This window comes from Modestobacter sp. SYSU DS0511, assembly GCF_054050755.1.
In genome coordinates this window covers 1-57,671 of record NZ_JBJGZY010000015.1, presented here as the reverse complement: position 1 = coordinate 57,671, position 57,671 = coordinate 1, and the positions used below count along the sequence as shown (strand labels likewise).

The window sequence follows — 57,671 nt, the reverse complement described above, 5'->3', positions numbered from 1 at the left end:
AGGCGCTGGGTGCGCTCGTCGGGCAGGTCATGAAGGTCACCCGCGGCAAGGCCGACGCCCCCACCGTCAAGCGCATGCTCGAGGAGCGCGTGCTCGGCTCCTGACCGGCCTACCGTGGCCGTGTGGCACTGCCGGCCGTGGAGCTGCGCCCGCTGACGCGGGCGGACTTCGGGCTGCTCGGCCGGTGGCTGGCGGAGCCGCTGGTCGCCCGCTGGTGGCACCACGAGTGGGGGCCGGACGCCGTCGAGCGGGACTTCGGCCCCTGCGTCGACGGCACGGAACCCACGCAGGTGCACCTGGGCGTGCACGCCGGCGACCCGTTCGGCCTCGTGCAGCTCTACGCGTTCCCCGCCTACCCGGAGTACGTCGCCGAGCTGGCCCCGGTCTGCCACGTCCCGCCGGGCGCGCTCAGCATCGACTACCTCGTCGGTGAACCGGCGGCCCGCGGCCGCGGGCTGGCCGCCGCGATGATCGCCGCCGCGGTCGCCCGGGGGTTCGCCGAGCACCCCGACGCGCAGGACGTCCTGGTGCCGGTGGCGCTGGGCAACACGGCGTCCTGGCGGGCGCTCCAGCGTGCCGGCGCCACGTGGTACGCGGCGGGTGAGCTGGCGCCGGACAACCCGGTCGACCCGCCCGACCACGTCGTCCACCGCTTCACGCGGCGGTAGCCGGCCGGCTACAGCGGCGAGCTGGCCCCCGACGACGGCGGGGTCACCCGCAGCACCTTGTCGTCGTCCTCGGCGGGCTCGCCGAGGCCGTCCCGGTTCGAGGTGGTGATCCACAACGCGCCGGCCGGGTCGACGGCGACGCTGCGCAGCCGCCCGTAGCGGCCCTCCAGGAACGACTCCGGCTCCTCGACCGGCTGGCCCGCCTGGTCCAGTTGCGCGATGGTCACCCGCTCGCCGTCCAGCGTGCCGAGGAACACGTACGGCCCGCTGACCGCGCAGCCGCCCAGTCCACCCTCGGACGCGGGCACCTCCAGCACCGGACGGGTGCCCTGCGGACCGACGTCGCCGTCGGGGCGGACGGCGTCCAGCGCGTCGGGGCCGGTCGCCGCCTCGTCGGTGGCGTACACCCGCTCGTCGGCACCGACGCACAGCGCGGTGACGTCGCGGTGGCCGCGGGAGGTGACCGGCCCGGCGCCCACCGGTTGGCCGAAGACGTCGACGGCGAGCACCTTGCCGGCCAGCGAGGCGGGGTCGGCGGCGAGCGCCGGGTTCCCCGTGTCGCCGGTGCCCACGTAGAGCGTGCCGTCCGGGCCGAAGACCAGGCCGCCGCCGTTGCCCGTCTCGCCGCGCGGGATGCCGGTGAGCACCGGGTTGGGCGTGCCGCCGATCGGGAAGCGGACCACCCGGTTGTCGGTGGCCGTGGAGACGTACGCGTAGAGCAGCCCGTCCTCGGGGAAGGTCGGGGACAGCGCCAGCCCGAGCAGCCCGCCGTCGCCGGCGGCGTCGATCGGCAGCACCATCAGCTCGCGGGCCGGAGAGCGGTCGGGGAACACCTGCAGCAACCGGCCGCTGTCCCGTTCGCCGACCACGGCGGTGCCGTCGGGCAGCACCACCAGCCCGGTGGGGACGGCGAGCCCGGTGGCGACGACGTTCGGGTCGCCGGCGGCCTCCTCCTGCTGGGTGCCGGGCGTGGAGGGCTGCCCGGGGACCGGGGCGGGGGGGCTGTCCCGCGGCGGGCCGACCTGCGGCGGCTGCCCCTGGGGGATCTCCCGGAACGGCCCGGACGGGGTGTACCCGCCGCCGCACCCGGTCAGTGCCGGGCCGCCGAGCAGGGTGCCGGCGAGCAGGGCACCGGCCAGCCGGGTGCGCCCGCGTGCCGTCCGCCGTCCCACGCCCGCCACAGTACGGCCCGCCGGCCCGCGGTGCGGTCGCCCGAGCGGGCCGCCGGGGCCGCTGCGCCCTAGGGTCGGGAGCCGTGCCGCAGACGCCCCCACCCCTGCTGGAGCTCGGCCCCGACGAGACGCTGCACGTGCTGGTGCCCTCGCGCGCGCTGGCCGGTGCGGTCGAGGCGCTGTCGCCGCGGGTGACGGCGCACCGCTTCGACCCGGCCGACGGCCTGCCCACCGGGGCGGCCACCCAGGCCCAGGTGCTCGTGCCCCGCGGTGGGTCCGAGCCGACCCGGGAGCTGCTGGACGCGCTGCCGGACCTGCGCCTGGTGCAGCTGCTCAGCGCGGGCGCGGAGAAGTTCGCCGGCCGGCTGCCCGACCGGGTGGTGCTGTGCAACGCCCGCGGCGCGCACACCCCCGCCACCGCCGAGTGGGCGGTGGCGGCCACGCTCGCCGCCCAGCGCGGGCTCCCGTCCTTCACCCGGGCGCAGGACGCCGGCCGCTGGGCGCCCGCCACGCACCACTCCCTGGTCGGCGCCCGGGTGCTGGTCGTCGGCGCCGGCGACATCGGCCGGACCATCGGCCGGATGCTCGCCGGGTTCGACGTCGAGCTGACCTGGGTCGCCCGCACCGCCCGCGACGGCGTGCACGCGATGGACGAGCTGCCCGAGCTGCTGCCGCACGCCGACGTCGTGGTGCTCATCGTGCCGGTCACCCCGCAGACCACGGGCATGGTCGACGCCCGCTTCCTCGCCGCCATGAAGGACGGCGCCCTGCTGGTCAACGCCGCCCGCGGCGTGGTCGTGGACACCGACGCCCTGCTGGCCGAGCTGCACCGCGGGCGGCTGCGCGCGGCGGTGGACGTCACCGACCCCGAGCCGCTCCCCGACGGGCACCCGCTGTTCGCCGCCCCGGGGTTGCTGCTGACCCCGCACGTGGCCGGTGACGTCCCCGTCACCGAGGCCCGGGCGACCGCGGCGGTCACCGAGCAGCTCGCGCGCGTGCTCGCCGGCCGGCCCCTGGAGAACGTCGTCCACGACTACTGAGAGGACCCCGTCCTCCTCACCCCTCGCAGGCTCGGGGTGAGCCTCGGGACGGGGCCGCACCGCCCCGCCCCGGCAGCCGGGCCGCTGTCGCCGGCCGGGGGAGCTGCCGCCTGCCTCCGGCACGGGCGGGTCCTGATCGCGGTCCGATCACGACACTGGAACTTTTCTTGACGCCCGTCACATCCCCTTCTAGTTTCCCTGTGACCTCAACCACTCCGGCAACGGTGCCGGCAGGGGCAGTCCGGCGGGTGGGCCCGCCGCCGAAAGGGGATCCCATGAAGCACCGCACCCGCTCCGTGCTGGCTGTCGCCGGCTGCGTCGCCCTCCTGTCGGCCTGCAGCACGGAAGCGCCCGAAGCCAGCGGCGGCGGTGGTGGTGGCGACGGGGACGACGTGCAGACCGGCAACGGCGTCACCGACGACACGATCAACGTCGGCATCCTCACCGACCTCTCCGGCCCCTTCGCCGTGAGCGCTCCGCTGCACGTGAGCCAGATCCAGGCCTACTGGGACCAGGTCAACGCCGACGGGGGCGTCTGCGGCCGCAACGTCGAGGTGCAGGTCCAGGACCACCAGTACGACCCGCAGCGGGCGGTCGCCCTGTACCGCAGCATGGCGCCGAACGTCGCTGCGCTGCAGCAGGTGCTCGGCTCGCCCGTGGTCGCGGCGCTGCTGCCGCTGGCCGAGGAGGACGACCTCTACGTCGGTGGCATGGGCTGGTCCAGCGTCGTCCTCGACTACCCGAACGCCCAGATCCCCGGCACCACCTACAGCATCGAGAGCGCCAACGGGATCGACTACCTCGTCGACGAGCTCGGGCTCTCCGAGGGCGACAAGGTCGGCGTCGTCTACTTCACCGGCGACCTCGGCGGTGACTCGCTGGCCGGGGCCGAGTACGCGGCCGAGCAGCGCGGCCTGGAGATCGTGGCGCAGCAGATCACCCCCGCCGACACCGACCTGTCCGCCCAGGCGTCCGCGCTGAGGGAGGCCGGGGTCTCCGCGGTGATCCTCGGCGCCGCGCCGGCCCAGCTGGCCTCGCTCGCCGCCGTCCTCTCCTCGCAGGGGCTCGACGTCCCGCTGCTGGGCAACTCCCCGACCTACAACCCGTCCCTGCTGGACGGGCCGGCCGGGCCGGCGCTGCTGGAGAACTTTCACTTCCTGAGCAGCATCGCCCCGTACAGCGCCGACGAGCCCGGCGTGCAGGAAGCCGTCGCGCTGCACCAGGAGGCGGCGCCCGACGTCCCGGCGGGCTGGGAGATCCCGGCGGGCAACGCCGAGGCCATGCTGCTGCGCGAGGCCATCGAGAACGCCTGCGAGGCCGGTGACCTCACGCCCGCGGGCATCGTCGCGGGGATCCAGCAGACCACCGACCTGGACACCGGCGGGATCCTCCCGGGCACGCTCGACTACTCCGAGGAGGGGCAGCCCCCGCTGCGCGAGGTGTACGTCATGCGCGCCGACGCCGAGGCGCCGGGCGGGCTGCGGCTGGAGGACACGATCCTCGGTCCCAGCGCCGAGAGCTACACCTTCGAGTGACCGCCGGCCCCGGCCCGGGCCCAGCGCCCGGGCCGGGACCTGGCTGCTCGACGGCCCTGCCGGCAGTCCTCCCGCCCCGGTGCCCGTGGCCCGGCGGGTGGTGTCTCCCCGTGGCCCCGGCCACCTGCCCGACCCCGTCCCGCTGAGAGGTGCCCCGTGCCCGATCCCCTCCTGACCGTGGAGGACCTCGCCGTGACCTACGGCGGCGCCGTGCAGGCGCTGCGCGGGGTCACCCTGCAGGTCGACGCCGGCTCGGTCGTGGCCGTCCTCGGCAGCAACGGTGCCGGGAAGACGACCCTGCTGCGTGCGGTGTCCCGGTCCCTCGGCGGCGTGGGCGGTGCCGTCACCGGCGGCCGGATCCGGTTCGACGGGCAGGACCTCGCCCGGCACGACTCCTCCTGGGCGGTGCGCGCCGGCCTGGTGCAGGTGCCGGAGGGGCGCCGGATCTTCCGTGACCTCACCGTCGAGGACAACCTGCAGGCCGGCGGCTACACCGTCGGCGACGCCAAGGCGCGCCGGCAGGCGCACGAGCGCGTCCTCGAGCTCTTCCCGGTGCTGGCCCAGCGTCGGGACCAGCGCGGCGGCCTGCTGTCGGGGGGCGAGCAGCAGATGCTGGCGATGGGCCGGGCGCTGATGACCTCGCCGAAGCTCCTGCTGCTCGACGAGCCCTCCCTCGGACTGGCGCCCCAGCTGGTCGAGCAGATCGGCGACATCATCAGCCAGATCCACTCCCAGGGGACGTCGGTGCTGCTCATCGAGCAGAACGCCGCCATGGGGCTGCGCGTGGCCGACCGTGCGTACGTGCTGGAGACCGGTGCGGTCACCGCCTCGGGCCCGGCCGCGGAGCTGGCCGCCACCGACGAGATCCGCAGCCGCTACCTCGGCGTGACCGACGCACCGACCCTCGATGGCGGCCGGCCCGCCACCGGGACCGCCGGGACCGCCGGGACCGACGCGGCCACCGGGGCCACCGCGGCGTCCGGAACGGCCGGCCGGGCACGGCCGGCGACCCCCCAGCGGCTGACCATCGACCAGCTGACCGTCCGGTTCGGCGGGATCACCGCACTGTCGGAGGTCTCCTTCACCGTCGAGCCCGGCACGATCCAGGCGCTGATCGGCCCCAACGGTGCCGGGAAGTCGACCTGCATCAACGTCCTCGGCGGCGCCTACCGGGCCACCAGCGGCACCGTCCACTACGGCGACGTCGAGGTGACCGGCAGCCCGCCGCACCGGCTCGCCGAGCTGGGTGTGGCGCGCACCTTCCAGAACATCTCGCTGGCCCTGGAGCAGACCGTCGAGGACAACCTGCTCGTCGGGCGCCACCACCTGATGCGCGCGGGCGCCGTGTCCGACGCGTTGCGGCTGCCGCGGGCCCGGCGGGAGGAACGGGAGCACCGGGCGGCGGTCCGGCGGACGGCCGAGCTGCTCGGCATCGACGACCTGCTGCAGCGGGAGGTGCACACCCTGTCCTACGGCGACCGGAAGCGCGTCGAGCTGGGCCGGGCGCTGGCCGCCGAGCCGACGCTGCTGCTGCTCGACGAGCCGGTGGCCGGCATGACCCACGGCGAGTCGGTGGAGATGGCGGCGGTCATCCGGACCGTGCAGTCCGAGCTCGGGCTCTCGGTGCTGCTCGTCGAGCACGACATGCCCTTCGTGATGGGGCTGGCCGCCCACATCACGGTCCTCGACTTCGGACAGCGCATCGCCGAGGGGACCCCCGCGGAGGTCCAGCGGGACCCCGAGGTGCTGCGCGCCTACCTCGGAACGGCGGCGGCATGAGCTACCTGCTGACCCAGCTGGCCAACGGCGTCTCCTACGGCCTGATCCTGGGCCTGATCGCCGTCGGCTTCGTCATCGTCTTCACCGCGACCGGCGTGCTGAACTTCGCGCACGGCTCGATCCTGCTGGCCGGGGCCTACCTGGTCGCCGTGCTGAAGGACCCGATCGGCTTCTGGCCCGCGGTCGTCGTCGGGGTGCTCGGCGCGGCCGTGCTCGCCGTGCTGGTCAACGCGGTCCTGGTGCGCAACCTCGCCGAGTCCGACCCCGGGACGGCGGCCACCCTGACCCTCGCGGTCCAGGTGCTGCTGCTCACCGAGCTGACCCGGCGGATCGGCAACCGGGTGCTCACCAACGGCGCTCCGTGGGGCGCCGACGTCGTCACCCTCGGGCCGGTGACCCTGCCGACCAGCCGCGCCGTCGCGGCGGGGGTGGCGGTCGTCGCCTTCGCCCTGCTGTGGTTCCTGTTCGCCCGGACCCGCGCCGGGGTCGCCATGCGGGCGGCCGCCAGCGACGGCGAGACCGCATCCCTGATGGGCATCCGGCTCTCCCGCACCGGCGCCACCGGATGGGCCCTCGCCGGCGCGCTGGCCGCGCTGGCCGGCATCTTCCTCACCTCGTTCCCCGCTCCCGGGGTGGCGCCGAGCGTCGCCCTCACCGCGCTGGCCGCCATCCCGGCCTGGGTGCTCGGCGGCTTCGACTCCGTGGTGGGGGCGATCGTCGGCGGCCTGGTCATCGGCATCTCGGTCGCGCTGGTGGTCGGCTACGAGTCGCACCTGGAGTTCCTCGGCCGCGGCCTGGGGGAGGTCGTTCCCTACGTGGTGATGATCGCCGTTCTGCTGGTCCGGCCGCAGGGGCTGTTCGGCAAGAAGGAGGCCGTCCGTGTCTGATCTCGCGCGCCGCCTCCCGGTGCTCCTCCCCGCCCTGGTGGCCGGGGTCGTGGCCCTCGCGCTCCCGTTCGTGCTCTCCGACTTCTGGCTGCAGACCGGGCTGTTCTCCATGGCCGCGGTGGTCGCCGCGATCGGGCTGACCCTGCTGGTCGGCACCGCCGGCCAGCTGTCCCTGGGGCACGCGGCGTTCGCCGCGCTGGGCGCCTACGTCTACGCCTGGGCGGCCGGCCCGGTCGACGGACGGGCCGCCGGGCTGGGCCTGCCCCCGCTGCTGGCGCTGGTGCTCGGCGGTCTGGTGGCGGCCCTGGCCGGTGCGCTGTTCAGCCCCATCTCCGGTCGGCTGCGCGGCATCTACCTGGGCCTGGCCACCCTCGGCCTGGTGTTCCTGGCCCGGCACGTGATGCTCAACCTCGAGGACGTCACCGGCGGGTTCAACGGCCGCAGCGTCGAGGCGCTGGCCGTCCCCGGGTTCAGCTTCAGCGACAACGAGCCCGACTACCTGGCCGTGGCCGGCGTGGAGTTCGGCGGGCTCCACCGGCTCTGGTACGTCTTCCTCGTCGTCGCCGTGGCCGCGGCCTGGATCGGCCGGAACCTGCTGGCCAGCCGCACCGGCCGGGCCTGGATGAACGTCCGGGACAGCGAGACGGCCGCCGCGGCGATGGGCATCCACGTCGCCCGCGCGAAGGCGACCGCGTTCATCGTCTCCTCCGCCTACGCCGGGATCGGTGGCGCCCTGATGGCCCTGGCCTACGGCCGCATCTCACCCGACGTCTTCACCTTCCAGCTGTCCATCGACTTCCTGATCATGATCGTCCTGGGCGGCGTGGGCACCATCGCCGGCGCGGTCATCGGAGCCGTCTTCGTGGTGACGCTGCCGCTGGTGCTCACCCAGTACAGCTCGGCGCTGCCGTTCCTGGCGCTGCCCGGGTCCGGTGGTGTCGACGCCGGCACGCTGGCCCGGTTCCTCTACGCGATCGCGATCATCCTCGTGCTGCTGTTCCTCCGCGGCGGCCTCATCGGGGGGATCAACCGGCTCCGCCACCGTCGCCGGCCGCCGGACAGCAGCGGCCTGCCCCCGGTGGCCGGGCCGACCGGCCGCCCGGACGACGCCGGGACCGCGGTCCGACCCGGTGTCCCGACCGCGTCGGAGAGCCCCTGAGGCGCCGCTGACGGCCGGGTCCCCGGCTCAGGGCGCGGGGATCCGGCCGTCGGTCAGCGCGGCCAGCCGGGGCAGGTCGCGGGCGCGCAGCACCGGGAGGCGCACCTGGCTGCCGCCGGCCGTCACCAGCCAGAGCGCGCGGTCCTCGGCCACCCGCACGCCGGCCAGCTCGGCCCAGGTGACCAGCCGCCGGCCCACCAGGGAGCGGACGGTCATCCCGTCGGGGCCGACGTCGACGCCGACCCGCAGCACCCACGCGGCGAGCACCAGCGGGACCACCAGCAGGAGCAGCAGCCAGGGCGTGGCGGCGGCCAGCGGCAGCACGCCGACGGCCAGCAGGCCCACCGGCAGCAGCGCCGTCCGGCTCATCCGCATCCGCACCGTTCCCACGCCCGCCGATGCTCCCAGACCCCGGTCAGCCCGCGGCGAGCCGGGCCAGCCGGTCGGCGGCGTCGGTGCCGGGCGCGGCGGTGTAGACCACCAGGTGCACCCCGGGGGCGTCGGCGGGGGTGAGCTGGTGGTGCTCCAGCACCAGCTCACCGACCTCGGGATGGGCGAAGCGGCGCTCTCCGGAGGTGAACCGGTCGACGTCGTGACTGGCCCAGCCGACCCGGAAGTGCTCGCTGGCCGCCTCCAGCCGGGCCACCAGCCGGACCACGGCCGGGTCGTGCAGCCGGCCGCCCACCTCGGCCCGGAACTGGGTGAGGAAGCGGCGGCTGTCGGTGGCCCAGTCGGCGAGCAGCCCGCGCACCCGGGGGTCGGTGAAGACCAGCCACAGCAGGTTCCGGTCGCCGTCCGCGGCGTCGGCGGCGCCGGGGTAGAAGCGTTCGTAGGCGCGGTTCCAGCCGACGATCGACCAGTCGGGCGTGATCGCGTAGGCGGGGGAGGGGCCCAGCGCGTCCAGCAGCCGCTGCAGGTGCGGCGGCAGCCCGCCGGCGCTGCCGGCCGGGACGGCGGCGGCGTGCCCGGCCAGGCGCAGCACGTACTCGTGCTCGGCCGCCGACATCTGCAGGGTGCGGGCCACCGCGTCGACCACCTGCCGGGACGGGCGGATGTCGCGCCCCTGCTCCAGCCACGTGTACCAGGTGTGGCTCACCCCGGCGAGCAGCGCCACCTCCTCCCGGCGCAGCCCGGGCGTGCGGCGCGCGCCGGCTCCGGGCAGCCCGACGGCGGCCGGGTCGACCTGCCGGCGGCGCGACCGCAGGAAGGCGGCGAGCTCCTCGCGCGGGGTGCCGGGCACGGGTGTCCTCCTCGGGGCGGCGATCACCTGGGTGGTGGTGCTGGTACCAGCATGGACCGCATCTGGGGCATGCGGACGGACCCGCCTAGCATCGCCGGCGTGACGACCGTCGAAGACCGACCCGAGCAGACCCCCGCCGTCGACATCAAGCCGCGCAGCCGGGCGGTGACCGACGGCGACGCCAAGGCCCCGGCCCGGGCGATGCTGCGCGCGGTGGGCATGGGCGACGACGACTTCGCCAAGCCGCAGATCGGCGTGGCCTCGTCCTGGAACGAGATCACCCCCTGCAACCTCTCCCTGGACCGGCTGGCCAAGAGCGCCAAGGAGGGGGTGCACGCCGCCGGCGGGTTCCCGCTGGAGTTCGGCACCATCTCGGTCTCCGACGGCATCTCCATGGGCCACGAGGGGATGCGCGCCTCGCTGGTGTCCCGCGAGGTGATCGCCGACTCGGTGGAGACGGTCATGTTCGCCGAGCGGCTGGACGGCTCGGTCCTGCTGGCCGGCTGCGACAAGTCGCTGCCCGGCATGCTGATGGCCGCCGCCCGGCTGGACCTCGCCAGCGTCTTCCTCTACTCCGGCTCCACCCTGCCGGGGAAGCTGGGTGACAAGGACCTCACGATCATCGACGTGTTCGAGGGTGTCGGCGCCTGCGCGCGGGGGCTGATCACCCGCGAGGAGCTGACCGCGATCGAGAAGGCCGCCTGCCCCGGTCAGGGCTCCTGCGGTGGCATGTACACGGCCAACACCATGGCCAGCGTCGCCGAGGCGCTGGGCATGAGCCTGCCCGGCAGCGCCGCCCCGCCGGCGCCGGACCGCCGCCGCGACGACTACGCGGTGAAGTCCGGCGAGGCCGTGGTCGAACTGCTCCGCAAGGGCATCACCGCGCGGCAGATCATGACCCGTGAGGCGTTCGAGAACGCGATCACCGTCGTCATGGCGCTGGGTGGCTCCACCAACGCCGTTCTGCACCTGATGGCCATCGCGCACGAGGCACAGGTCGAGCTGACGCTCGAGGACTTCAACCGGATCGGCGACCGCACGCCGCACCTGGCCGACGTGAAGCCCTTCGGCCGGTTCGTGATGACCGACGTCGACCGGGTCGGCGGTGTGCCCGTCGTGCTGCGCGCGCTGCTGGACGCCGGCCTGCTGCACGGTGACACGCTGACCGTCACCGGCAAGACCATGGCCGAGAACCTCGCCGAGCTCTCCCCGCCGGACCCCGACGGCGCGATCATCCACGCGATGGGCGAGCCGATCCACCGCACCGGTGGCCTGACGATCCTGCGCGGGTCGTTGGCCCCCGACGGCGCGGTGGTGAAGTCCGCCGGCTTCGACACCGACGTCTTCGAGGGCACCGCCCGGGTCTTCGACGGCGAGCAGGGCGCGATGGACGCCGTCACCGACGGCACGCTGCAGGCCGGTGACGTGGTGGTCATCCGCTACGAGGGGCCCAAGGGCGGGCCGGGCATGCGGGAGATGCTCGCGGTGACCGGCGCGATCAAGGGCGCGGGGCTGGGCAAGGACGTCCTGCTGCTCACCGACGGCCGCTTCTCCGGGGGCACGACCGGTCTGTGCGTCGGGCACATCGCGCCCGAGGCCACCGACGGCGGCCCCATCGCGTTCGTGCGCGACGGCGACCCGATCCGCCTGGACCTGGCCAACCGCACCCTGGAGCTGCTGGTCGACGACGACGAGCTGGCCCGCCGCCGGGAGGGGTGGGCGCCGCCCGCCCCGCGCTACACCACCGGGGTCCTCGGCAAGTACGCCAAGCTGGTCGGCTCGGCCGCGCAGGGGGCCGTCTGCGGCTGACGCCGACCGGACGGCCTGCCGCCCCCATGGGGTGAGACCCGCCCGGCGAGTCGTTCGGTCGGGCGGGTCCGGGGCCGACAGTTCCCGGTGTGGAGGAGACGCGCCGGTGTGCACCCGGCTGGTGGCCGCCGGCTGCCCTGGTGCTGACCGGGCGGGCCACCGGCCTGCTGCTGGGTGTCGCCGTCGCCGCGGTCGGCGTCGCCCTCCTCGCCGATCTCCTGCCGTCCCGGGCGTCAGGGGCCACGCTGCTCGGCTGCCTGGCCCTGGAGCTGTGGCGCCGTCGGCGCGCCGCCCGGGACCGGCCCCGGGCGCTCGCCCGGCTGCTCCGCTCGGAGTCGTTCGCCCGGTCCCTGGTGCACGCCGGCAGCGATGCGGCGCTGGTCCTCGACGGCACGCTGCGGATCGCCTGGGCCGCCCCCGGCCTGGCGACGACGACCGCGCGGGGCGCTCCGCTCACCGGCTGCCGCCTGGTCGACGCGGTGCACCCGGACGACGCGGCGGGGGTGGCCTCCTGGCTGACCGGCCCGGCGTCCGGCGCCGGCGGGTCGGCCGGGCTGTGCACGTTCCGGCTGCCCGCGCCCGGGGTGGGCTGGCGGGTGCTCGAGGCCGGGGCCACCGACCTGCGCGCCGACGCGGAGGTGCGGGCGCTGGTGCTGCACTGCCGGGACGTGACCGCGCGCCGGGACCGGGAACGGGAACTGAGCTCGCTGGCGTTCACCGACCCGCTCACCGGGTTGCCCAACCGGGCCGCGCAGCTCGAGGCGGTGGCGGAGCTGCTCGGCCGGCCGGGCAGCGAGGCGCGCGCCGACGAGGTGGCGCTGCTGGTCATCGAGGTGCAGGGGCTCCGGGAGGCCGGTGAGCAGGCCGGCCGGGACGTCGTGGACGTCGCCGTCGCCGAGGTCGCCCGCCGGCTGCGCGCCACGGTGCGCACCGGGGACCAGGTCGCCCGGGTCTCCAGCGCGTGCTTCGGCGTGCTCGCGCACGGCACCGGCGACGAGCCCGACCGGCTGGCCGCACGCTGCCTGGCCGTCATCGAGGCGCCGATCGGCACCGACGCAGGGCTGGTCGACCTCACCGCCGCGGTCGGGGTGGTGCCGCTGCCGCCCGGGCTCACCGTCCGCGAGGCCAGTGACCGGGCCGACCTGGCCGTGCTCGACGCCCGCGCCGCGGGGCCGGGGTCGGTGCGCCGCTACCACCCGGGGCTGACCGCCACCCGGGACCGCCGCGACCGGCTGCGCCGTGACCTGGTCGGTGCCCGCGAGCGCGGCGAGCTCACGCTCGTCTGGCAGCCCATCGTGGCGCTGGCCGACCACCGGGTCACCGGGGTGGAGGCGCTGCTGCGCTGGCGGCACCCGTTGCACGGGGAGGTGCAGCCCGAGGAGTTCCTGCCGGTCGCCGAGCGCGCCGGTCTGCTGGTGGAGCTGCAGCGCTGGCTGCTGCGCGCGGCCACCGCCGGCGTGCAGCAGCTGCCCCAGCACGGCCCGGCGTCGCTCCGGCTGGGGGTCAACGTCTCCGCCGCCCACCTGGCCGCCGGCACGCTGGTCGGGGACGTCACCGCGGCGCTGGCCCAGAGCGGCCTGGCGCCCGAGCGGCTCGTGGTGGAGATGCCGGAAGCGGCCCTGGACGGGTCGCACGTGATCGACGACGTGCGGGCGCTGCGGCTGATGGGGGTGCACCTGGCCCTCGACGACTTCGGCAGCGGCCGGTCCGCCCTGCCGCGGCTGGGCCAGCTCCCGGTCGACGTGCTCAAGCTCGACCGGACGATGCTGGCCGCCGTCGACCGGGACGCCTACACCCGGGTGGTGTGCGAGTCCGTCGTCGGCCTGGGGGCGTCGCTGGGCATCGACGTGGTCGCCGAGGGGGTGGAGACCACCAGTCAGCTCGCCGTCCTCGAGGGCATCGGCTGCGGCTACGCGCAGGGCTTCCTGCTCTCCCGTCCGGTCTCCCTCGGCGCTCTCGCCGAGCTCCTGGACGCCGGCTCGGGTCTGCTGTGGCCCGGCCTCGTGGGGCGGGCGGGGTGACCGTGCTCCCGGCCGCGCGGTGGCGCGCGAGCGCCACGCTGGCGGCGGCGGGGGAGTGGCCACGCACCGCCGTCCTGCTGCTGCTGGCCGTCGTCGCCGGTGGCGTGGCCCTGCTCGCCGCGCTGGTCCCCGGGCGGTCGGCGCACGCCGGTCCGCTGGTGCTCGGCCTGGCCACCCTGGCGCTCGGCGCGCTGGTGCACCGGCACGGCCGCCGCCCCGACGCCGTCTCCGCCGACGTCTGGCGCACCGTCGCCGTGATCGTCGGGCTGCTCGGGCTGGGGCAGGTGGTCCGCGGGGTCACCGGCGCGGGGATCAACCCGACGGCGCTCGGCCCGGGCGACCTGGCGCTGGCCGCCACGGCGCCGGTGACGCTGCTGCTGTGGTCGCGGCTGGTCCGTGCCACGGGCAGCCGGTTCCGCGCCTCGGTGACGCTGGACGCCGCGGTCGCGCTGGTCGCGCTCGGCGTGCTGGCCGAGGTGCTGCTGCCGGTGGTCGGCGGACCCGACGCCGACGGCGTCGACCGGCTGTTGCTCGCCGGCTACCCGGCGCTCGGCGCGGTGCTGCTGGCCGGTGGGCTGGTCACCTTCGCGGCCGTCGGCCCGGCCCGGCGGGCCGCGGCCGGCTGGCTGCTGCTGGCGCTGTGCGCACTGGCGGTGGCCGTGGTCAGCGGATCGTTCGCCGCCGTTCACCCCGCGCCCGGCTGGGACGTGCTGACCGCCACGACGCTCCTGGGCATGCTCGCGGCCACCACCCTGGCGCTGGAGGCCGACCCCGGCCCGGGCGCCGACGAGGGCGCCGACCCGGCGACCACGCCGCTGCTCGGGGTGGTGGTCAGCTACTGCCTGGCCTTCGGGGTGGTGCTGCTGCTGCTCGCCGGCTGGGCCGGTGGGCGGCCGGTCAGCGCACCGGAGGCGCTGGCCACCGGGCTGCTCCTGGCCGCCACCCTGGTCCGGACGCTGCTCTGGGCCACCGACGCCACCCGGCTCACCCACCAGGTGCTGCGCACCGAGGCCTACTTCCGCACGCTGGTGCACAGCGGGGCGGACATCACCATCGTGCTGGACCAGCGCGGCGACATCACCTGGGCGTCCGGCGCCGGCCAGGGTCCGGGGGCCTGGGCCGCGCGGGACCTGGAGGGCAGGCCGCTGCTCGACTTCGTCCACCCCGACGACCGTGCCGACCTCGTGCGCGTGCTGGCCACCGCCGACCTCGAGGACTCCCGCGGCAGCTCCTTCCGGCTGCGCACCCGGGACGGGGGCTGGCGGCCGTTCGAGTCGGTCCGGGTCATCCCGTCGGCGGCGCTGCAGGCCGCCCCCGAGGGCGCCCCGCGCGGCGCGTCCCGGAGCGGCAACGGCCTGGTGCTCCACCTGCGCGACGTCGACGGCCGGCGCGCCGGCGAGCTGGAGCTCGAACGGCTCGCCTACACCGACTACCTGACCGGGCTGCCCAACCGGGCCCGGCTGATGGCGGCCCTGGCCGGGGCGCGCAGTCGGGCCGCCGGAGGCGAGGCCGCCTGCCTGCTGCTGCTGGACCTCGACGGGTTCAAGGCGGTCAACGACATCGCCGGGCACGAGGCGGGTGACCTGCTGCTGGTCGAGGTCGCCGACCGGCTGCGCGCCACCGTCCGCGACCGGGACCTGGTGGGCCGGCTCGGCGGCGACGAGTTCGCGGTCGTCGTGCGCGGCGGGCTGTCCGAGGCGACGGCGCTGGCGGAGCGGGTCGTGACCGAGCTGGCGGGGGTGCACCGGTCGGTGCCGACGCCCGGCGCGGACCCGGACCTGGTCTTCGACGTCTCGTGCAGCGTCGGGGTGACCACGCTGGACCCGGCCGACGAGGTGCCGGCGACCATCCGCTCCGCAGACCTGGCGCTGCGCGCGGCCAAGGCGGCCGGCAAGGGCTGCGTGCGCCGCTCCGGCGAGGCGGCCGACAGTGCGACCGGACGGCGAACCCGGCTGGCCAGGGACCTGCCCGACGCGCTGTCCCGCGGGGAGCTGCGGCTGGAGTACCAGCCGGTCGTGGGCACCGTGGAGCGGCGCGTGCTGGGTCTGGAGGCCCTGGTGCGCTGGGACCACCCCGTGCTCGGCGCGGTCCCGCCGGCGGAGTTCGTCCCGCTCGCGGAGGACGACGGGCTGATCGTCCCGCTGCAGCGCTGGGTGCTGGAGCAGGCCACCGCGGAGCTCGCCGGGCTGCTGCGCCAGGGGCGGGACCTGCAGCTGGGGGTGAACATCAGCGTCCGGCACCTGCAGTCGGGCAGCCTGGTCCCCGACGTCGCGGCGGCGCTGGCCCGGGCCGGGCTGCCGCCGCGCCGGCTCATGCTGGAGGTCACCGAGTCGCTGTTCCTCGGCCAGCCCGACCGCGCCGACGGCGACCTGCAGACGCTGCACGACATGGGCTGCGTCATCTCCCTGGACGACTTCGGCCGCGGCTACTCAACGTTCGCCTACCTGACCCGGCTCCCGGTCGACGTGCTGAAGATGGACCGGGAGTTCCTGGCCGGCATCGAGTCCGACGAGCGCAGCGCCGCCCTCGTGCACACGGTCATCGAGCTGGGCCGGCGGCTGTCCATCGACGTGGTCGCCGAGGGGGTGGAGAGCCCCGGGGAGCTGGCCGCGCTGCAGGCGCTCGGCTGCCGGTACCTGCAGGGTCACCTGCTCGCGCGGCCCGTCGGCCCCGCCGACCTGGCCGCGGCGATCGACGCCTTCGACGCCGGCCTCCTCGACGGTCACCCGGCCGCCGTGACCGGCGGGCCCGCGGCGCTCTGACCGTCGTCCCACGTTCGCCGCGAGCACTGTCCACTCAGTGGGACGCGGTTGTTGACGCCCGGGCGGGAGGGGCGCACAGTGGTCCCGTGCCCCGCACCCGTCTGCTCCGTGCTCCTGGTCTCGTAGCGATCCGCTAGCGCGCCGGTCCCTCCCGACCGACGCGCCACCCCTCCGTGCCATGGCACGAGGGGTTTTTTGTTGGCCGGGCACCGCTCGGCCGGACCATCGAGCGACCGCCGCAGCACCCCACCCGCCCAGGGAGATCGTCGAAGATGAGCACCAGCACCGGCCGCACCGCTGCAGTCCCCGGTCCCACCGCTGCGCCGGGAGCCGGTCCCACACCGGCCACGCCGGTCGCCCCCACCGAGGCCGCCGCCGCGGCCACGCTCGGCGTCGAGGCCACCGAGCGGTCGATCGCCGAGGCCGCCGCGGAGCCCGCCACCGGGATCACCGGCGCGCAGAGCCTGGTCCGCGCGCTCGAGGCGGTCGGGGTCGAGGTCGTCTTCGGCATCCCGGGCGGGGCGATCCTGCCGGCCTACGACCCGCTGTTCGACTCCGCCGTCCGGCACGTGCTGGTGCGGCACGAGCAGGGCGCCGGGCACGCCGCCACCGGGTACGCCCAGGCCACCGGCCGGGTGGGCGTCTGCATGGCGACCTCCGGGCCGGGGGCGACCAACCTGGTCACCCCGCTGGCCGACGCCTACATGGACTCCGTGCCGGTGGTCGCCATCACCGGCCAGGTGCCCAGCGCGGCGATCGGCACCGACGCCTTCCAGGAGGCGGACATCCGCGGCATCACGATGCCGATCACCAAGCACAACTTCCTGGTGACCGACCCGGCGGACATCCCGCAGGCGATCGCCGAGGCCTTCCACCTGGCCGGCACCGGCCGCCCGGGCCCGGTGCTGGTCGACATCAGCAAGGACGCCCTGCAGGCGACCACCGACTTCAGCTGGCCGCCGCGGATGGACCTGCCCGGCTACAAGCCGACGACGCGCCCGCACGGCAAGCAGGTGCGCGAGGCGGCGGCGCTCATCGCCCGGGCCAACCGGCCGGTGCTCTACGTCGGCGGCGGCGTGCTCAAGGCCGGTGCCAGCCCCGAGCTGGCCGAGCTGGCCGAGCTCACCGGCGCCCCGGTGGTCACCACCCTCATGGCCCGCGGCGCCTTCCCCGACAGCCACCGGCAGAACCTGGGCATGCCGGGCATGCACGGCACCGTCGCCGCGGTCACCGCGCTGCAGAAGTCCGACGTGCTGGTCGCCCTCGGCGCCCGCTTCGACGACCGGGTCACCGGCCAGCTGTCGAGCTTCGCGCCGGAGGCGCAGGTCGTGCACGCCGACATCGACCCGGCCGAGATCGGCAAGAACCGCAAGGCCGACGTCCCGATCGTCGGTGACGCCAAGGAGACGATCGCCGAGCTGGTGACCGCTCTGCGCGCCGAGCAGGCCGCCGGCCGGACCGCCGACCTGAGCGCGTGGTGGGCTTCTCTGGACGACTGGCGGACCCGGTACCCGCTGGGCTACGACTGGCCCGAGGACGGCGCCCTCTCCCCGCAGTACGTGATCGAGCGGCTCGGTGCGATCGCCGGGCCCGACGCGATCTACACGTCCGGGGTGGGGCAGCACCAGATGTGGGCGGCCCAGTTCATCCGCTACGAGAAGCCGGGCACCTGGCTCAACAGCGGCGGGCTGGGCACGATGGGCTACTCGGTCCCGGCCGCGATGGGCGCGAAGTACGGCTGCCCGGACACCACGGTGTGGGCCATCGACGGCGACGGCTGCTTCCAGATGACCAACCAGGAGCTGGCCACCTGCGCCATCGAGGGCATCCCGATCAAGGTCGCGGTGATCAACAACGGCAACCTGGGCATGGTCCGGCAGTGGCAGACCCTGTTCTACGAGGGGCGCTACTCGAACACCCACCTGAACACCCACGGCGGCGAGCCGGGCTCGGGCAGGCCGGTGCGCATCCCGGACTTCGTCGCCCTGGCCGAGGCGCTGGGCTGCGTCGGGCTCCGCTGCGAGAGCAAGGACGACGTGGACGCGGTGATCGAGAAGGCGATGGCGATCGACGACGCCCCCGTGGTGATCGACTTCGTCGTCGGCTCCGACGCGCAGGTGTGGCCGATGGTCGCCGCCGGTGCGAGCAACGACGAGATCCTGGCCGCGCGCGACGTGCGCCCGGTCTTCGGGGAGGGGCAGGTCTGATGCCACGACACACGCTCTCGGTCCTGGTGGAGAACAAGTCCGGCGTGCTCGCCCGGGTCTCGGCGCTGTTCAGCCGGCGCGGGTTCAACATCGAGTCCCTCGCCGTCGGGCCCACCGAGAACCCCGACCTGTCCCGGATGACGATCGTCGCCGAGGCGGAGAGCCAGCCGCTGGAGCAGATCACCAAGCAGCTGAACAAGCTGATCGAGGTGATCAAGATCGTCGAGCTGGAGTCCGAGGCCGCCGTCCAGCGCGAGCTGCTGCTGGTCAAGGTCCGCGCGCCGATGGCCGACCGCGCCCAGGTGCTGCAGACCGCCGAGCTGTTCCGCGCCCGGGTCATCGACGTCAACACCGAGACGGTCACCCTCGAGGCGACCGGCACGCCGGACAAGCTGCAGGCGCTGCTGGCCGTGCTCGCCCCGCTGGGGATCAAGGAGATGGCCCAGTCCGGCACGGTCGCGCTGGCCCGCGGCCCGCGGTCGATGAGCGGTGCCGGTACCTTGCGCCCGGTCGAGCGCTCCGCCTGATCAAGGACCCTCGCCCCCGACTTCCCGCCAAAATGGCCATTTTGGCGGTCCACCAACTGAAGGAGAGCATCACCGCATGGCCGCCGAGATCTTCTACGACGACGACGCCGACCTCTCGATCATCCAGGGCCGCACCGTCGCCGTCCTGGGCTACGGCAGCCAGGGGCACGCCCACGCGCTCTCGCTGCGCGACTCCGGCGTCGACGTCCGCGTCGGCCTGCCCGAGGGCTCGAAGAGCCGGGCCAAGGCCGAGGCCGAGGGGCTGCGCGTGGTCACCCCCGCCGAGGCCTCCGCCGAGGCCGACCTGATCATGATCCTGGCGCCGGACCACGTGCAGCGGAAGCTGTACGCCGAGTCGGTCGAGCCCAACCTGCAGGCCGGTGACGCGCTGTTCTTCGGCCACGGCTTCAACATCCGGTTCGGCTACATCAAGCCCCCGGCCGACGTCGACGTCGCCATGGTCGCCCCCAAGGGCCCCGGTCACCTGGTGCGCCGGGAGTTCGCCGACGGCAAGGGCGTGCCCTGCCTGATCGCCGTCGAGCAGGACGCCAGCGGCAAGGCCCAGGCGCTCGCGCTCTCCTACGCCAAGGCGATCGGCGGCACCCGTGCCGGGGTCATCAAGACGACCTTCGCCGAGGAGACCGAGACCGACCTGTTCGGTGAGCAGGCGGTGCTCTGCGGTGGCATGTCGGCCCTGGTCACCGCCGGGTTCGAGACGCTCACCGAGGCCGGCTACCAGCCGGAGATCGCCTACTTCGAGTGCCTGCACGAGCTGAAGCTGATCGTCGACCTGATGTACGAGGGCGGCATCGCCAAGCAGCGCTGGTCGGTGTCCGACACGGCCGAGTACGGCGACTACACCTCCGGCCCCAAGGTCGTCGACGCCCGGGTCAAGGAGTCGATGAAGGACGTGCTCACCGCCATCCAGGACGGCTCGTGGGCCGCGGCGTTCATCGCCGACCAGGACGCCGGTGCCCCGGACTTCCAGGCCAAGCGGGCCGCCGCCGAGGCGCACCCGATCGAGGCCACCGGCCGCCAGCTGCGCGGCCTGATGAGCTGGGTGTCGGCCAGCGACGACTACACCGGTACCGCCGCGCGCTGAAAAAGGGCCCTCCTGCCCCCCACCGCTCGCACGCTCGCGGCGGGACCCTGCAGGGGGGCCACCCGGCGGCTCACGTGACGGCCCCCGCAGCGTGCGCGCTGCGGGGGCCGTCGTCGTTCAGCGGCGGGCGGCGCGCCGGGCGCGGTGCGCGGCGAAGTACTCCGTCGCCGGCCGCAGGCACAGCAGCACCAGGATGGCCAGCGCCCCGAGGAAGAGCACCAGGGAGAAGACCAGGGCACCGCCCGTCCCCGGCTCCCCGGAACCGGCGGTCGCGACCGTGGAGACCAGGACGAAGCCGGTGGTCACCACCGAGATCGACGAGCCCACCAGCAGCAGCACCCGGCTGCGGCCGCGCAGCGCCAGGACGCCGCCCCACACCATCACCACCGTCCAGGCCAGCGCGACCACGCCCACCACCACGAGGACCCCGCGCACCCCGTCGAGCTCGTTCGGCTCCAGCTCGCCGCCCAGCGTGGGGTCGGTGGCCAGCGCCGCGTCGACCAGGTCGTCGATGAAGGCGCCACCGGCGAAGAAGGCCAGGGCGACCAGCACGCCCAGTGAGGCGTAGACGAAGGCCAGCACCGCCGCGGTGACGACCGCACCGGGCCGGGCGGGCGGCAGGCCCGGGTCGACGCCGCCGGGAGCGCCGCCGTAGGGCCCGTACCGGCCGTAGGCCGGCTGCTGGCCGTACTGCCCCCAGGGCGCCTGCTGGGGTGCCTGCTGGGGTGACTGCTGGGGTGACTGGCCGTACGGCCCCCAGGGCGCCGGCTGCGGTGACTGGCCGTACTGCCCGTAGGGGGACGGCTGGCCGGACTGCGGCTGCTGGCCCCATCCGGGTTCCTGCCGGCCGGGAACGTCCGGGTCGTTGCTCATGATCTCCTCCGCACGGGCCGGTGGCACCGGCGCTGCGGTCAGGATGGCGGCGCCGGACGGCGGGGGGCAAGCAGCCCCACCGGTCGCCCGACGCGCCCGTCCGGCGTCCACCCAGTGGGACCGGTGACACCGGCCCGACCAGCGGGGCGACCGCGCTCCTAGGCTGTTGCCCCGTGACCGCCACCACGCCCGGGACCGCGCCCGTCGTCCTCATCGCCGAAGAGCTCGCACCCAGCGTCCTGCAGGTGCTCGGGGACGACGTGGAGATCCGCCACGTCGACGGCGCCGACCGCGCCGCGCTGCTGCCGGCGCTGGCCGAGGCCTCCGCCGTGCTCATTCGCTCCGCGACACAGATCGACGCGGAGGCGCTCGCCGCGGCCCCCCGGCTGAAGGTCGTGGCCCGGGCCGGCATCGGCCTGGACAACGTCGACGTCCCGGCCGCCACCGAGCGCGGTGTGCTGGTGGTCAACGCGCCGACGTCGAACATCGTCAGCGCAGCCGAGCACGCGGTGGCCCTGCTGCTGGCCGCCGCCCGGCACATCCCGGCCGCCGACGCCTCGCTGCGCGCCGGGAAGTGGGCCCGGTCGAAGTTCACCGGCGTCGAGGTCACCGACAAGACCGTGGGCGTGGTCGGGCTCGGCCGCATCGGCGTGCTGGTGGCCCAGCGGCTGGCTGCCTTCGGCGTCACCCTGATCGCCTACGACCCCTACATCCAGCCCGGCCGTGCGGCCCAGCTCGGCGTCCGGCTGGTGAGCCTGGACGAGCTGCTGCGCGAGTCGGACTTCATCACCGTCCACCTGCCGAAGACCCCGGAGACCCTCGGGCTCATCGGCCGGGACCAGCTGGCCGCCACCAAGCCCGGCGTGATCATCGTCAACGCCGCCCGCGGCGGTCTGGTCGACGAGGCGGCGCTGGCCGAGGCGCTGCAGTCGGGCCAGGTCGGCGCGGCGGGCATCGACGTCTACGCCAAGGAGCCGTGCACCGACAGCCCGCTGTTCGGGCTGCCCAACGTTGTCGTCACCCCGCACTTGGGCGCCTCCACCACCGAGGCGCAGGACAAGGCCGGCACCGCGGTGGCCCGCAGCGTGCGCCTGGCGCTGCAGGGCGACTTCGTGCCCGACGCGGTCAACGTGCAGGCCGGTGGTGTCGTGGCCGAGGACGTGCGCCCCGGGCTGCCACTGGCGGAGAAGCTGGGCCGGGTGTTCACCGCCGTGGCCGGTGGGCTCGCCCAGTCGGTGCACGTCGAGGTGCAGGGGAAGATCGCCGAGTACGACGTCTCGGTCGTCCAGCTCGCCGTCCTGCGCGGGGTCTTCACCGACGTCGTCGAGGAGCCGGTCACCTACGTCAACGCCCCGCTGCTGGCCGACCAGCGCGGCCTGGACGTGGGGCTGTCCAGCAGCACGGAGAGCCCGGACTACCGGAACTTGATCAGCATCCGCGGGGCGATGGCCGACGGGGCGGAGGTCGCCGTCTCCGGCACGCTGTACGGGAAGAACCAGGTGCCCAAGCTGACCGAGGTCAGCGGCTTCGACCTGGACCTGACCGCCGACGGGTACCTGCTGTTCTTCGTCTACGCCGACCGACCCGGCGTGGTCGGCGCCGTCGGTGCCGCGCTGGGGGAGGCGGGGATCAACATCGCCGGCGCCCAGGTCAGCCGGACCACCCAGGGCGGGGACGCGCTCATGGCGGTCACCGTCGACAGCCCGGTCAGCGGCGAGCTGCTCGCCGACATCGCCGGCCGCATCGGCGCCCGCCAGGTGCGGGCCGCGGACCTGAACCCCAGCTGATCCCACCGCGCCTCCCGAGGCCGCGCCGTCCGACCCGGGCGGCGCGGCCTCGCTGCGTCCGGGGGCTGGAGCGGGGGCGCTGTTCGGGACACCCGGCGAGGTCGTTGAGCGTCACCCGATCGTGTCGACCGCGTCACGGGCACTGCGCCGAATGGCCCGCGCCACGAACAACGGAACGTGTTCGGAACGGATGGCGAACACCGCGGTCATCGAGCCCCGGCAGATGCCTCGCGCCGGCCGTGTGACTGAGCCGAACGGCCTATTGGCCGTTAGCGACGGCAACGACCACGCTCTGTCTGGCCCGTCTGACCGTGCGTGCAGCCGGGCCTCGCGCACGAACACAGGCGCAAGGACACTGACAGGGGTGCACGTGGGTTCGGAGAGCACACACACGAACCGGGCGGGACGCCGGCGCGTCGCCGTCCGGACGGGGGTCGTCGCCGTCGCGGCGGCCCTCGCGACCACCGGGGGGACGACCGGGGCGCTCGCCGCGCCCGCTGCCCCGATCGCCGACCGGGCGCAGGCGGAGCTGACCGCCGGGCAGCTGGCGCAGGTCCAGGCCGCGGTGGCCGCCCGGGGCACGGGGGCCGTCCCGGCCGGACTCCCCGAGAGCGGGCCGGCCTCCTTCTTCCTCCAGCTGGACACGCCGGCGACCTCCCAGGTCTACGCCGACACCCTGGTCGCCGGGAGCCCGGCCCAGGCGGCCGACGCCGCCCGCGCGGCGAAGCCCGGGGTCGAGGCGGCGGCCGCGGACGTCGTCGGGGAGCTGCCGGCCGCGGTGCCGGACGCCGAGGTGCTGTACACCGCCTCGACCGTCGTCTCCGGGGTGGCGGTCGCCGCCGACGCCGCCGACCAGGCCGCGCTGAGCGCGCTGCCCGGCGTGACCGCGGTCCTCCCGATCACCCCGAAGACGGTCAGCAACACCGGCGCCGCCCGGGTCGTCGACGCGGTCGCCGCGTGGCAGGACCTGGGCAACACCGGCGAGGGCGTCTCGATCGGGATCATCGACACCGGCATCGACTACACCCACGCCGACTTCGGCGGCAGCGGCGACGTCGCCCAGTTCGCCGCCCTCCAGGCGGCCGAGGCGGCCCCCGCCCCGGTCGGGGTGTACCCCAACGCCAAGGTCGTCGGCGGCCGCGACTTCGTCGGCGACGACTACAACGCCGACCCGACCAGCCCCGACCACCAGCCGGTGGCCCGCCCCGACGACAACCCGCTGGACTGCAACGGCCACGGCACCCACGTCGCCGGCACCGCCGCCGGGTACGGCGTGACCGCCGACGGGGCGACCTACCGCGGCGGCTACGGCGGCTCCTTCGACGCCGGCAGCCTGCGCATCGGCCCCGGCACGGCGCCGGAGGCCTCCCTGTACGCGCTGAAGGTGTTCGGCTGCGAGGGTTCCACGGACGTGACCGTCCAGGCGCTCGAGTGGGCCATGGACCCCGACGGTGACGGCTCCATCGAGGACCACCTCGACGTCGTCAACCTCTCCCTCGGGTCGGACTACGGCCTGGCCGACGACGCCGACGCGATGGTCGCCAACGAGGCGATGAAGCACGGCATGCTCGTGGTCATGTCGGCCGGCAACGCCGCGGACAGCTTCGACATCGGTGGCTCGCCGGGCAACGCGCCCCGCGGCATCGGCGTGGCCGCCTCCAACGACGGATACGGGATCTTCGACGGCTGGCAGGTCGTCGCCGGCGGCGGTCCCGAGGGCGTCCGCCCGGGGCTGCGGTCGGTCGCCTACAGCGACCTGGACGAGTCCGGGGCCGTCAAGCCCGACGTCACCGCTCCGGTCGTGCTGCCCGAGGCAGGGGACGACCCGACCGGCTGCGCCCCGTGGAGCGGGGACTACAGCGGCGAGATCGTGCTCGTCCAGGCGGCCGGCTTCGCCTGCGGCTCGGTGGCCAAGGGCGGCAACGCCCGCGACTCGGGCGCCGTCGGGTTCATGATCATCGGTGACGACGACCTGCTGGAGACCGGCATCACCGGCGTCCCGCAGGTCCCGGGCATCCTCACCACGGCCACCGACGGCGCGGCGCTGGCCGACGCGGTCGCGGCCGGCCCGGTCACCGTGACCTTCGGGCCGAGCCTCAAGGACGCCGCCACCGTCGACGACCCGGCGCAGGTCGACCTGCTGGCGTCGTTCTCCTCCCGGGGCACCCGCCAGGCAGGGGGGCTCAAGCCCGACGTCTCCGCGCCCGGCGTGACCGTCTACTCCGCCGCGGTCGGCACCGGGAGCGAGGGCGTCAGCCAGTCCGGCACCTCGATGGCCGCACCGGTCACCGCAGGCGTCACCGCGCTGCTCCGCGCGGCGCACCCGGACTGGACGACGGAGGAGGTCAAGGCCGACCTGATGAACACCGCCGGCGCCGACATCTCCACCGCCGACGGCACCGTGTACGGCCCGAACCGGCAGGGCGCCGGCCGCATCGACGCGCGGGCGGCGCTGGCCAACCAGGTCCTCGCCTACGCCGACGCCGGCTCCGGGGTCGTCTCGGCCTCCTTCGGCGTGGTCGAGGCGATCGACCCCAAGGTCGTGCAGAACCGCCAGGTGACCGTCTCGAACAAGAGCGACCGGACGGTCACCTACACGCTGGCCTACCAGGGGCTGGCGCAGCAGCCGGGCGTCACCTACCGGGTGGAGCCCTCCGTCGTCTCGGTCGCTCCGCGCACCAAGACGGTGGTCAACGTGGTCATGACCGTGACCCGTGACCAGCTGCGCAAGGTCGCCGACCCGACCGTGGTCACCGACGACGGGCGGCAGTTCCTCGGCGAGGCCAGCGGCCGGCTGGTCCTCACGCCGAAGACCGCCGGTACGCCGGCGCTGCGGGTCCCGGTGCACGCCAACGCGAAGCCCGCGTCGAACCTGGTCGCCCAGGACCGGCAGCCGGGCAAGACGATCACGCTGGTCGGCCGGGGCGTGGCCAACGGCCCGTTCGGCGAGCCGTCGTCCTACACCTCCCTCGGGAGCGCGTTCGAGCGGCTGGGCGTGAGCCCGCAGCTGCCCAGGTGCACGACCGAGGCCCGGTCGGACTGCTACAAGTCCGAGCTGGAGCGGTCGGTGGACCTGGCCCAGGTCGGGGTCGCCTCCGACGTCGCGGCCAACCCGGACGACCCGTGGCTGTACGTCGGCGTCTCGGCGCACGGCCGGTACACCTCGCCGGAGACGGCGGTGAACTACGGGATGTACCTCGACGCGACCGGTGACGGGGTGTGGGACTACCAGGTGACCACCACCCGGATCGCCGACTACGACGCCCCGCTGGTCGTCGTCACCGACCGGGAGTACGGCCTGCTACCGAGCAACGACGACCCGTGGATCGGCTACCTGAACGTGGCCGACGGCACGGTGGACACCAACGCCTTCGACTCCGACGTCCAGCTGCTCGGCGCGCCGCTGTCGGTGATGCCCCTGATCACCGCGGACGCCAGCCGGATCTCCTTCGGTGTCCAGTCGGCCAGCGCCTACGGCACGGTCGACGACCTGGGCACGGTGACCGGGCCGGACGGCGGCGCGGAGCTCGCCCCCGAACGGATGAGCTTCGACCCGCTGCACCCGGGGCTGTCGTTCACCGCCGCCGGCGGGCCGGCGGTGCTCGTGCCGGTCACCGGGGGCAGCACCATCGAGGTGGCGCAGAGCCCGGCCTACGCCCAGGACACCGCCGTCGGCGGGCCCAAGGGTGCGATGGTCGTGCTGCAGCACAACGGCAGCACCGGCCCGGGCCGGACCCAGTTCGTCCCGGTGGCCGAGCGGCCGGGCGCACCGGCCGCGCCGTGACGGTGCCGGCCGGCCCGGCATGGCACCGGGCCGGCCGGCCCTGACCTGACGCACCACCACCGCTCCACCACCGGGCGCCCCCGGCGAGGACCTCCCTCGCCGGGGGCGTCCGGCGTGTACGGGTGGTGGTGGCTCGGACGCCGCCCACTAACCTCAGGCCTCATGCGGCTGGCAGTGGTCCCTGGAGACGGCATCGGTCAAGAAGTGGTGGCGGAGGGCCTCAAGGTCCTGGGCGCGGTGGCGCCGGACGTCGAGACCACCCGGTACGACCTGGGGGCGGCCCGCTGGCAGCGCACCGGCGAGCTGCTGCCCGACGCGGTGCTCGACGAGCTCCGCCAGCACGACGCGATCCTGCTCGGCGCCGTCGGTGACCCCAGCGTCCCGGCCGGCATCCTCGAGCGCGGCCTGCTGCTCAAGCTGCGCTTCGAGCTCGACCACCACGTCAACCTGCGCCCGGCCCGGCTCTTCGACGGCGTGACCAGCCCGCTGGCCGACCCGGGCGAGATCGACATGCTGTGCATCCGCGAGGGCACCGAGGGGCCCTACGTGGGCAACGGCGGCGTGCTGCGCCGGGACACCCCGCACGAGGTGGCCACCGAGGTCAGCCTGAACACCGCCTTCGGCGTCGAGCGGGTGGTCCGCTACGCCTTCGAGCGGGCCACCGCCCGCCCGCGCAAGCACCTGACGCTGATCCACAAGACCAACGTGCTCACCCACGCCGGGTCACTCTGGTCGCGCACCGTGGAGGAGGTGGGCGCGGAGTTCCCCGAGGTCTCCGTCGCCTACCAGCACGTCGACGCCGCGGCGATGTTCTTCATCACCGACCCCGGCCGGTACGACGTGATCGTCACCGACAACCTCTTCGGCGACATCGTCACCGACGTCGCAGCCGCGGTCACCGGCGGCATCGGGCTGGCGGCCAGCGGCAACCTCGACGTCTCGGGCACCAACCCGAGCATGTTCGAGCCGGTGCACGGCTCGGCGCCGGACATCGCCGGGCAGGGCATCGCCGACCCGACCGCCACCGTGCTGTCGGTGGGTCTGATGCTGGAGCACCTGGGCCGCCCGGAGCTGGCGAAGAAGGTCAACGCGGCGGTCGCCTTCGACCTCTCCACCCGCGACCCGAAGGCACAGGTCCGGACCGCAGAGGTCGGCGACCGGCTCGCGGCGCTCGCCGGCGGCTGAGGAAGGCCCCCTCCGCCCCCACGCCTCGCTCCGCGCTCGCCGCGGGCCCCTGCGGAGGGGCCGTCCCACCGGCGGGGTGGTTCCGGCCCGACACCAGCTCGCCGCGCCCTGGAGTGGCGGTCGTGCTGGCTGCGGTTCGAGAACGCTACGGGCCGCCGGAGGGCGTGACGGTCCGCGAGGTCCCGGCGCCCACCGTGCGGCCGGGTGAGCTGCTGGTCCGGGTGCACTGCACCACCGTCAACCGCACCGACTGCGCGTACCGCGCCGGCACCCCCCGGTTCACCCGGCTGCTCACCGGGGTGCGCCGGCCCCGCGCGACCGTGCTGGGCTCCGAGTTCGCCGGTGTGGTGGAGGCGGTGGGTGACGGGGTGCGTGACCCTGCGGTCGGTGACCGGGTGTTCGGCTACGTGGAGGGTCGGTTCGGCGCCCATGCGGAGCTGCTGACCGTTCCTGCGGACGGCTTCGTGGCGCTCGTCCCCGACGGCGTCCCCGACGAGGTGGCGGCCGCCGCCACCGAGGGCGCGCACTACGCCGTGGCGGTCCTCCGCCGGGCCCGGATCGCCGCAGGTGAGGACGTGCTCGTGTACGGCGCGGCGGGGGCGATCGGCTCGGCAGCGGTCCAGTTGCTGCGGGTGCTCGGCGCGCACGTCACCGCTGTCTGCGACGGGCCGCAGGTCGAACTGGTCCGCAGCCTGGGCGCGGAGCGGGTCATCGACCGGACGAGCGAGGACTTCCTCGCCGGCCCGCACCGCTACGACGTCGTGGTGGACGCGGTCGGGAAGAGCTCGTTCGGCCGCTGCCGGCGGCTGCTGCGGCCGGGTGGGCGCTACGTCTCCGGCGAGCTGGGCCGGTTCGCCCAGAACCCGCTGCTCGCCCTGGCCACCCCGCTGCTCCGCGGGCGCCGGGTGGTGTTCCCGGTGCCGGTGACCGATCCCGGCATGCCCGCGCAGCTCCGGGACCTGCTGGCCTCCGGTGCCTTCCGGCCCGTCCTGGACGAGCGGCGCTGGCCGCTGACGGAGATCGTCGAGGCCTACCGGTTCGTGGAGACGGGGCGCAAGACCGGCAGCGTCGTCATCGACGTGGGCTGACCGGCGGGCCGTTCCAGCGCGTCACGACGGCGGCTCGGCGCGGAGCAGGTCGCCGGCCGGCACCGGCAGGTGCGCCCGCGCGGCCGCCTCGCCGGGGGCCGGCCACTCGAGCCCGACCAGGCAGCCGGTGGGGGAGACCTCGACCAGCGCGACCGGCTGCCAGGTCCAGTCCGGCTCCGGCCTGGTGGCGTCCAGCCGGCCACGGGGCAGCGGGCTGGGCAGCCGGCACCACCAGCGGCCCTGCAGCATCCCCAGCCCTCGGGTGAGCAGCAGCTCCCGCGCATCCCGGCGCGGCTGCGCGCGCCCGGCGACGGTGCCCGGCAGCGTGCGCGGCACGACGGTGCCGTCCGGCGCCGGCTCGAGCCAGCCCACGGCCTCGCCGTCGGTGGGGCGGTGCACGAGCTCCCAGGTGGTCACGCCGTCCTCCTCGCGGTCGCCGCGGATGGTGCCGCGCAGGAGTCGGCCGCGTACGCCCTTTTCGTCCCAGGCAGTGGACGGGCCGTTCCACGTCCGGGGCCGCCGTGGTCTACTCGACGTGATGGACGCCACCGGCACGATCATCATCGCCTAGCGCGCAGTCACCCTCCCGACTGCGCGCGACCTCCCGTACCCCGGGAGGTTTTTTCGTGTCTGGGGAGGATCGACCTGATCCGGGAGAGCTCGTGCCCACCGAACTGGACTTCCACGTCTTCGACACGACGCTGCGCGACGGCGCCCAGCGGGAGGGCGTGAGCTACTCCGTCGCCGACAAGCTCGCCGTCGCCCGGCTGCTGGACGAGATCGGCGTCGGGTTCATCGAGGGCGGCTGGCCCGGGGCGCTGCCCAAGGACACCGAGTTCTTCGCCCGCGCGCGCACCGAGCTGCAGTTGCGGCACGCCCAGCTGGTCGCCTTCGGCGCCACCCGCAAGGCCGGCGTCCGGGTCGAGGACGACCCGCAGGTGCAGGCGCTGCTGGACTCGGGGGCGCCGGTGGTCTGCGTCGTGGCCAAGTCCGACGTCCGGCACGTCCGCGAGGCGCTGCGCACCTCGCTGGAGGAGAACCTGGCGATGGTGGCCGACACCGTCAGCCACCTGGTGGCCGCCGGACGCCGGGTGTTCGTCGACTGCGAGCACTTCTTCGACGGGTACGCCATCGACCCCGACCACGGCGTGCGGGTGCTGGCCGCCGCCTTCGCCGCCGGCGCCGAGGTCGGCGTCCTCTGTGACACCAACGGCGGCATGCTGCCGACGGGGGTCGCCCGGGTGGTGGCCGACGTGCGCTCGCGCGTCGTCGGCCGGCTGGGCATCCACTGCCAGGACGACACCGGCTGCGCCGTCGCCAACTCGCTGGCCGCGGTCGAGGCCGGCGTGACGCACGTCCAGGGCACCGCCAACGGGTACGGCGAGCGGGCCGGCAACGCCGACATCTTCGCGCTGATCGGCAACCTGGTGACGAAGATGGGCCTGCCGGTGGTGCCGGCGGAGTGCCTGCCGGAGCTGACCCGGGTGAGCGCGGCGATCGCCGAGCTGGCCAACATCGCCCCCGACGACCACCAGCCCTACGTCGGCGCCTCGGCGTTCGCGCACAAGGCAGGCCTGCACGCCAGCGCGATCAAGGTCGACCCCCAGCTGTACAACCACCTGGACCCCGCCGTGGTCGGCAACGACATGCGGATCCTGGTCACCGAGATGGCCGGCCGCGCCTCGGTGGAGCTCAAGGGCCGCGAGCTCGGCGTCGACCTCGACGGCCAGGGCGACGCCATCGGCCGGGTCGTGGACCAGGTCAAGGTGCTCGAGGCCGACGGCTGGTCCTTCGAGGCCGCCGACGCCTCCTTCGAGCTGCTGCTGCGTGCCCAGCTGCCCGACGCCCCCGAGCCGCTGTTCGAGCTGGAGAGCTACCGCACCTCGGTCGAGCACTGGGGCAACGGCGTGGTGGTCAGCGAGGCCACGGTGAAGGTGCACGTGCGGACGGCATCGGGTGAGCGGGAGCGGATCATCAGCACCGCGGAGGGCAACGGGCCGGTCAACGCCCTGGACAACGCGCTGCGCCAGGCCCTCGTCGGCCAGTTCCCGGCGCTCGCCGGGGTGTCGCTGGCCGACTACAAGGTGCGCATCCTCGGCTGGAACGGCGGCACCAGCGCCACCACCCGGGTGCTCATCGACAGCACCGACGGCGCGGGGGAGTGGACCACCGTCGGCGTGCACGACAACATCGTCGAGGCCTCCTGGCACGCCCTGGTCGACGCGCTCACCTACGCGGTGCGGCACCGGCCGGGAGCGCCCGCGGTGGTCCACCCCGCCTCCGCTCCCGCATGACCGGACCGGGCGCGGCGGTCGTGGTCGGGGGCGGGGTCGCGGGGCTGGCCGTGGCGGCCTCCCTGACCCGGGCCGGCTGGCGCGTCCGCGTGCTGGAGCGCGCCACCGCGTTCGGTGAGGTCGGCGCGGGTCTCGCGGTCACCCGGAACGGGATGGCGGCGCTCGACGCCCTCGGGGTGGGTGACCGGGTGCGCGCCGCCGGGCACCGGACCGCGGCGGCCGGCACCTGCGACCAGCACGGCCGGTGGCTGCTGCGGATCCCCGGGACCCCGGATGCGATGAACGTCGCCTGGGGCGTGCACCGGCAGCGGCTGCACGCGGTGTTGCTCGATGCCGCCGCCGCGGCCGACCTCGTCCCCGGCGCCCGCGTCGTCGACGTGCGGCCGGGCGACCCCGACGGCGCGCCCGCGGTGGTCACCTGGCTCGACGACGCCGGGGAGCACGCCACCACCGCCGACCTCGTCGTGGCGGCCGACGGCATCCGCAGCACCGTGCGCGGCGCGCTGTTCCCGGGGCGCCGGGCGGCACTGCGCTACAGCGGGCGGACCAGCTGGCGGGCCGTGGTGGACGACGACAGCACCCCGGACGCCGGGTTCGCCGCCCACTGGGGCCCCGGCGCGGAGTTCGGCGCCGTGCGGATCAGCTCCACGCAGGTGTACTGGTACGGCTACGTCCGGCACCCGGAGCGGACCCCGTTCGCCGACGAGCTGGCGGCCGCGGTCGACCGGTTCTCCGGCTGGTCCGCCGAGGTGCGGGCGACGATCGCCCGCACCAGACCCGGGCAGCTGCTGCGGCACGACGTGCACTCCCTGCCGCGCGGGCTGCCGGCCTACGTGCGCGGGCGCACGGTGCTCATCGGCGACGCGGCCCACGCGATGCTGCCCACCATGGGCCAGGGCGCGAACACCTCGCTCGAGGACGGGATCTGCGTCGGGCGGCTCATCGGCGGGCCGGTGGGTGCGGGCACACCTCTGCGCGCCGCGCTGGCCGCCTTCGACCGCGCCCGCCGTCCCCGCTGCCGGCGGATCGCCCGCCGCTCGGCACAGACCGCGCGGTTCGGTGCGCACGTGCCGGGCGGGCTGCCCCAGACGCTGCGCAACGCGGCCCTGCGGCTGGTCCCGGCGGGGCCGGCCGTGGCGGCGGGCACCGCGGTGCTGCGCTGGGAGCCGCCGCCCGGCGGGCCCGCGTCGGCGCCCGGCGACCCCGGCTAGCCTGGCGACGTGCGCATCGTCCGTTACGCCCACCCAGCCGGCATGTCCTTCGGGGTCCTCGACGGGGACGGCCAGGTCGCCCAGATCGAGGGCCACCCGTTCGGCCAGATCTCCTTCACCGGTCAGCGGTTCGCCGCGGCCGACGTCCGGCTGCTCTCGCCGATCCTGCCCAGCAAGGTGATCGGTGTCGGCAAGAACTACGCCGAGCACGTGAAGGAGATGAACACCGGCGACGCCCCGGCCGAGCCGCTGATCTTCCTCAAGCCCTCCACCACGGTGATCGGCCCCGGCGACGCCATCCGCATCCCGCCGGGCAGCAGCAACGTGCACCACGAGGTCGAGCTCGCCGTCGTGATCGGCGCCCGCGGCGCCCGCCAGGTGACCCCGGAGCAGGCCCCGGCCAGCATCTTCGGCTACACGATCGGCAACGACGTCACCGAGCGGGACATGCAGCGCGGCGACGGGCAGTGGACCCGGGCCAAGGGCTTCGACTCCTTCTGCCCGCTGGGCCCCTGGATCGAGACCGACCTCGCCGGCCTGGGGAAGGACCCGGCCGACCTGGAGCTCAGCTGCAGCGTCGACGGCGAGCGCCGCCAGTCCGGCCGCACCAGCCAGCTGCTGTTCGACGTCCCGCGGCTGATCTCGCACATCTCCCAGGTGATGACGCTGCTGCCCGGCGACGTCGTGCTCACCGGCACCCCCGCCGGCGTGGGGCCGATCCGCCCCGGTCAGCGCGTCGAGTGCACCATCGAGGGCCTGGGCACGCTGACCAGCTCCGTCGCCGGCGCCGACCCGACGTCCACCGCGGGTGGCGCCCGATGAGCGTCAAGACCCGCTTCTGCCCGTCCCCGACCGGGTTGGTGCACGTCGGGGTGATGCGGGCGGCCCTGTTCAACTGGGCGCACGCCCGGCACACCGGCGGCCGGTTCCTGTTCCGGATCGAGGACACCGACGCCGCCCGGGACTCCGAGGAGTCCTACCGGCACCTGCTCGACTGCCTGCGCTGGCTCGGGCTGGACTGGGACGAGGGCCCCGAGGTCGGCGGGCCGAACGGCCCGTACCGCCAGTCGGAGCGCGCGGAGGTGTACCGGGAGGTCGCGGCGAAGCTGCTGGCCGCCGGGCACGCCTACGAGTCCTTCTCCACCAACGAGGAGGTCGACGCGCGACGGCGGGCCGCGGGCCAGGACCCCAAGCTCGGCTACGACAACGCCGACCGCCACCTCACCGAGGAGCAGAAGGCCGCCTTCCGTGCCGAGGGCCGCCAGCCGGTGCTGCGGCTGCGGATGCCCGACGAGGACATCAGCTGGACCGACCTGGTGCGCGGCGAGGTGCGCTTCGCCGCCGGCTCCGTCCCGGACTTCGTGCTCGTCCGCGGCAACGGCGCCCCGCTGTACCCCTTCGTCAACCCCGTCGACGACGCGCTGATGGGCGTCACCGACGTGCTGCGCGGTGAGGACCTGCTGCCCTCCACCCCGCGGCAGCTCGCGCTCTACCGCGCGCTCACCGACATCGGGGTCGCCGCCGGGACGCCGCGCTTCGGGCACCTGCCGCTGGTCAACGGCGAGGGCAACAAGAAGCTGTCCAAGCGCGACCCGCAGTCGAACTTCGACGTCTACCGGGAGCGCGGCTTCCTGCCCGAGGGGCTGGTCAACTACCTGGCGCTGCTGGGCTGGTCGATCGCCGAGGACCGCGACGTCTTCTCCGTGCAGGAGATGGTCGAGGCCTTCGACGTCACCCGGGTCAGCGCGAACCCCGCGCGCTTCGACCTCAAGAAGGCCGAGGCGATCAACGCCGCCCACCTGCGCGCCCTGCCGGTGCCGGAGTTCCTCGTCCGGGTCACGCCCTTCCTCGCCGCGGCCGGGCTGGTCGCCGACCCGCCGACGGCCGAGCAGCAGCGGGTGCTGGAGGCGATCGCGCCGCTGGCCCAGGAGCGCATGATCGTGCTCTCCGACGCCGTCGGGCTGCTCGGCTTCCTCTTCACCGACGACGTCGAGATCGACCAGGCGGCCGCGGACAAGCAGCTGGGCGCGGGCGCCGGCGAGGTGCTCGACGCGGCCACGGCCGCGCTGCGCGACCTCGCCGACTGGAGCACCCCGGCGATCGAGGCGGCGTTGAAGGAGGCCCTCGTCGACGGGCTGGGCCGCAAGCCCCGCCAGGCGTTCGGCCCGGTGCGGGTGGCGGTCAGCGGCCGCACCGTCTCCCCGCCGCTGTACGAGTCGATCGAGCTGCTCGGCCGCGAGCGCACCCTCGCACGGCTGGCCGCCGCCCGCGGGATCGCGACGGGATGACCGGCTGGGGTGGTGTCCCGGCCGGGCAGCCGAACCGGCCCTACACGGGCCCGCCACCCACGGGCCCGTACGGCGCGCCGTCGGTCGTGCCCCGGGTCGCTGCCTGGTACCCGCCCCCGGGCCAGCCGGTGCCCGCCGCGCCGGTGCCGTCCGGGCGGCGCTCCCGGCCGGTCACCCCGCCGGGAGCGCCGCCGCACGACACGCCGCAGCCCTACGCGCTGCTCATGCGGGCCCGCGACTGGGCGTGGTGGCGGCCGGTGCTGGGGCTGTTGCTGCTCTGCGTCCTCTACCTGGTCGCCGGGGTGGTGATCGCCGGGGTCGCGCTGGTCACCGGGCTCACCGTCGACCTGTACATGGACCTCACCGACGCCGGTGTGCTGCTGCTGACCAACATCTCGCTGATCGTCGCGATCCCGATCATCTGGCTGTGCTGGGCGGTGGCGCACGGCATGCGGATCGGCTGGTCCTCATCGGTGCTGGGCCGGCTGCGCTGGCGGCTGTTCGTACCGCTGGGCTGGCGTGGCCTGGCCAGCCTGGGCGTCGCGGTGGCCGTGCTGGTGGTCATCGACACCGTGACCGCGCCCGGCGGGGTCACCGGGCCGTCGGCCTCCTACGGCTGGCTGGTCCTCGTCGTCGTGCTGACCACCCCGCTGCAGGCCGCGGCCGAGGAGTACGGCTTCCGCGGCTACCTCAGCCAGGCGATCGCCGGCTGGATCGGTCGGCCGCGGGCCGGTGCGCTGGTCGCCGCCGTGGTGACCGCGACGCTGTTCTCCGCGGCTCACCTTCCGCCGGACGCCGAGTCCTTCCTCTACCGGTTCGCCATGGGGCTGTCGTTCTCCGCCCTCGTCTGGTGGACCGGCGGCCTGGAGGCGGCGATCGTCGCCCACGCGGTGAACAACATGGTGATCTTCCTGCTGGGGGGCGCGCTGGGCGGAGCGGTCCAGGCCGACGCCTCCGACGACCTGCTCGGCTGGTGGGCGGCGCTGGTGGGGACCGCCGGCATGGTCGCCTACGTGCTGTGGGTGCGGGCCCTGAGCCGCCGGCTGCGCCCGGAGCTGCTCAGCCCGGCCCTGGACCTGCGGGATGCGGCCCAGGGCCCGAGCGGCCCGAGCTGGCCGCCCGCCGGCCCGCCCCCGTACGCGGCGCCCCCTGCCCTGCCGGCGCCTGGCTACGGCCCACCGGCCTACGGCTCGCCTGGCTACGGCCCACCGGCGTACGGACCGGCCTACGGGCTGCCGCCGGGGCAGGTGCCTCCGGCGGCACCTGCCGGGTCACCGCCCCCGCCGGACGACCGCTGGGCGCGGCCACCGGGGGGCTGACGCGCCGGGGAGGGGGGTGCCTCCGCACGCTCGCCGCGCATCGGGTATCGTTTCTTCCCGTCGCCGCAAGGCGGTGCACGGCCAATGGGGTATGGGGTAATTGGCAGCCCGACGGTTTCTGGTTCCGTTAGTCTAGGTTCGAGTCCTGGTACCCCAGCGAGGAAGCACCATCTCCTCCAGCACCACCCAGCACCACGCACGGCCCCGTCGTCTAGCGGCCCAGGACGCCGCCCTCTCACGGCGGTAGCGAGGGTTCGAATCCCTTCGGGGCTACAGCGGAGAGCCCCCGACCCACCTGGGTCGGGGGCTCTCGTCGTTACCGGGCCGGCCACCCCGGGTGCACCGCCGCGGACGCGGTGTGGCAAGATCTCTGCGCGCACGGCCCCGTCGTCTAGCGGCCCAGGACGCCGCCCTCTCACGGCGGTAGCGAGGGTTCGAATCCCTTCGGGGCTACAGCAGGGAGCCCCCGACCCACCCGGGTCGGGGGCTCTCGTGTTCTCGGTCACCGGGGTCACCCGTCCCGGTGATCACGGGAATGCTTGACTCGCACAACGGTGTTAGCGTCCCGTTGCTGTTCACCGCGCCGCACCACCGTGCCCCGCCCTGACGGCAGGACATGGCCATCCGCCGCACCCGTGCCGGTGGCCGTCACCCCAACCAGGAGGGACCCCTCGGTGGTGCTCGCTGCTGACGAGACCTTGCGGCTCGACGCCAACGTCGTCGACTACCTGCTCGTCGTCGCCTACTTCGCTGTCGTGCTGCTCATCGGCTTCGCCGCTCGGCGCCGGGTGTCCGACAGCCTCGACTTCTTCCTCTCCGGCCGGTCGCTGCCGGCCTGGGTGACCGGGCTGGCGTTCATCTCGGCCAACCTCGGCGCGGTCGAGATCATCGGCATGTCGGCCAACGGTGCCCAGTTCGGCATGGTCACGTTCCACTACTTCTGGATCGGCGCCGTCCCGGCGATGCTGTTCCTGGGCGTCGTGATGATGCCCTTCTACTACGGCTCGAAGGTCCGCTCCGTGCCGGAGTTCATGCGCCGGCGCTTCGGCACCGGGGCCCACCTGGTGAACGCACTGAGCTTCGCGCTGGCCCAGGTGCTCATCGCCGGCATCAACCTGTACCTGCTGGCCACCATCGTGAACGCGCTGCTGGGCTGGCCGCAGTGGGTCTCGCTGATCGTCGCCGCGCTCGTCGTGCTCAGCTACATCACCCTCGGCGGGCTCTCCGCGGCCATCTACAACGAGGTGCTGCAGTTCTTCGTGATCGTCGCCGCGCTGCTCCCGCTGACCCTGATCGGTCTGCACCGGGTGGGCGGCGTCGGCGGGCTGATCGACGCGGTCCGCGACAGCGGCAACGAGAACGACCTCAGCTCCTGGCCGGGCTCGGACCTGACCAGCATCGGCAATCCGGTGCTGTCGGTCATCGGGATCGTCTTCGGCCTCGGCTTCGTGCTCTCCTTCGGCTACTGGACGACGAACTTCGTCGAGGTCCAGCGGGCGATGGCGACCAAGTCCATGTCGGCCGCGCGGAGCACCCCGATCATCGGGTCGTTCCCGAAGATGTTCATCCCGTTCATCGTGATCGTCCCCGGCATGATCGCCGCGGTGCTGGTCAACGAGACCGCGGACCTGAAGGCGGGCGGCGACCCGGGCGTCACCTACAACGACTCGATCCTGCTGCTCATCCGGGACGTGCTCCCCAACGGTCTGCTGGGCGTGGCGATCGCCGGCCTGCTGGCCTCCTTCATGGCCGGCATGGCGGCCAACATCTCCGCCTTCAACACCGTCTTCAGCTACGACCTGTGGCAGCAGTACGTGAAGAAGGACCGCCCCGACGAGTACTACCTCAAGGTCGGGCGGCTGGCGACGGTCGGCGCCACCGTGGTCGCGATCTTCACGGCGCTGATCGCGGCGAACTTCGACAACTTGATGGACTACCTGCAGACGCTGTTCGGGTTCTTCAACGCCCCGCTGTTCGCCACGTTCATCCTGGGCATGTTCTGGAAGCGGATGACGCCCGCGGCCGGGTGGACCGGCCTGGTGTCCGGCACGCTCGCCGCGGTGCTGGTCTGGTCACTGAGCGAGACCGGGGTGATCGGGCTGGAGGGCCAGGGCGCCAGCTTCGTCGCCGCCGGTGCCGCGTTCGTCGTCGACATCGCCGTCAGCGTCGGGGTCAGCATGGTCACCCGCCCCAAGCCGGTCTCCGAGCTGGCCGGGCTGGTCTACTCCGAGACGCCCAAGGAGGTGCGCACCGATCCGGACGCGCACCTGCTGCCCTGGTACCAGTCGCCGACCAAGCTGGCCGGCATCGCCCTGGTGCTGGTCATCGCCCTGAACCTGATCTTCCGCTGACCGTCGCCAGCGTTCCCCAGAGGAGCAACCCATGAGCACTGCAGACAACGGGCAGCACGCGGGCCGGGCGTCGGCCGGCGCGAAGCGGCGCACCGCCGGCGCGTACGACGTCCGGACGGTCATCGCCGGACTGATCGGCTTCTACGGCGTCGTCCTGGTCATCCTCGGCATCGTCGACTACGGCGACGCCGAGGCGGCCAAGACCGGCGACTGGAACGCCAACCTCTGGGTCGGCATCGGCATGCTGGTCTTCGCCCTGGCGTTCGCCGCCTGGACCCGGCTGCGGCCGGTCGTCGTCGAGGACGACCCGGCGGGTGGCAGCAGCGCGGCGGTCGAGGACCCGACCGGGGGAGCGGACGCCGCCGGCCGGTAGCCCGGAGCGGAACCTGACGACGGCCCGCAGCGGAGCCCCGCTGCGGGCCGTCGTGTGTCAGTGCTCGGCCACCCCGAGCAGCTCGCCGTCGCCGGGCAGCCCGTCCGCTCCGTCGGGGGCGCCGGCCCGGAAGGCCATGGGCAGGCCGGCGGCGGCGGCCAGACACGGCGAGTCACAGAGCTGGACGTGCAGGTGCGGCTCGCTGCTGTTGCCGGAGTTGCCGCACTCGGCCAGCTGCTGGCCGGTGACCACCCGCTCGCCCGGCCGCACCAGGACCGACCCCTTCCGCAGGTGGACCAGTGCCGCGTACGCCCCGTCGTCGGCCCGGACGACGACGGCGTTGCCGGCGAGGGCGCGCGTGCCGCCGAACGGCCGGACGAAGCCCTCCACCACGATCAGGTACAGGATCGACACCCAGCCGCTGCGGGCCCGGTGGTCGCGCCGCCGCTGGTGCACGCGCACGACGACGCCGTCGACCGGGCTGAGCAGCGGCTGGCCGAACGCCGGGTACTCCTCCGGCCGGCGCCACTGCCCACCGGTGCCGAACTCGGGGCGGCTGCCGTCGGGCGGGTCGAGCACCAGGTCGACGGCGTAGGTCTGGCCCAGCCCGTTCGTCCCGTGCGAGGGGATCTTCGTGGCGGGGGAGTTCAGTGCCCGCCAGGGCCCCCGCACCGGGGAGTCGACCACCCGTACCGGGGCGGCGGGCGGCTGCACCCGGTCCAGGAGGCCGAGGCCGATCATGACGGCGATCCCGGCCAGGGCGGCGCCCGGGAGCAGGCGGGTCCCCTCGGCCAGGACCAGCAGGACGAACAGCGCGGGCAGCGGCGCCCGGGACCGGGCGACCAGCCGGCGCAGCCCCGGTCCGGTCGCGGCGCCGGTGCCGGTGTCGGTGCCGGTGCCGACCCTGGTCACGACGCCACCGCCGCGAGGACCACGTGCAGCGGGACGACCCGCTCGGCCGGCACCCCGTAGGTGCCGCGCCCGGTCGTGCGCAGCCAGCCGGCCGCGGTGAGCTGGCGCAGGTGGTGGTGCAGCTGGCCGGTGGTGCCCAGCCCCGGCAGGGCCGCCAGCGACGCGGTCGTGGCGTGCCCGTTCAGCACCTCCCGCAGCAACCGCAGCCGCACCGGATGGGCCAGCGCCGACAGGGTGGCGGCGAGGGCGTCGTCGTCCGCCGGCTCGGCGGTGCGCAGCTCCTCGGCGGCGTGGGTCCGCTGCCAGGCGTACTCCTCACCACCGGGCAGGCGCACCCGCCCGCCGTAGGCGACTGCGCCACCGGGCAGCTCCGCCGCGTCACCGGCCAGCCCGGCCAGCAGCCAGAACCGCTCCTCGTCGGGGAGGTCCGGACCGGGTGGAGCCGATCGGCGGCGCTCCAGGGCGATGAGCCGTTCCTCGATCCGGGTCAGTCGCTCGTCGTCCACCCAGTCCAAGGTACGGAACTACGTAGATACGAACAAGCGTGTCAGCGCGCGGCGCGGGAGATCGTCAGGGCGGCGTCGAGCACCGCGGCGACCACCTCCGGGCTCGGCCGGCGGCCCAGCCGCTCGATCGGACCGGAGATCGACACGGCGCCGAGCACGCCGCCGGTGCCGTCGCGCACCGGTGCGGACAGTGACGCGACACCCGGCTCCCGCTCGGCGATGCTGTGCGCCCAGCCGCGGCGGCGGACGTCGAGCAGGGTGCGGGCGGTGAAGCTCGCCGAGGGCAGCAGGGCGTTCACCTCGTCGGCGGGGGTGAACGCCAGCAGGGCGTGGGCGGCCGAGCCCGCGGTCAGCGGCAGGCGCGCGCCCACGGGGACGGTGTCGCGCAGGCCGCTGAGCCGCTCGGCCGCGGCGATGCACACCCGGCTGCTGCCGTCGCGCACGTAGAACTGGGCGCTCTCCCCGGTGGCGTCGCGCAGCCCGGGCAGGTGGCGGCCGGCCAGATCGGCCAGGTCGGCGCCGCCCCGGCCCAGCTCCGCGAGGGCCGGGCCGGGCGCCCATGCCCCGCCGGCGGTCCGCCGCAGCAGGCGGTGTCCCTCCAGGGCGGTGGCCAGCCGGTGCGCGGTCGCCCGGGGCAGGCCGGTGCGGGTCACGAGCTCGGCGAGGGTGGCGGGCTCCTCGGTCACCGACCGGAGGATGGCCACTGCTTTGTCCAGCACGGCAACGGGGTTAGGCTGTCCCACGCAGCAATACTCGCATCCCAGTGGGTGAGACGGTCAACCGCCGTCGCCCGATCGAGGAGGACGCACCGTGGGCAGGACCCTGGCGCAGAAGGTGTACGAGCAGCACGTCGTCCGGCGGACGGCGGGCGAGCCCGACCTGCTCTACATCGACCTGCACCTCGTGCACGAGGTGACCAGCCCCCAGGCCTTCGACGGGCTCCGCGCAGCGGGGCGCACCGTCCGCCGTCCCGACCTGACCATGGCGACCGAGGACCACAACGTCCCGACGCTGGACATCCTCAAGCCGATCGCCGACCCGGTGTCCCGCGCCCAGGTCGAGGCGCTGCGGCGCAACGCCGCGGAGTTCGGCATCCGGCTGGCCCCGATGGGCGACCGCGACCAGGGCATCGTGCACGTCATCGGCCCGCAGCTGGGCCTCACCCAGCCGGGGATGACGATCGTCTGCGGCGACAGCCACACCTCCACCCACGGGGCGTTCGGGGCGCTGGCCTTCGGCATCGGCACCAGCGAGGTCGAGCACGTGCTGGCGACCCAGACCCTGCCGCAGCTGCCGGCCAAGCAGATGGCGGTGACCGTCGACGGCGAGCTCCCGCCCGGCGTCTCGGCGAAGGACGTCATCCTCGCGGTCATCGCCGAGATCGGCACCGGCGGCGGCCAGGGCCACGTCATCGAGTACCGGGGCAGCGCGATCGAGGCGCTGTCCATGGAGGCCCGGATGACCATCTGCAACATGTCGATCGAGGCCGGTGCCCGCGCCGGGCTGATCGCCCCCGACCAGACCACCTTCGACTTCCTGGCCGGCCGCCCGCACGCCCCGCAGGGTGCCGACTGGGACGCCGCGGTCGCGGAGTGGCGCACGCTGCGCACCGACGACGACGCCGTGTTCGACCGCGAGGTGCGCATCGACGCCGCGTCGCTGACGCCCTACGTCACCTGGGGGACCAACCCCGGCCAGGGGCTGCCGATCGGCGCCAGCGTGCCCGACCCGGCGCAGATCGCCGACGAGAGCGAGCGCCGGGCCGCCGAGTCCGCGCTGGCCTACATGGGCCTCACCGCCGGCACCCCGCTGCGCGAGATCGACGTCGACACCGTCTTCCTGGGGTCGTGCACCAACGGCCGGATCGAGGACCTCCGGGTCGCCGCCGCGCTGCTCAAGGGCAAGCGCGTCGAGGCGAACACCCGGATGCTGGTCGTGCCCGGCTCGGTACAGGTCAAGCAGCAGGCCGAGGCCGAGGGCCTGGACCGGGTCTTCCTCGAGGCCGGCGCCGAGTGGCGGGGCGCGGGCTGCTCCATGTGCCTGGGCATGAACCCCGACCAGCTCAAGCCCGGCGAGCGGTCGGCGTCGACCAGCAACCGCAACTTCCAGGGCCGGCAGGGCAAGGGCGGGCGCACCCACCTGGTCTCCCCGGCGGTGGCCGCGGCCACCGCGCTCACCGGCAGGCTGACCGCGCCCGCCGACCTCCCCGACGTCACCCCCGTGTGACCACCCACCCCACCGCCCCGGACGGAGTCTGATCACCGATGGACGCCTTCACCACGCACACCGGCACCGCGGCGCCGCTGCGGCGCAGCAACGTCGACACCGACCAGATCATCCCGGCCGAGTACCTCAAGCGGATCACCCGCACCGGGTTCGAGGACGGGCTGTTCGTCGCCTGGCGCACCAACGAGCCGGACTTCGTGCTCAACCAGCCGCAGTACGCGGACGCCTCGATCCTGGTCGCCGGACCCGACTTCGGCACCGGCTCCTCGCGTGAGCACGCGGTGTGGGCGCTGCTCGACGGCGGGTTCCGGGTGGTCATCAGCTCCCGGTTCGCCGACATCTTCAAGAACAACTCGACCAAGTCCGGGCTGCTCACCGTGCTGATGGCGCAGCCGGACGTCGAGGCGCTCTGGGCCGCGATCGAGGCGGACCCGGCCACCGCGGTGACCGTCGACCTGCGGGCCAAGCAGATCACCTACGCCGACGTCACCGTGCCGTTCGACATCGACGACTACACCCGCTGGCGGCTGCTGGAGGGGCTCGACGACGTCGGGCTCACCGAGCGTCACCTGGACGACGTCGCGGCGTTCGAGGCCCGCCGTCCGTCCTGGAAGCCGAAGGCGCTCCCCGCCCTCCCGGCCTGAGAAAGGACCCGCTCTCCCCCCACCCCTCGCATGCTCGGGGTGGGCCCCTGAGAACGGGCCGAACGTCCCGCCCCCGCCGCACGCGCGGCGGGGGCGGGACGTTCAGGTGCTGGCGGCGGCGACCCGGCCGGCGGCGCCGGTCGCCCGGCCCGCCGGAGCCGCCGGGTCGGCGCTGAAGTCGCGGTAGTAGTCGGCGGCGAGCCTGCCGGGGCGGCCGCTGAGCGCCCACACGCTGCCCTTGGCCGCCGGCGGCCACAGCGCCCCGGCCGTGCCGTGCCAGCGCACCCCCAGCGACAGCAGCACCGAGGGGATCGCACCGCCCTGGCTGCAGACGACGGTCACGCCGTCGTCCGGCGCGTCGGTGGTGAGCAGCCGCTCGACCAGGGCCAGCCCCGCCTGCGGGTCGGCGTTGAAGCCGTCCTCGCCGAGCTCGGGCGCCTCGCCCACCGGCAGGCCCAGCTCCTCGGCCAGCGGCGCCACGGTCTCCCGGCAGCGCAGCGGCGGGGCGCTGAGCACCCGGACGGGGTTGAACGCCGGCAGCACCGCGGCCAGCGCGGCCGCCTGCCCGCGGCCCCGGCGGTCCAGCGGCCGCTCGTCGTCCGGGCCGTCCCAGTCGCCGCGCTCACCGGCCGACGCGTGCCGGACCAGCAGCAGCTGCGGCATCCGCGGGAGGTCGGTGCGGGCCAGGTCGTGGAGCACCGCGCGGTCGTGGTCGTGAGTGACCAGCCGGCCGGCGTCGGGCAGCGGGAGCCAGCGCAGCTCGTCGACCTCCCCGTTGGGCGTGAACTCCCCGCCGACGGCGCGCATCACCCAGTAGTCGACCCGCTTGGGGCCGTGCCGGTGCTCGTAGCGGGTCTGCACGCTGCGCCGGCCGACGACGGTGCGCAGGCCGGTCTCCTCCTCCACCTCGCGGACGGCGGCCAGCAGGGGGTGCTCACCGGCGTCCAGCTTGCCCTTGGGCAGCGACCAGTCGTCGTACTTCGGCCGGTGCACCAGGGCGGTCTCGAGCACGCCGCCGGGGCCGGAGCGCCACACGGCACCGCCGGCGGCCGGGATCAGCGGGGCGGACTCAGGCAGCGTGCTCACCCCGCCCGATGAGCAGCTCCAGCTGGTGGTCCCGCTCCCCGGTCCGGGTCCAGGCGCCGTCGGCGGACAGTTCCCAGCAGCGCACGTCCGGCGCGAGTGCCCGGTCGAAGACCTCCTGCAGCTGACGCTGCGCGGCCGGGTCGTTGACCCGCAGCAGCACCTCCACCCGGCGGTCGAGGTTGCGGTGCATCAGGTCGGCGCTGCCGATCCACCACTCCGGCGACCCGTCGTTGACGAAGCTGATCGCCCGCGAGTGCTCCAGGAACCGGCCGACGATCGAGCGCACCCGGATGTTCTCGCTCAGCCCCGGGACGCCCGGCCGCAGCGCGCAGATGCCGCGGATGAGCAGCTCGACCGGCACGCCGGCCAGCGAGGCCTCGTAGAGCGCGTCGATGATCTGCTCGTCGACCAGCGAGTTCACCTTGATCCGGATGCCCGAGGGGCGTCCCTCGGCGGCGTGCCGGGCCTCGCGGCGGATCCGCTCCACCAGCCCGGTCCGGACGCCGCGGGGGGCCACCAGCAGCGACCGGTAGGTGGTCTGCCGCGAGTAGCCGGTGAGGGTGTTGAACAGGTCGGTGAGGTCGGCGCCCACCCGCGGGTCGGCGGTGAGGATGCCCATGTCCTCGTAGATCCGCGCGGTCTTGGGGTTGTAGTTGCCGGTGCCGATGTGGCAGTACCGGCGGATCACGCCGTTCTCCATCCGGACCACCAGCGCCGTCTTGCAGTGCGTCTTCAGGCCCACCAGTCCGTAGACGACGTGGCAGCCGGCGCGCTCCAGCGAGCGGGCCCAGCTGATGTTGGCCTCCTCGTCGAACCGCGCCTTGATCTCGACCAGGACGACGACCTGCTTGCCCGCCTGGGCCGCCTCGATCAGCGCCGAGACGATCGGGGAGTCGCCGGAGGTGCGGTAGAGGGTCTGCTTGATCGCCAGCACGTGCGGGTCGGCGGCCGCCTGCTCGATGAACCGCTGCACGCTGGTGGCGAAGGAGTCGTAGGGGTGGTGCACCAGCACGTCGCCCTCGCGCAGCGTGGCGAAGACGCTCTTGGGCGTCTCGCCCTCGCTCAACCGCGGGTGGGTGGCCGGCACGAACGGCTCGTCCTTGAGCTCGGGCCGGTCCAGGTCGTAGAGCTCCATCAGCGAGGCCAGGTCCAGCAGGCCGGGCACCGAGACGACGTCGGTGGGGCTGATCTCCAGCTCGGAGACGAGCACGTCGAGGATCTGCGGGTCCATCGCCGCGGTGACCTCCAGGCGCACCGCCGGCCCGAACCGGCGCCGGGCGAGCTCCCGCTCCAGGGCCTGCAGCAGGTCCTCGTCCCGGTCCTCCTCGACCTCCAGGTCGGCGTTGCGGGTCACCCGGAACAGGTGGTGGTCGAGCACGTCCAGGCCGGGGAACAGCTGGCCCAGGTGGGCGGCGATCAGGTCCTCCAGCGGGAGGAAGACCGCCGTGCTGTCGTCGTTGTGCCCGCCACCCGGCCCGACGGGGATGAAGCGGGGCACGTTGTTGGGCACCTTCACCCGGGCGAACCGGGGCGCGCCGGTGTCCGGGTCGCGGACGGAGACCGCCAGGTTCAGCGAGAGCCCGCTGATGTACGGGAAGGGGTGCGCCGGGTCGACCGCCAGCGGGGTGAGCACCGGGAAGACCTGGTCGCGGAAGTACTCGCGCAGCCGCATCGCGTCGGCGTCGGCGAGGTCGCTCCAGTGCAGGATCCGGATGCCCTGCTCCTCCAGCAGCGGGGTGACGTCCTTGGTGAACACCCCGGCGTGCCGGTGCATGAGGTCCTGGGTGCGCTCGGTGACCCGGGTCAGCTGCTCGCGGATGGTCAGCCCGTCGGGGGACCGGACGGTGAGCCCGGTGCTCTGCCGGCGCTTGAGGCCGGCGATCCGGACCATGAAGAACTCGTCGAGGTTGCTGGCGAAGATGGAGAGGAACTTCACCCGTTCCAGCAGCGGCAGGCTGTCGTCCTCGGCCAGTTCGAGCACCCGGGCGTTGAAGTCCAGCCAGGAGAGCTCGCGGTTGAGGAACCGGTCGGCGGGCAGCGTCGGGTCGGCGGCAGGCACGGGTCGATCCTGCCTCACCGAGGTGACCAGCAGGTGGCCGACAGGAGTTCCGTGCTCCGCGGCCCCAGCCCGAGCCGCGCGGCGGCCCGCAGGTCGGCAGGCGTGTCGACGTCGCGGCGCAGCCCCGGCCGGCTCCCGGGGAGCGGGACGGCGCCGCTCGCCGCGTGCGCGGCGGCCGAGCCCGGCCCGAAGCGCGGCTCCAGCCCGACGCCGGCGCCCGCGCACAGCAGCGTCGTCCCGGTGCCCGCGGCGTCGGCGACGAACGCCCGCGGGTGCGCCGCCGCCTCCTGGAGGGCGGCGGTGAGCTCCGCCGGGCGCAGCGCCGGCAGGTCGGAGGAGAGCGCCGCGACGGCGGCTGCGCCGGTGCGCCGCGCGTGCGCCGAGCCGTGCGCCAGCGCGGGGTTGAGCCCGCGGTCGGGCTCGTCGCCGACGGTGGCCGCCCCCAGGGCGGTGACGACGGCGGCGGCCCGGGGCTCGTCGGTGACTACCAGCACCCCCGCGACGGCGTCCGCGGCCAGCGCGGCGGCGACGGTGTCGGCCAGCAGCGCCAGCACCAGCTCCTCGTGCCGGGCCGTGGCGTCCGCGCCGAGACCGGTGGTGAGCGGGGTCAGCCGCGTCTTGGCCGCCGCCAGCCGCTTGGCCGGCACGACCACGGACCACTGCTGCACCGGGCCATGTCAGCACACCGCCCGTGCGACCGCCGACCGGCCCGTGTGGTGGGCTGCTGCCGCACCGTCCCCTCCCGAGGAGCGCCCGAGGATGAGCAGCACCCCCGACCGCACCGCCGGCCACACCGCTGACGTGGTCGCGGCCGCCGCGCCGTACCTGGAGTCGTGGCTGGAGCACCAGCGCCGGCGGGGCCGGGTGCCCGGTGTGCAGGCGGCGATCCGGGTGGGTGGCCGGCTGGTCCTCGACGTCGCGCTCGGGGTCGCCGACGAGACCGCCGGTGCACCGCTCACGCCGCGGCACCTCTTCCGGGTCGCCTCGCACTCCAAGACGTTCACCGCCACCGCGGTGCTGCAACTGGTCGAGGCCGGCCGGCTGCGGCTGGACGACCCGGTCGGCTCCTGGGTGCCCGGCCTGCCCGCCGGGGTCGCGGCGGTCACGGTCCGGGAGCTGCTGGGGCACCAGTCCGGCCTGCTGCGCGACGGCCGGGACAACGACTTCTGGCAGCTGCTGCACGCCTTCCCGGACGCGCCGCGGCTGCGCGAGCTGGTCGACGGCCCGGACGCCGTGGTCTTCGGGCGCAACGAGCACTTCAAGTACTCCAACGTCGGCTACTCGCTGCTCGGCCTGGTGATCGAGGCGGTGACGGGCGCGGGCTACGCCGAGCACGTGCAGCGGGCGGTGGTGGAGCCCCTCGGGCTGGCCGACACCGGCCCGGAGTGGGACCCGGCGCGGGCGGCGGAGTACGCGGCCGGGCACACCGCGCTGCTGGAGGGCGAGCCGGCCCGGCTGCGCATCCCGCACGTCGACACCCGGGCGATGGCCGCCGCCACCGGCTTCTGGTCGACCGCCCGCGACCTGTCGGCGTTCTTCGCCGCGCACGCCACCGGCGACGAGCGGCTGCTGCCGGAGGCGGCCAAGCGGCTGATGCGCCGGCCGGAGTCGGAGATCCGCGCCCACGGGCAGGAGGCCCGCTGGTACGGGCTCGGGATGGACCTGAAGACGGTCGGCGAGCGTCGGCTGGTCGGTCACAGCGGCGGCTACCCGGGGCACATCACCCGCACGTGGCTCGACCCGCAGGCGCAGCTGGTGGTCAGCGTGCTGACCAACTGCCTGGAGGGCCCGGCCGACGTGCTGGCCCGGGGTTTGATCGGGCTGGTCGACCTGGCCCTGGCCGCACCAGAGCAGGCGCCCAGCGACGACCTGGCGCGTTTCACCGGCCGGTTCGCCAACCTGTGGGGGGTGACCGACGTGGCCCTGCTCGGCGGCCGCCTGGTGCTGCTGCACCCGGGCTCGTCGGCGCCGGCCGAGGAGCACCTGGAGCTCACCGCCGTCGACGGGGCGACGCTGCGCCAGGAGTCGGTGGCCGGCTTCGGCTCGGCAGGGGAGCGGGTCGAGTACGAGTGGGCCGACGACGGCACGGTCGCCGCCGTCCGGATCGGCGGCATCACCTCGTGGCCGGTGGAGGTGTTCCGCGCCCGCCGAGCCGCGCAGCTGGCCGGGGAGCCGGGGTGAGCAGCCTGCTGCTGCGCCGCGCCCGGCTGGGGCGGGCCGTCCGGGACGTGCTCGTCGCCGGCGGCCGGGTGGTGGCGGTCGCCGACGAGCTCACCGCTGCGACCCCCGGACTGGACGGGTGGCCGGGTGACGGGGCACCGCCGGAGGTCGTCGACCTCGACGGGGCGGTGCTGCTGCCCGGGCTGCAGGACGCGCACGTGCACCTGGAGCAGTGGGCCGCGGCCCGCCGGCGGATCGACGTCTCGACCGCCGGGTCACCGGAGCAGGTGGCGGCCCAGATCGCCGCGGTGCTGGCCGCCGCGCCGCCCGCGGCAGGCGCCGTCGTGGTCGCCCAGGGCTTCCGGGACGCGCTGTGGCGCACGCCGCCCGACGCCGCGGTGCTGGACGCCGCCCTGCCCGGTCTGCCGGTGGTGGTGGTCAGCGGGGACCTGCACACCGCGTGGTGCAGCAGCGCCGCGGTGCGGCGGCTGGGGCTGCGCGCCGCCGACGGCGTGCTCCGGGAGCACGAGGCGATGGAGGTCTACGCCGCCGCGGAGTCCGCCGGCCCGGAGGTCCGCGACGAGTGGGTGCTGGCGGCCACCGACGCGGCGGCCGCCCGCGGGGTGACCGCGGTGGTCGACCTGGAGTACGACGACCTGGTCACCGCGTGGGCGCGGCGCGCGGCCCGGCGCCCGGGTGGGCCCGCGGTGCGGGTGGCCGCCGGGGTCTACGTCGACCGGCTGGCCGGGGTGCTGGCCTCCGGCCTGCGCAGCGGCGACCCGCTGCCCGGGGTGGCCGACCCGGTGTCCGCCGACCGGCTGCGGCTGGGTCCGCTGAAGGTCTTCGTCGACGGCTCGCTCGGCACCCGGACGGCGTACTGCTCGCACGCCTACCCCGGGGTCACCGGACCCGGGGCGCACGGGGTGCTGCGCACCGAGCCGGCCGAGCTGGAGCGGCTGATGCGCCGGGCCGGCGCGGCCGGGCTGGACCTGGCGGTGCACGCCATCGGTGACCGCGCCACCGCCGTCGCGCTGGACGGGTTCGCCGCCGCGGGCGTGCGCGGGCGGATCGAGCACGCCCAGCAGGTGGCCGAGGGCGACCTGCCCCGCTTCGCCGAGCTCGGCGTGGTGGCCAGCGTGCAGCCGCGGCACGCGCTGGACGACCGGGACGCCGCCGACCTGCACTGGGCCGGTACGACCGGCTCGGCCTTCCCCTACGGCGCGCTGGCCGCCGCCGGTGCGCAGCTGGTGCTCGGCTCCGACGCCCCGGTGGCGCCGCTGGACCCCTGGGACGGGATCGCCGCGGCCGTGCACCGCTCGCTGGACGAGCGGGCCGCCTGGCACCCCGAGCAGCACCTGGACCTGGCGACCGCGCTGCGCGCCGCCAGCGGCGGGCGTACCGCCGTCCGGGTGGGCGACGTCGCCGACCTCGTGGTCGTCGCCGAGCCCCCGGCCACCGTGCTGGCCCGCGACGGCGCCGCCGGCCTGCGCCGCACCGAGGTGCTCGCCACCCTGGTCGGCGGCCGGTTCACCCACCGCGGGGGTGGCCCGGCGTAGGGGCCGCTTGCGCGCCGCCGGGGGGCGGGGGGCACGATCATGAGCTGGGTCACCAGCGCGGTGTGCGCCGGCCCGGGACAGGAGGGTGCACGTGTCGCAGGACGAGGGGTCCCCGGACCGCTGGGCGGGCGGCACCCGGCCGCCGCGGCGGACGACCCGCGGGCCGGTGCCGTTCGCGCTCTGGCTCTGCGTGCTCGTCGTCTACCCGGCGGCGTCCCTGCTGTTCCGGCTGCGGTACCGGCACGTCGAGCGGATCCCACCGACCGGTGGCGTGCTGCTGGTGGCCAACCACGTCTCGGTGCTCGACCCGCTGGGCTGCGCCCGGCTGGTCTGGGACGCCGGGCGGGTGCCGCACTTCCTGGCCAAGGACGCGCTGTTCTCCGGCCTGGCGGGCACGATCCTGCGCGCCGCCGGGCAGATCCCGGTCTCCCGCGGGTCGGGCACGGCCAGCTCCTCGGTGCAGGCGGCGAAGCAGGCCCTGGACGCCGGTGCAGCGGTGGTGATCTACCCGGAGGGCTCGGTCACCCGCGACCCGGACTGGTGGCCGATGCAGGCGCGCACCGGGGTGGCCCGGCTGGCGCTGTCCACCGACGCCGTCGTGCTGCCGGTGGCCCAGTGGGGGCCGCAGCGGGTGCACGACTACCACGCCCGGAAGCTGCACCTGCGGCTGCGGACCCCGGTGGAGTACCGGGTGGGGGAGCCGGTCGACCTCGCCGCGCAGCGGGCCGCGGTCCGCGCCGGCCGGGCGCTGAGCCCGGAGCTGCTGCGCGAGGTCACCGACCTGGTCATGACCCGGGTCCGCGACGAGCTCGGCGAGGTGCGCGGCCAGACCCCGCCGACCGCCTTCGCCCCCCGCCCGGCCGGGCGCGCGCTGCCCGGGAACGCGGCGTGACCCGGGTCGCGGTGCTCGGCGCCGGTTCCTGGGGCACGACCTTCGCCAAGGTGCTGGCCGACGCCGGCTGCGCGGTGACGCTGCACGCCCGGCGGCCGGAGCTGGCCGAGGCGATCGCCGGCACCCGGGAGAACGCCGAGTACCTGCCGGGGGTGCGCCTGCCCGACGCGGTGCGGGCCACCGGCGACCCCGAGGAGGCGCTCGACGGCGCCGACGTCGTCGTGCTGGCCGTGCCCAGCCAGACGCTGCGGCAGAACCTGACCGCCCTGGTGCCGCTGCTGCCGCCGGAGGCCACGCTGCTGTCGCTGATGAAGGGCGTGGAGCTGGGCACCACCAAGCGGATGAGCGAGGTGATCTGCGAGGTCACCGGCGCCGGCGCCGACCGGGTGGCCGCGCTGTCGGGGCCCAACCTGGCCCGGGAGATCGCCGAGGAGCAGCCCTCGGCCACGGTGATCGCCTGCGCGGACACCGCCCGCGCGGCGGCGCTGCAGGCTGCCTGCCACACCCGGTACTTCCGCCCGTACACCAACGCCGACCTGGTGGGCTGCGAGCTCGGCGGCGCGGTGAAGAACGTCATCGCGCTGGCCTGCGGCATCGCCGAGGGGCTGGGCTACGGCGACAACACCCGGGCCTCGCTGATCACCCGCGGGCTGGCCGAGACCACCCGCCTGGGTCTGGCGCTCGGCGCCGACGCCGCCACCTTCGCCGGGCTGGCCGGGCTCGGTGACCTGGTCGCCACCTGCTCCTCCCCGCTGTCGCGCAACCGCACGTTCGGCGAGCACCTGGGCCAGGGGATGTCGGTCGCGGAGGTCGAGCAGATCACCCGGCAGACCGCCGAGGGGGTCAAGAGCTGCCGGTCGGTGCTCGACCTGGCCCGCGCGCACGGGGTCGACGTGCCGATCACCGAGGCCGTCGTCCGGGTGTGCCACGAGGGCGAGTCGGCGGGCCGGATGGTGCGGGAGATGATGTCCCGCGAGGCGAAGCCCGAGTAGACCCCGCCGGGTCGCCCGCCACCCGGAGAGGACTCCCCGTGACCATCCCTGACCTGCCCACCGGGCTCGGCGACGGCACCCGGCTGGTGCACGCCGGCGACGAGCCCCCGGTGCCGGGCACCCCCCTCCGTCCGTCGCCGGTGTTCGCCGCGCCGTACCACCTGGGCGACGAGGCCCCCGGCTGGCAGGGCGCCGACGGCTACGCCCGCCCGGACAACCCGACGCTGCGGGTCTTCGAGCGCGCGGTCGGCGAGCTGGACGGCGGTGACTGCCTGTCCTTCGCCACGGGGATGGCGGCGATCAGCTCCGCCGTCCTCGCGCTGGTCGCCCCCGGTGACCGGGTCGTGCTGCCCTCGGACGGCTACTACGCCACCCGGGTGCTGGCCCGCGACGAGCTGGCCCGGTTCGGTGTGCAGGTGGAGCTGGTGCCCACCCTGGAGATCGCCGACGTCGCCGCCCGCGGGGACCTCGACGGCGCCCGGCTGGTGCTGCTGGAGACGCCCAGCAACCCGCAGCTGGACGTCTGCGACATCGCCGCCGTCGCGGCGGCCACCCAGGCGTCGGGGGCGGTGCTGGTGGTCGACAACACCACGGCCAGCCCGATCGGGCAGCGCCCGCTCGCCCTGGGCGCCGACGTCACCGTCGGCTCGGACACCAAGGCGCTGACCGGGCACAGCGACGTGCTGCTCGGGCACGTGAGCACGGCCCGCACCGAGCGGGGCCGCGAGCTGAACACCCGGATCGCCGCCTGGCGCAAGACCACCGGCAACACCCCCGGGGCGTTCGAGGCCTGGCTGGCGCACCGCTCGATGGGCACGCTGGACCTGCGGCTGGCCCGGCAGGCGGCCAATGCCGCCGCGCTGTCGGAGCTGCTGGCCGGGCACCCGGCGGTCCGTGGGGTCCGGTGGCCGTGGCGCCCGCAGGACCCCTCCTACGCACTGGCGACCCGGCAGATGCTGCGCCCCAACGGCGTGGTCTCCGCCGAGCTCGCCGACGAGGCCGCGGTGGCCCACCTCGTCCGCAGCAGCCGGCTGATCGCGGCCGCCACCAGCTTCGGTGGCATCCACACCACCGTCGACCGCCGGGCGCAGTGGGGCGGGGACGCCGTACCGGCGGGCTTCGTGCGCTTCTCCTGCGGGATCGAGGACACCGCCGACCTGGTCGCCGACCTCGAGGCCGGCCTCTCCGCGCTGCCCGCCGTGGCCGGCTGAGTGCTCGGCTAGGGTCGGCGGCGATGACGGGGAAGCCGGGCAAGACGAGGGTCGCGGTCGTGTTCGGCGGGCGGAGCGCGGAGCACGCGATCTCCTGCGTCTCGGCCGGCAGCGTGCTGGCCGCGCTCGACCCGGAGCGGTACGACGTGGTGCCCGTCGGCATCACCCGCGACGGCGGGTGGGTGCTGCACGACGGCAAGGCGCTGGCCATCGAGGACGGCCGGCTGCCCGAGGTCACCGGCGGCACCGCGGTCTCCCTGGTGGGCGACCCGGCCGGGCGGGGCCTGGCGGTGCTCGACGCCGGGCAGGCGATCGGCCGGCTGACCGAGGTCGACGTCGTCTTCCCGGTGCTGCACGGCGCCTACGGCGAGGACGGCACCATCCAGGGCCTGCTGGAGATGTCCGGGCTGCCCTACGTGGGCTCCGGCGTGTTCGCCAGCGCGGCGTCGATGGACAAGGAGTTCACCAAGAAGCTCCTCTCCGCCGCCGGCATCCCCCAGGGCGACCACGTGGTGCTGCGCGACGCCGCCGGGGCGCTGCGCGCCGACCCGGAGCTGCTCGACGCCGCGGCGCGGGAGCGGCTGGGGCTGCCGGTCTTCGTCAAGCCCTCGCGGGCCGGCTCCAGCATCGGCATCACCAAGGTCACCGACTGGGCGCAGTTCCCCGAGGCGGTCGCGACGGCGGCCGCGGTCGACCCGAAGGTGATCGTGGAGGCCGCCGTGCCCGGCCGGGAGATCGAGTGCGGCGTGCTCGCCCGGCCCGGCTCGCCGGTGCCCGACACCAGCCTGCCGGCGGAGATCCGGCTGCGGCCGGGCACCGACTGGTACGACTTCGACGCCAAGTACCTCGACGACGCCGTCGAGTTCGACGTCCCGGCCGACCTCACCCCGGCGCAGACCGCCGCGGTGCAGGAGATGTCCCGGCGGGCCTACCTGGCGATGGACTGCCGGGGGCTGGCCCGGGTCGACTTCTTCGTCGCCACCGACCCCGACACCGGTGCCGACCGGCTGGTGGTGAACGAGGTGAACACGATGCCCGGGTTCACGCCGATCTCGATGTTCCCGCGGATGTGGGCGGCCACCGGCGTCAGCTACCCGGAGCTGGTCGACCGGCTGGTGCGCACCGCGCTGGACGCCGGATGACCTCCCGGCTGCTGCCACGCTCCGCGCTGGCGGCGGTCCTGCTGGCGGTCGCCGCGGTCACCGCTGGCTGTGCCGAGCCCGAGGCGGCGTCGACCGGCCCGGCCGCGAGCAGCACGGTGGCGGCGCTGCCGACCGACGCCCGGGGGCTGGAGCGGCTGCTGGTCGACGAGGTGCCCTCCGGCCTGCCCCGGGTGCGCGACGGCGACCTGGACCCGCCGGCGGGGGAGAAGACCGTCGACGACGTCGCCGGGTACGGCGAGGACGCCGAGCGGCAGCAGCAGGTGCTCAGCGAGTACGGGTACCTGCGCGGGTGGGAGCGGTTCTGGCGCGACGGGCCGCGGATCACCAGCGTCTTCCTCGACCAGTTCGACGGCCCGGACGGCGCGGCGGCCTACGCCGAGGACCTGGCCCGCAACGACGCCGAGCACTACGGCGGCACCCTGGACCGCTCGCCGGACGGACTCCCGGAGGACTGCGTGCTGATGGCCGTGCCCGAGGCGCTGCCCGAGCACGGGCTGGAGGGGCCCCCGGCGTTCGCCTGGTGCACCCGCGGGGCGTTCACCGTCTCGGTGGCCTCGGTGCAGACCACGCCGGAGGAGGCGCGGGCCGAGCTGACCGCCGTCGTCGCCGACCAGCTCGACCAGCTGCCGGCGGGCTGACGCGGCCGGTCAGTCGGCCGGGTCGGTGTAGGGCAGCGTGGTCGCGATGATCGGGCTCAGCGCCTGCGGCAGCGAGCTGTCGGCGCTCGCCGGCACCCGCACCTGCACCGGAATGAGCCGGTCGATCGTCGTCCACACGTTGGCCTCGGGGTCGGAGGTGTCGACCAGCCACTGGACGCCGCTGAGCTGGAACGCCGTCGTGTCCGCCTGGCCGGGGGTGACCGGGTCGACGCCGCAGACGAGCACCTGCGCCGGGTCGCCCCAGGCGTGGGCGAACAGCGAGTCGGAGTTCACCATCCGCGAGGTCTCCCCGGCCAGCTCCAGCGGCAGCTGGTCCATCAGCACCGGGCAGGCGAGCTCGGCCTCCGGCGTCACCTCCGGGGTGTCGACCTCCACCGGCGGCAGGTCGCCCCGCGGCGCCGACGTCGTGCCGGTGACCTCGGCCACCGCGTCGTCGTCCGGCTCGTCGTCGCCGAGCACGTTGACCAGCACCAGCAGCACGACCACGAGCGGCACCGCGACGGCCAGCGCGATGAGCGCTGCGCGGCGCAGCGGGTCGGCAGCCGGCGCCGGGGGCGGCGTCGGCTCGGTCGGGGGCGGCGGTGCGGTGCTCAGTGGCTCAGATGTTGACGACGGGGCAGGTGAGCGTGCGGGTGATGCCGTCGACCGACTGCACCCGGGCCACCACCAGCCGGCCGAGCTCGTCGACGGTGTTCGCCTCGGCCCGCACGATCACGTCGTAGGGGCCCGTGACGTCCTCCGCCTTGGTCACTCCGGCGATCTCGCCGATGCTCGCGGCGACCGCGGCTGCCTTGCCGACTTCGGTCTGGATGAGGATGTAGGCGTGGACCACGGGTTGACCTTCCTCGGGCGTCACCACGTCGGCAACGGCTGGGGGCGATTCCGGCCTGCCGATCGGCGGGCCGACCGGCAACGTACCCCAGCGGCCGGAGGTGCCCGGTGACTCGGCCCCGGCCGCTGGTGCCCCGCCCCGATCCGGCCGACAACGTCGGCGTGGTCGGGGAGTTCGGGGTGATCGCCCGGGTGCTCGCCCGGTCCGGGTCCGCGAGGGTGGCCGAGGTCGGCCCCGGTGACGACGCCGCGGTGCTGCGCGCCCCCGACGGGCGGGTCGTGGCCTGCACCGACGTCCTGGTGGAGGGCCGGCACTTCCGCCGCGACTGGTCCTCCGCCGAGGACGTCGGCCACAAGGCGGCGGCGGCCAACCTCGCCGACGTCGCGGCGATGGGCGCGGTCCCCACGGCCCTGCTCGTCGGCCTGGCCTGCCCCGCCGACACCCCCGCGGTCTGGCTGGAGGGCGTGGCCGACGGGATGGCCGAGGAGTGCGCGCCCTTCGGTGCCGCCGTCGTCGGCGGGGACACCGTGGCCTGCGCCCCCGACTCCGCCTCCGTCGTCCTCTCGGTGACCGCACTGGGTGACCTGGGCGGGCGGGCGCCGGTCCGCCGCGACGGCGCCCGCCCCGGTGACGTGGTGGCCGTCGCCGGCCGGCTGGGCTGGTCGGCGTGCGGGCTGGCGGTGCTGCGCCGGGGTTTCCGCGCGCCGGCGGCGGCGATCGCCGCGCACCGCCGTCCCACCCCGCCCTACGCCGCGGGCCCGGCCGCTGCCGATGCCGGGGCGACGTCGATGTGCGACACCAGCGACGGGCTGCTCGCCGACGCCGGCCACCTGGCCGCCGACAGCGGTGTGGGCATCGACCTGGACCGCGCGGCGCTGGCCGCCTTCGTCACCGGGCCGCTGCCGCAGGTGGCCGCCGCGCTGGGCGGCGACCCGCTGGGCTGGGTGCTCACCGGCGGGGAGGACCACGCCCTGGTGGCGACCTTCCCGCCCACCGCGGTGCTGCCCGCGGGCTGGGCCGTCGTCGGCCGGGTGCACGACGACGCGTCGGGGGTCGAGGTGGACGGCGTGCCCGCCGCGCAGGTGGCCGCCGACCTGGGGGAGGGGACCGGGCATGTCCACTTCGGCTGAGCAGTCGGTGCGGCTGCGCACGGTGGGCTACGCCGATCCGGTGGCCCAGCAGCTGATCGAGCGGGTGCAGCAGGAGTACGTGGTGCGCTACGGCGGCCGGGACGGCGCGGTGGTCGACCCGGCGGAGTTCTCGCCGCCGCAGGGGCTGTTCCTGGTCGCCGAGGTCGACGGGGTGCCGGCGGCGTGCGGCGGCTGGCGGGTGCACGACGCGGAGTCGGGCACGGTCGAGCTCAAGCGGATGTACGTGGAGCCGTCGTTCCGGCGCCGGGGGCTGGCCGCCCTGGTGCTCGCCGCGCTGGAACGCAGCGCGGCCGACGCCGGGCACCGGCGCCTGCTGCTCAACTCCGGGGACCGGCAGCCCGAGGCGCTCGCGCTGTACGCGCGGCACGGCTACACGCCGGTCGCGGGGTACGGCATGTACGCCGACTCGCCGGAGGCGGTCTTCCTCGGCAAGGAGCTGCCGGGTGCCGAGCCGACCGACGACACGGAGGAGGACGCATGGGCGTCGTGACGGTGTCGGCGTCGTTCGGCGCGGGTGGGGCCGAGATCGCCCCCGCCGTCGCCGAGCGGCTCGGGCTGGCGTTCCACGACCGGGTGATCCCGGCCCAGGTCGCCGGTCGGCTGGGGGTGCCGATCGCCGAGGCGGAGGCCAACGACGAGACCGTCACCCGGGGCCTGTGGCGGCTGGTCAGCTCGCTGGGCACCATGCCGGACCCGGTGGGCGGGGTGCTGCCCACCTCGTCGCTGCCCGACGAACGCGCCTACCGGGTGCAGACCGAGTGGGTGCTGGGCGAGATCGCCGACGGCGCCGGGGGCGTGGTGCTGGGCCGGGCGGCGGCGATGGTGTTGCGGGGCCGGCCCGACGTGCTGCACGTGCGGCTGGACGGGCACCCGGACCGGCGGCTGGCCGCCGCGGTGGCGCACCTGGGCCTGCCCGAGGACGAGGTGCGCCGCGAGCGGGACGCCGCCGACGCCGCCCGCACCGCCTACGTCCGGCATTTCTACCGGTGCGATCCGGCCGACGCCCGGCACTACCACCTGGTCGTGGACAGCACCGAGCTCCCGCACGACGCCGTCGTCGACCTGGTGGTCACCGCCGCGCGGGCGCGCGGGATCGGCGGCTGACCCGGGAGTCCTCCCGTGGACAGTCGTGGTCTGCCCACCCGGGGTGGGCAGACCACG

49 protein-coding genes and 3 tRNA genes (1 of these 52 running past the window's edge) are annotated in these 57,671 nt (G+C 75.1%); 39 read left to right on the top strand and 13 right to left on the bottom strand.

From position 1 onward, the window contains the following. Nucleotides 1-104, top strand: partial view of an Asp-tRNA(Asn)/Glu-tRNA(Gln) amidotransferase subunit GatB gene (gene gatB / locus ACI783_RS09735; protein WP_457140290.1) — the 3' end only. 1,405 nt of this gene lie to the left of the window's left edge; the window shows 104 of its 1,509 coding nt (coding positions 1,406-1,509); the start codon falls outside the window, past its left edge; its stop codon occupies nucleotides 102-104. 18 nt (nucleotides 105-122) lie between these two features. Then, nucleotides 123-668 (top strand): GNAT family N-acetyltransferase, encoded by a 546-nt coding sequence (locus tag ACI783_RS09730; protein ID WP_457140257.1) that lies wholly within the window; start codon nucleotides 123-125, stop codon nucleotides 666-668. 8 nt (nucleotides 669-676) lie between these two features. On the opposite strand, the gene ACI783_RS09725 is transcribed toward ACI783_RS09730, so the two are convergent. Continuing rightward, nucleotides 677-1,840, bottom strand: coding sequence for a PQQ-dependent sugar dehydrogenase (locus ACI783_RS09725; protein ID WP_457140256.1), 1,164 nt, complete (start codon nucleotides 1,838-1,840; stop codon nucleotides 677-679). An 83-nt stretch (nucleotides 1,841-1,923) separates the two neighbouring features. On the opposite strand from ACI783_RS09725, the gene ACI783_RS09720 reads away from it, so the two are divergent. From ACI783_RS09720 to ACI783_RS09700, 5 genes are all read left to right on the top strand, one after another. Beyond that, nucleotides 1,924-2,880 (top strand): 2-hydroxyacid dehydrogenase, encoded by a 957-nt coding sequence (locus ACI783_RS09720; RefSeq protein WP_457140255.1) that lies wholly within the window; start codon nucleotides 1,924-1,926, stop codon nucleotides 2,878-2,880. A gap of 275 nt (nucleotides 2,881-3,155) precedes the next feature. Then, nucleotides 3,156-4,415 carry an ABC transporter substrate-binding protein gene (locus ACI783_RS09715; protein ID WP_457140254.1) on the top strand — a complete coding sequence of 420 codons (1,260 nt, stop codon included), beginning with the start codon at nucleotides 3,156-3,158 and terminating at the stop codon, nucleotides 4,413-4,415. Nucleotides 4,416-4,571: 156 nt separating this feature from the next. Next, nucleotides 4,572-6,194 (top strand): ATP-binding cassette domain-containing protein, encoded by a 1,623-nt coding sequence (locus ACI783_RS09710; protein ID WP_457140253.1) that lies wholly within the window; start codon nucleotides 4,572-4,574, stop codon nucleotides 6,192-6,194. Further along, nucleotides 6,191-7,081 (top strand): branched-chain amino acid ABC transporter permease, encoded by an 891-nt coding sequence (locus tag ACI783_RS09705; protein ID WP_457084569.1) that lies wholly within the window; start codon nucleotides 6,191-6,193, stop codon nucleotides 7,079-7,081. The genes ACI783_RS09710 and ACI783_RS09705 overlap by 4 nt, the downstream gene beginning before the upstream one ends. Further along, nucleotides 7,074-8,240 carry a branched-chain amino acid ABC transporter permease gene (locus tag ACI783_RS09700; protein WP_457140252.1) on the top strand — a complete coding sequence of 389 codons (1,167 nt, stop codon included), beginning with the start codon at nucleotides 7,074-7,076 and terminating at the stop codon, nucleotides 8,238-8,240. Before ACI783_RS09705 ends, ACI783_RS09700 begins: the two co-directional genes overlap by 8 nt. A 27-nt stretch (nucleotides 8,241-8,267) precedes the next feature. Here the strand turns inward: ACI783_RS09700 and ACI783_RS09695 are convergent, their stop codons facing one another. Both ACI783_RS09695 and ACI783_RS09690 read right to left on the bottom strand, forming a co-directional pair. Beyond that, the gene (locus ACI783_RS09695; RefSeq protein ID WP_457140251.1) at nucleotides 8,268-8,630 is read right to left on the bottom strand and encodes a PH domain-containing protein; all 363 of its coding nucleotides are present in this window, start codon (nucleotides 8,628-8,630) and stop codon (nucleotides 8,268-8,270) included. A gap of 25 nt (nucleotides 8,631-8,655) precedes the next feature. After that, nucleotides 8,656-9,480 (bottom strand): helix-turn-helix transcriptional regulator, encoded by an 825-nt coding sequence (locus tag ACI783_RS09690; protein WP_457140250.1) that lies wholly within the window; start codon nucleotides 9,478-9,480, stop codon nucleotides 8,656-8,658. A 99-nt stretch (nucleotides 9,481-9,579) separates the two neighbouring features. On the opposite strand from ACI783_RS09690, the gene ilvD reads away from it, so the two are divergent. From ilvD to ilvC, 6 genes are all read left to right on the top strand, one after another. Beyond that, nucleotides 9,580-11,289 carry a dihydroxy-acid dehydratase gene (gene ilvD, locus ACI783_RS09685; RefSeq protein ID WP_457084577.1) on the top strand — a complete coding sequence of 570 codons (1,710 nt, stop codon included), beginning with the start codon at nucleotides 9,580-9,582 and terminating at the stop codon, nucleotides 11,287-11,289. Nucleotides 11,290-11,378: 89 nt separating this feature from the next. Then, nucleotides 11,379-13,310: a putative bifunctional diguanylate cyclase/phosphodiesterase gene (locus ACI783_RS09680; protein WP_457140249.1), complete on the top strand. Its 1,932-nt coding sequence runs from the start codon at nucleotides 11,379-11,381 to the stop codon at nucleotides 13,308-13,310. Then, nucleotides 13,307-16,072: a putative bifunctional diguanylate cyclase/phosphodiesterase gene (locus tag ACI783_RS09675; RefSeq protein WP_457140248.1), complete on the top strand. Its 2,766-nt coding sequence runs from the start codon at nucleotides 13,307-13,309 to the stop codon at nucleotides 16,070-16,072. The genes ACI783_RS09680 and ACI783_RS09675 overlap by 4 nt, the downstream gene beginning before the upstream one ends. A 272-nt stretch (nucleotides 16,073-16,344) precedes the next feature. Continuing rightward, nucleotides 16,345-18,279 (top strand): acetolactate synthase large subunit, encoded by a 1,935-nt coding sequence (locus tag ACI783_RS09670; RefSeq protein WP_457140247.1) that lies wholly within the window; start codon nucleotides 16,345-16,347, stop codon nucleotides 18,277-18,279. Next, nucleotides 18,279-18,806, top strand: coding sequence for an acetolactate synthase small subunit (gene ilvN / locus ACI783_RS09665; protein ID WP_457140246.1), 528 nt, complete (start codon nucleotides 18,279-18,281; stop codon nucleotides 18,804-18,806). The genes ACI783_RS09670 and ilvN overlap by 1 nt, the downstream gene beginning before the upstream one ends. A 76-nt stretch (nucleotides 18,807-18,882) precedes the next feature. Then, entirely contained in the window at nucleotides 18,883-19,908 is a 1,026-nt protein-coding gene (gene ilvC / locus ACI783_RS09660; protein ID WP_457140245.1) for a ketol-acid reductoisomerase, read from the top strand. A gap of 117 nt (nucleotides 19,909-20,025) precedes the next feature. Here the strand turns inward: ilvC and ACI783_RS09655 are convergent, their stop codons facing one another. Further along, entirely contained in the window at nucleotides 20,026-20,781 is a 756-nt protein-coding gene (locus ACI783_RS09655) for a hypothetical protein (protein WP_457140244.1), read from the bottom strand. A 173-nt stretch (nucleotides 20,782-20,954) separates the two neighbouring features. Between ACI783_RS09655 and serA the strand changes: the two genes are divergently transcribed. From serA to ACI783_RS09635, 4 genes are all read left to right on the top strand, one after another. Beyond that, entirely contained in the window at nucleotides 20,955-22,568 is a 1,614-nt protein-coding gene (gene serA / locus ACI783_RS09650; protein ID WP_457140243.1) for a phosphoglycerate dehydrogenase, read from the top strand. Nucleotides 22,569-22,932: 364 nt separating this feature from the next. After that, nucleotides 22,933-26,352 (top strand): S8 family peptidase, encoded by a 3,420-nt coding sequence (locus ACI783_RS09645; RefSeq protein WP_457140242.1) that lies wholly within the window; start codon nucleotides 22,933-22,935, stop codon nucleotides 26,350-26,352. Nucleotides 26,353-26,514: 162 nt separating this feature from the next. After that, nucleotides 26,515-27,537 carry a 3-isopropylmalate dehydrogenase gene (locus tag ACI783_RS09640; protein WP_457140241.1) on the top strand — a complete coding sequence of 341 codons (1,023 nt, stop codon included), beginning with the start codon at nucleotides 26,515-26,517 and terminating at the stop codon, nucleotides 27,535-27,537. A 164-nt stretch (nucleotides 27,538-27,701) separates the two neighbouring features. Beyond that, the gene (locus ACI783_RS09635) at nucleotides 27,702-28,625 is read left to right on the top strand and encodes an NAD(P)-dependent alcohol dehydrogenase (protein ID WP_457140240.1); all 924 of its coding nucleotides are present in this window, start codon (nucleotides 27,702-27,704) and stop codon (nucleotides 28,623-28,625) included. A gap of 21 nt (nucleotides 28,626-28,646) precedes the next feature. On the opposite strand, the gene ACI783_RS09630 is transcribed toward ACI783_RS09635, so the two are convergent. Further along, the gene (locus ACI783_RS09630; protein ID WP_457140239.1) at nucleotides 28,647-29,042 is read right to left on the bottom strand and encodes a hypothetical protein; all 396 of its coding nucleotides are present in this window, start codon (nucleotides 29,040-29,042) and stop codon (nucleotides 28,647-28,649) included. 245 nt (nucleotides 29,043-29,287) lie between these two features. Between ACI783_RS09630 and cimA the strand changes: the two genes are divergently transcribed. From cimA to ACI783_RS09580, 10 genes are all read left to right on the top strand, one after another. Next, nucleotides 29,288-30,919 (top strand): citramalate synthase, encoded by a 1,632-nt coding sequence (cimA, locus tag ACI783_RS09625; protein WP_457140238.1) that lies wholly within the window; start codon nucleotides 29,288-29,290, stop codon nucleotides 30,917-30,919. Further along, nucleotides 30,916-32,130: an FAD-dependent monooxygenase gene (locus ACI783_RS09620; RefSeq protein ID WP_457140237.1), complete on the top strand. Its 1,215-nt coding sequence runs from the start codon at nucleotides 30,916-30,918 to the stop codon at nucleotides 32,128-32,130. Before cimA ends, ACI783_RS09620 begins: the two co-directional genes overlap by 4 nt. Nucleotides 32,131-32,139: 9 nt before the next feature. Continuing rightward, nucleotides 32,140-32,952, top strand: coding sequence for a fumarylacetoacetate hydrolase family protein (locus ACI783_RS09615; RefSeq protein ID WP_457140236.1), 813 nt, complete (start codon nucleotides 32,140-32,142; stop codon nucleotides 32,950-32,952). After that, nucleotides 32,949-34,418, top strand: a complete 1,470-nt coding sequence (gene gltX, locus ACI783_RS09610; protein ID WP_457140235.1) for a glutamate--tRNA ligase — start codon at nucleotides 32,949-32,951, stop codon at nucleotides 34,416-34,418. The genes ACI783_RS09615 and gltX overlap by 4 nt, the downstream gene beginning before the upstream one ends. Continuing rightward, entirely contained in the window at nucleotides 34,415-35,737 is a 1,323-nt protein-coding gene (locus tag ACI783_RS09605; RefSeq protein ID WP_457140234.1) for a CPBP family glutamic-type intramembrane protease, read from the top strand. The genes gltX and ACI783_RS09605 overlap by 4 nt, the downstream gene beginning before the upstream one ends. 85 nt (nucleotides 35,738-35,822) lie before the next feature. Then, nucleotides 35,823-35,894: transfer RNA gene (locus tag ACI783_RS09600), tRNA-Gln, on the top strand. 43 nt (nucleotides 35,895-35,937) lie between these two features. Continuing rightward, nucleotides 35,938-36,010: transfer RNA gene (locus tag ACI783_RS09595), tRNA-Glu, on the top strand. A gap of 107 nt (nucleotides 36,011-36,117) precedes the next feature. Beyond that, nucleotides 36,118-36,190 (top strand) — tRNA-Glu (locus ACI783_RS09590). Between the two features lie 221 nt (nucleotides 36,191-36,411). Further along, nucleotides 36,412-38,088 carry a sodium:solute symporter family protein gene (locus tag ACI783_RS09585; RefSeq protein WP_457140233.1) on the top strand — a complete coding sequence of 559 codons (1,677 nt, stop codon included), beginning with the start codon at nucleotides 36,412-36,414 and terminating at the stop codon, nucleotides 38,086-38,088. A gap of 31 nt (nucleotides 38,089-38,119) precedes the next feature. Beyond that, nucleotides 38,120-38,461 carry a hypothetical protein gene (locus tag ACI783_RS09580; protein ID WP_457140232.1) on the top strand — a complete coding sequence of 114 codons (342 nt, stop codon included), beginning with the start codon at nucleotides 38,120-38,122 and terminating at the stop codon, nucleotides 38,459-38,461. Nucleotides 38,462-38,518: 57 nt separating this feature from the next. On the opposite strand, the gene ACI783_RS09575 is transcribed toward ACI783_RS09580, so the two are convergent. Genes ACI783_RS09575 through ACI783_RS09565 form a run of 3 tightly spaced genes read right to left on the bottom strand, consistent with a single transcriptional unit; the run spans nucleotide 38,519 to nucleotide 40,583 of the window. Continuing rightward, complete coding sequence (locus tag ACI783_RS09575) at nucleotides 38,519-39,373, bottom strand: M23 family metallopeptidase (RefSeq protein WP_457140231.1); 855 nt, start codon at nucleotides 39,371-39,373, stop codon at nucleotides 38,519-38,521. After that, nucleotides 39,370-39,879, bottom strand: coding sequence for a hypothetical protein (locus ACI783_RS09570; protein WP_457140230.1), 510 nt, complete (start codon nucleotides 39,877-39,879; stop codon nucleotides 39,370-39,372). Before ACI783_RS09570 ends, ACI783_RS09575 begins: the two co-directional genes overlap by 4 nt. A gap of 41 nt (nucleotides 39,880-39,920) precedes the next feature. After that, the gene (locus ACI783_RS09565) at nucleotides 39,921-40,583 is read right to left on the bottom strand and encodes an IclR family transcriptional regulator (RefSeq protein WP_457140289.1); all 663 of its coding nucleotides are present in this window, start codon (nucleotides 40,581-40,583) and stop codon (nucleotides 39,921-39,923) included. A gap of 106 nt (nucleotides 40,584-40,689) precedes the next feature. Here ACI783_RS09565 and leuC point away from each other — a divergent pair, with 106 nt between their 5' ends. Both leuC and leuD read left to right on the top strand, forming a co-directional pair. Continuing rightward, nucleotides 40,690-42,105 (top strand): 3-isopropylmalate dehydratase large subunit, encoded by a 1,416-nt coding sequence (gene leuC / locus ACI783_RS09560; RefSeq protein WP_457140229.1) that lies wholly within the window; start codon nucleotides 40,690-40,692, stop codon nucleotides 42,103-42,105. Between the two features lie 38 nt (nucleotides 42,106-42,143). Continuing rightward, nucleotides 42,144-42,749, top strand: coding sequence for a 3-isopropylmalate dehydratase small subunit (gene leuD, locus ACI783_RS09555; protein ID WP_457140228.1), 606 nt, complete (start codon nucleotides 42,144-42,146; stop codon nucleotides 42,747-42,749). Nucleotides 42,750-42,851: 102 nt separating this feature from the next. On the opposite strand, the gene ACI783_RS09550 is transcribed toward leuD, so the two are convergent. From ACI783_RS09550 to cofC, 3 genes are read right to left on the bottom strand one after another with little or no spacing between them, the layout of a single operon-like run. After that, complete coding sequence (locus ACI783_RS09550) at nucleotides 42,852-43,835, bottom strand: NUDIX hydrolase (RefSeq protein ID WP_457140227.1); 984 nt, start codon at nucleotides 43,833-43,835, stop codon at nucleotides 42,852-42,854. Then, nucleotides 43,819-45,894, bottom strand: coding sequence for an RNA degradosome polyphosphate kinase (locus ACI783_RS09545; protein WP_457140226.1), 2,076 nt, complete (start codon nucleotides 45,892-45,894; stop codon nucleotides 43,819-43,821). Before ACI783_RS09545 ends, ACI783_RS09550 begins: the two co-directional genes overlap by 17 nt. Nucleotides 45,895-45,908: 14 nt before the next feature. Further along, nucleotides 45,909-46,562 carry a 2-phospho-L-lactate guanylyltransferase gene (cofC, locus tag ACI783_RS09540; RefSeq protein WP_457140225.1) on the bottom strand — a complete coding sequence of 218 codons (654 nt, stop codon included), beginning with the start codon at nucleotides 46,560-46,562 and terminating at the stop codon, nucleotides 45,909-45,911. A 91-nt stretch (nucleotides 46,563-46,653) separates the two neighbouring features. On the opposite strand from cofC, the gene ACI783_RS09535 reads away from it, so the two are divergent. From ACI783_RS09535 to ACI783_RS09505, 7 genes are all read left to right on the top strand, one after another. Next, the gene (locus tag ACI783_RS09535) at nucleotides 46,654-48,075 is read left to right on the top strand and encodes a serine hydrolase domain-containing protein (protein ID WP_457140224.1); all 1,422 of its coding nucleotides are present in this window, start codon (nucleotides 46,654-46,656) and stop codon (nucleotides 48,073-48,075) included. Next, nucleotides 48,072-49,610 carry an amidohydrolase gene (locus ACI783_RS09530; RefSeq protein WP_457140223.1) on the top strand — a complete coding sequence of 513 codons (1,539 nt, stop codon included), beginning with the start codon at nucleotides 48,072-48,074 and terminating at the stop codon, nucleotides 49,608-49,610. The genes ACI783_RS09535 and ACI783_RS09530 overlap by 4 nt, the downstream gene beginning before the upstream one ends. Before the next feature lie 91 nt (nucleotides 49,611-49,701). Then, the gene (locus ACI783_RS09525) at nucleotides 49,702-50,502 is read left to right on the top strand and encodes a lysophospholipid acyltransferase family protein (protein ID WP_457140222.1); all 801 of its coding nucleotides are present in this window, start codon (nucleotides 49,702-49,704) and stop codon (nucleotides 50,500-50,502) included. After that, nucleotides 50,499-51,494 carry an NAD(P)H-dependent glycerol-3-phosphate dehydrogenase gene (locus ACI783_RS09520; protein ID WP_457140221.1) on the top strand — a complete coding sequence of 332 codons (996 nt, stop codon included), beginning with the start codon at nucleotides 50,499-50,501 and terminating at the stop codon, nucleotides 51,492-51,494. The genes ACI783_RS09525 and ACI783_RS09520 overlap by 4 nt, the downstream gene beginning before the upstream one ends. Before the next feature lie 38 nt (nucleotides 51,495-51,532). Continuing rightward, complete coding sequence (locus tag ACI783_RS09515) at nucleotides 51,533-52,705, top strand: cystathionine gamma-lyase (protein WP_457140220.1); 1,173 nt, start codon at nucleotides 51,533-51,535, stop codon at nucleotides 52,703-52,705. 23 nt (nucleotides 52,706-52,728) lie between these two features. Then, a complete protein-coding gene (locus ACI783_RS09510) occupies nucleotides 52,729-53,847 on the top strand; it encodes a D-alanine--D-alanine ligase family protein (RefSeq protein ID WP_457140219.1) in 1,119 nt (372 codons plus the stop codon). After that, nucleotides 53,844-54,506 carry a hypothetical protein gene (locus ACI783_RS09505; protein WP_457140218.1) on the top strand — a complete coding sequence of 221 codons (663 nt, stop codon included), beginning with the start codon at nucleotides 53,844-53,846 and terminating at the stop codon, nucleotides 54,504-54,506. The genes ACI783_RS09510 and ACI783_RS09505 overlap by 4 nt, the downstream gene beginning before the upstream one ends. A gap of 9 nt (nucleotides 54,507-54,515) precedes the next feature. Here the strand turns inward: ACI783_RS09505 and ACI783_RS09500 are convergent, their stop codons facing one another. Together ACI783_RS09500 and ACI783_RS09495 are read right to left on the bottom strand one after the other, a co-directional pair. Next, complete coding sequence (locus ACI783_RS09500) at nucleotides 54,516-55,022, bottom strand: DUF3515 family protein (RefSeq protein ID WP_457140217.1); 507 nt, start codon at nucleotides 55,020-55,022, stop codon at nucleotides 54,516-54,518. Nucleotides 55,023-55,125: 103 nt separating this feature from the next. Next, on the bottom strand, nucleotides 55,126-55,359 hold the full coding sequence (locus ACI783_RS09495; RefSeq protein WP_457140216.1) for an Lrp/AsnC ligand binding domain-containing protein: 234 nt from the start codon (nucleotides 55,357-55,359) through the stop codon (nucleotides 55,126-55,128). A gap of 107 nt (nucleotides 55,360-55,466) precedes the next feature. On the opposite strand from ACI783_RS09495, the gene ACI783_RS09490 reads away from it, so the two are divergent. From ACI783_RS09490 to ACI783_RS09480, 3 genes are read left to right on the top strand one after another with little or no spacing between them, the layout of a single operon-like run. Continuing rightward, nucleotides 55,467-56,489 (top strand): thiamine-phosphate kinase, encoded by a 1,023-nt coding sequence (locus ACI783_RS09490; RefSeq protein WP_457140215.1) that lies wholly within the window; start codon nucleotides 55,467-55,469, stop codon nucleotides 56,487-56,489. Beyond that, complete coding sequence (locus tag ACI783_RS09485) at nucleotides 56,473-57,000, top strand: GNAT family N-acetyltransferase (protein ID WP_457140214.1); 528 nt, start codon at nucleotides 56,473-56,475, stop codon at nucleotides 56,998-57,000. The genes ACI783_RS09490 and ACI783_RS09485 overlap by 17 nt, the downstream gene beginning before the upstream one ends. Next, nucleotides 56,988-57,614 (top strand): cytidylate kinase-like family protein, encoded by a 627-nt coding sequence (locus tag ACI783_RS09480; RefSeq protein WP_457140213.1) that lies wholly within the window; start codon nucleotides 56,988-56,990, stop codon nucleotides 57,612-57,614. Before ACI783_RS09485 ends, ACI783_RS09480 begins: the two co-directional genes overlap by 13 nt. The last annotated feature ends 57 nt before the right edge of the window (nucleotides 57,615-57,671 follow it).

Excerpts from the sequence above, each read along its gene's own strand:
- ACI783_RS09715 (WP_457140254.1), top strand. The coding sequence starts at position 3,156 with ATGAAGCACCGCACCCGCTCCGTGCTGGCTGTCGCCGGCTGCGTCGCC.
- ACI783_RS09705 (WP_457084569.1), top strand. The coding sequence starts at position 6,191 with ATGAGCTACCTGCTGACCCAGCTGGCCAACGGCGTCTCCTACGGCCTG.
- ACI783_RS09670 (WP_457140247.1), top strand. The coding sequence starts at position 16,345 with ATGAGCACCAGCACCGGCCGCACCGCTGCAGTCCCCGGTCCCACCGCT.
- ilvN (WP_457140246.1), top strand. The coding sequence starts at position 18,279 with ATGCCACGACACACGCTCTCGGTCCTGGTGGAGAACAAGTCCGGCGTG.
- ilvC (WP_457140245.1), top strand. The coding sequence starts at position 18,883 with ATGGCCGCCGAGATCTTCTACGACGACGACGCCGACCTCTCGATCATC.
- ACI783_RS09655 (WP_457140244.1), bottom strand. The coding sequence starts at position 20,781 with ATGAGCAACGACCCGGACGTTCCCGGCCGGCAGGAACCCGGATGGGGC.
- ACI783_RS09640 (WP_457140241.1), top strand. The coding sequence starts at position 26,515 with ATGCGGCTGGCAGTGGTCCCTGGAGACGGCATCGGTCAAGAAGTGGTG.
- ACI783_RS09620 (WP_457140237.1), top strand. The coding sequence starts at position 30,916 with ATGACCGGACCGGGCGCGGCGGTCGTGGTCGGGGGCGGGGTCGCGGGG.
- gltX (WP_457140235.1), top strand. The coding sequence starts at position 32,949 with ATGAGCGTCAAGACCCGCTTCTGCCCGTCCCCGACCGGGTTGGTGCAC.
- ACI783_RS09605 (WP_457140234.1), top strand. The coding sequence starts at position 34,415 with ATGACCGGCTGGGGTGGTGTCCCGGCCGGGCAGCCGAACCGGCCCTAC.
- ACI783_RS09580 (WP_457140232.1), top strand. The coding sequence starts at position 38,120 with ATGAGCACTGCAGACAACGGGCAGCACGCGGGCCGGGCGTCGGCCGGC.
- leuD (WP_457140228.1), top strand. The coding sequence starts at position 42,144 with ATGGACGCCTTCACCACGCACACCGGCACCGCGGCGCCGCTGCGGCGC.
- ACI783_RS09535 (WP_457140224.1), top strand. The coding sequence starts at position 46,654 with ATGAGCAGCACCCCCGACCGCACCGCCGGCCACACCGCTGACGTGGTC.
- ACI783_RS09510 (WP_457140219.1), top strand. The coding sequence starts at position 52,729 with ATGACGGGGAAGCCGGGCAAGACGAGGGTCGCGGTCGTGTTCGGCGGG.
- ACI783_RS09505 (WP_457140218.1), top strand. The coding sequence starts at position 53,844 with ATGACCTCCCGGCTGCTGCCACGCTCCGCGCTGGCGGCGGTCCTGCTG.
- ACI783_RS09485 (WP_457140214.1), top strand. The coding sequence starts at position 56,473 with ATGTCCACTTCGGCTGAGCAGTCGGTGCGGCTGCGCACGGTGGGCTAC.
- ACI783_RS09480 (WP_457140213.1), top strand. The coding sequence starts at position 56,988 with ATGGGCGTCGTGACGGTGTCGGCGTCGTTCGGCGCGGGTGGGGCCGAG.